The organism is Streptomyces sp. MS19 (assembly GCF_047200595.1).
GTDB lineage: Bacteria > Actinomycetota > Actinomycetes > Streptomycetales > Streptomycetaceae > Streptomyces.
Genome location: NZ_JBJZOH010000011.1, coordinates 113,284 through 170,954 on the forward strand (window position 1 = coordinate 113,284; position 57,671 = coordinate 170,954).

General features: G+C 72.0%; 46 protein-coding genes, 7 tRNA genes, 1 pseudogene and 1 riboswitch (2 of these 55 only partly in view). Of the genes and pseudogenes, 29 read left to right on the forward strand and 25 right to left on the reverse strand.

Annotated features, from left to right (window positions below):
* From ACL02R_RS14140 to ACL02R_RS14150, 3 genes are all read left to right on the forward strand, one after another.
* Positions 1-968 carry the 3' portion of a hypothetical protein gene (locus ACL02R_RS14140; RefSeq protein ID WP_412797234.1) on the forward strand. The gene continues 601 nt to the left of window position 1, outside the view, so 968 of the gene's 1,569 nt are visible here — the last part of the coding sequence; the start codon falls outside the window, past its left edge; it ends in the stop codon at positions 966-968.
* A 194-nt stretch (positions 969-1,162) separates the two neighbouring features.
* Positions 1,163-2,602 (forward strand): N,N-dimethylformamidase beta subunit family domain-containing protein, encoded by a 1,440-nt coding sequence (locus ACL02R_RS14145; RefSeq protein WP_412797235.1) that lies wholly within the window; start codon positions 1,163-1,165, stop codon positions 2,600-2,602.
* 103 nt (positions 2,603-2,705) lie between these two features.
* Positions 2,706-3,617, forward strand: coding sequence for a phosphoribosylaminoimidazolesuccinocarboxamide synthase (locus ACL02R_RS14150; protein WP_412797236.1), 912 nt, complete (start codon positions 2,706-2,708; stop codon positions 3,615-3,617).
* Between the two features lie 114 nt (positions 3,618-3,731).
* On the opposite strand, the gene ACL02R_RS14155 is transcribed toward ACL02R_RS14150, so the two are convergent.
* From ACL02R_RS14155 to ACL02R_RS14165, 3 genes are all read right to left on the reverse strand, one after another.
* A tRNA-Gly gene (locus ACL02R_RS14155) sits at positions 3,732-3,804 on the reverse strand.
* Positions 3,805-3,846: 42 nt separating this feature from the next.
* Positions 3,847-3,921: transfer RNA gene (locus tag ACL02R_RS14160), tRNA-Gly, on the reverse strand.
* A 121-nt stretch (positions 3,922-4,042) separates the two neighbouring features.
* On the reverse strand, positions 4,043-4,372 hold the full coding sequence (locus ACL02R_RS14165) for a histone-like nucleoid-structuring protein Lsr2 (RefSeq protein WP_412797237.1): 330 nt from the start codon (positions 4,370-4,372) through the stop codon (positions 4,043-4,045).
* 349 nt (positions 4,373-4,721) lie between these two features.
* Here ACL02R_RS14165 and purS point away from each other — a divergent pair, with 349 nt between their 5' ends.
* The 5 genes from purS to ACL02R_RS14190 all read left to right on the forward strand — a co-directional run bounded on the left by purS (position 4,722) and on the right by ACL02R_RS14190 (position 9,145).
* Positions 4,722-4,994, forward strand: coding sequence for a phosphoribosylformylglycinamidine synthase subunit PurS (gene purS, locus ACL02R_RS14170; protein WP_412797238.1), 273 nt, complete (start codon positions 4,722-4,724; stop codon positions 4,992-4,994).
* Positions 4,991-5,665, forward strand: coding sequence for a phosphoribosylformylglycinamidine synthase subunit PurQ (gene purQ, locus ACL02R_RS14175; RefSeq protein WP_412797239.1), 675 nt, complete (start codon positions 4,991-4,993; stop codon positions 5,663-5,665). The genes purS and purQ overlap by 4 nt, the downstream gene beginning before the upstream one ends.
* Positions 5,665-7,914 carry a phosphoribosylformylglycinamidine synthase subunit PurL gene (gene purL, locus ACL02R_RS14180; RefSeq protein ID WP_412797240.1) on the forward strand — a complete coding sequence of 750 codons (2,250 nt, stop codon included), beginning with the start codon at positions 5,665-5,667 and terminating at the stop codon, positions 7,912-7,914. Before purQ ends, purL begins: the two co-directional genes overlap by 1 nt.
* A 159-nt stretch (positions 7,915-8,073) precedes the next feature.
* On the forward strand, positions 8,074-8,532 hold the full coding sequence (locus tag ACL02R_RS14185) for a hypothetical protein (protein ID WP_412797241.1): 459 nt from the start codon (positions 8,074-8,076) through the stop codon (positions 8,530-8,532).
* Between the two features lie 16 nt (positions 8,533-8,548).
* Positions 8,549-9,145 (forward strand): DUF3618 domain-containing protein, encoded by a 597-nt coding sequence (locus ACL02R_RS14190; protein ID WP_412797242.1) that lies wholly within the window; start codon positions 8,549-8,551, stop codon positions 9,143-9,145.
* 398 nt (positions 9,146-9,543) lie between these two features.
* On the opposite strand, the gene ACL02R_RS14195 is transcribed toward ACL02R_RS14190, so the two are convergent.
* Positions 9,544-10,071, reverse strand: a complete 528-nt coding sequence (locus ACL02R_RS14195) for a hypothetical protein (RefSeq protein WP_412797243.1) — start codon at positions 10,069-10,071, stop codon at positions 9,544-9,546.
* Entirely contained in the window at positions 10,068-10,316 is a 249-nt protein-coding gene (locus ACL02R_RS14200) for a helix-turn-helix transcriptional regulator (RefSeq protein WP_398841838.1), read from the reverse strand. Before ACL02R_RS14200 ends, ACL02R_RS14195 begins: the two co-directional genes overlap by 4 nt.
* A 119-nt stretch (positions 10,317-10,435) precedes the next feature.
* Between ACL02R_RS14200 and ACL02R_RS14205 the strand changes: the two genes are divergently transcribed.
* Complete coding sequence (locus tag ACL02R_RS14205) at positions 10,436-11,626, forward strand: sensor histidine kinase (RefSeq protein ID WP_412797244.1); 1,191 nt, start codon at positions 10,436-10,438, stop codon at positions 11,624-11,626.
* Positions 11,627-11,670: 44 nt separating this feature from the next.
* Positions 11,671-11,922, forward strand: a complete 252-nt coding sequence (locus ACL02R_RS14210; RefSeq protein WP_412797245.1) for a hypothetical protein — start codon at positions 11,671-11,673, stop codon at positions 11,920-11,922.
* 357 nt (positions 11,923-12,279) lie between these two features.
* On the opposite strand, the gene ACL02R_RS14215 is transcribed toward ACL02R_RS14210, so the two are convergent.
* Both ACL02R_RS14215 and ACL02R_RS14220 read right to left on the reverse strand, forming a co-directional pair.
* Entirely contained in the window at positions 12,280-12,750 is a 471-nt protein-coding gene (locus ACL02R_RS14215; RefSeq protein ID WP_412797246.1) for a hypothetical protein, read from the reverse strand.
* A 4-nt stretch (positions 12,751-12,754) separates the two neighbouring features.
* On the reverse strand, positions 12,755-13,207 hold the full coding sequence (locus ACL02R_RS14220) for a YbhB/YbcL family Raf kinase inhibitor-like protein (protein WP_412797247.1): 453 nt from the start codon (positions 13,205-13,207) through the stop codon (positions 12,755-12,757).
* Between the two features lie 161 nt (positions 13,208-13,368).
* On the opposite strand from ACL02R_RS14220, the gene ACL02R_RS14225 reads away from it, so the two are divergent.
* The 3 genes from ACL02R_RS14225 (at position 13,369) to purM (ending at position 16,901) form a co-directional block, all read left to right on the forward strand.
* Positions 13,369-14,118, forward strand: a complete 750-nt coding sequence (locus ACL02R_RS14225; RefSeq protein ID WP_412797248.1) for a sterol carrier family protein — start codon at positions 13,369-13,371, stop codon at positions 14,116-14,118.
* Between the two features lie 46 nt (positions 14,119-14,164).
* A complete protein-coding gene (purF, locus tag ACL02R_RS14230; RefSeq protein WP_412797249.1) occupies positions 14,165-15,754 on the forward strand; it encodes an amidophosphoribosyltransferase in 1,590 nt (529 codons plus the stop codon).
* A 61-nt stretch (positions 15,755-15,815) separates the two neighbouring features.
* Positions 15,816-16,901: a phosphoribosylformylglycinamidine cyclo-ligase gene (gene purM, locus ACL02R_RS14235; protein ID WP_412797250.1), complete on the forward strand. Its 1,086-nt coding sequence runs from the start codon at positions 15,816-15,818 to the stop codon at positions 16,899-16,901.
* A gap of 129 nt (positions 16,902-17,030) precedes the next feature.
* Here purM and ACL02R_RS14240 read toward each other — a convergent pair whose 3' ends face one another.
* The gene (locus tag ACL02R_RS14240; RefSeq protein ID WP_412797251.1) at positions 17,031-17,306 is read right to left on the reverse strand and encodes a DUF3073 domain-containing protein; all 276 of its coding nucleotides are present in this window, start codon (positions 17,304-17,306) and stop codon (positions 17,031-17,033) included.
* Between the two features lie 247 nt (positions 17,307-17,553).
* The gene (locus ACL02R_RS14245) at positions 17,554-18,693 is read right to left on the reverse strand and encodes a Leu/Phe/Val dehydrogenase (protein ID WP_412797252.1); all 1,140 of its coding nucleotides are present in this window, start codon (positions 18,691-18,693) and stop codon (positions 17,554-17,556) included.
* A 191-nt stretch (positions 18,694-18,884) separates the two neighbouring features.
* Between ACL02R_RS14245 and ACL02R_RS14250 the strand changes: the two genes are divergently transcribed.
* Both ACL02R_RS14250 and bldC read left to right on the forward strand, forming a co-directional pair.
* Entirely contained in the window at positions 18,885-19,715 is an 831-nt protein-coding gene (locus ACL02R_RS14250; RefSeq protein WP_412797253.1) for a hypothetical protein, read from the forward strand.
* 466 nt (positions 19,716-20,181) lie between these two features.
* Positions 20,182-20,388: a developmental transcriptional regulator BldC gene (gene bldC, locus ACL02R_RS14255; RefSeq protein ID WP_019431930.1), complete on the forward strand. Its 207-nt coding sequence runs from the start codon at positions 20,182-20,184 to the stop codon at positions 20,386-20,388.
* A gap of 565 nt (positions 20,389-20,953) precedes the next feature.
* Here the strand turns inward: bldC and ACL02R_RS14260 are convergent.
* Positions 20,954-21,028, reverse strand: a tRNA-Asp gene (locus ACL02R_RS14260).
* 75 nt (positions 21,029-21,103) lie between these two features.
* Entirely contained in the window at positions 21,104-25,105 is a 4,002-nt protein-coding gene (hrpA, locus tag ACL02R_RS14265) for an ATP-dependent RNA helicase HrpA (RefSeq protein ID WP_412797254.1), read from the reverse strand.
* Positions 25,106-25,208: 103 nt separating this feature from the next.
* Between hrpA and ACL02R_RS14270 the strand changes: the two genes are divergently transcribed.
* Positions 25,209-26,234, forward strand: a complete 1,026-nt coding sequence (locus ACL02R_RS14270) for an ABC transporter permease (protein WP_412797255.1) — start codon at positions 25,209-25,211, stop codon at positions 26,232-26,234.
* Between the two features lie 19 nt (positions 26,235-26,253).
* Here ACL02R_RS14270 and ACL02R_RS14275 read toward each other — a convergent pair.
* Positions 26,254-26,840 (reverse strand): annotated as a pseudogene (locus ACL02R_RS14275) (dihydrofolate reductase family protein).
* Between the two features lie 128 nt (positions 26,841-26,968).
* On the opposite strand from ACL02R_RS14275, the gene ACL02R_RS14280 reads away from it, so the two are divergent.
* Together ACL02R_RS14280 and ACL02R_RS14285 are read left to right on the forward strand one after the other, a co-directional pair.
* Positions 26,969-27,409, forward strand: coding sequence for a helix-turn-helix transcriptional regulator (locus ACL02R_RS14280; RefSeq protein WP_412797256.1), 441 nt, complete (start codon positions 26,969-26,971; stop codon positions 27,407-27,409).
* Positions 27,410-27,423: 14 nt separating this feature from the next.
* Positions 27,424-27,834 carry a VOC family protein gene (locus ACL02R_RS14285; protein ID WP_412797257.1) on the forward strand — a complete coding sequence of 137 codons (411 nt, stop codon included), beginning with the start codon at positions 27,424-27,426 and terminating at the stop codon, positions 27,832-27,834.
* 28 nt (positions 27,835-27,862) lie between these two features.
* On the opposite strand, the gene ACL02R_RS14290 is transcribed toward ACL02R_RS14285, so the two are convergent.
* Entirely contained in the window at positions 27,863-28,342 is a 480-nt protein-coding gene (locus ACL02R_RS14290; RefSeq protein ID WP_412797258.1) for a histone deacetylase, read from the reverse strand.
* A gap of 402 nt (positions 28,343-28,744) precedes the next feature.
* Between ACL02R_RS14290 and ACL02R_RS14295 the strand changes: the two genes are divergently transcribed.
* Both ACL02R_RS14295 and ACL02R_RS14300 read left to right on the forward strand, forming a co-directional pair.
* Positions 28,745-29,515 (forward strand): hypothetical protein, encoded by a 771-nt coding sequence (locus ACL02R_RS14295; protein ID WP_412797259.1) that lies wholly within the window; start codon positions 28,745-28,747, stop codon positions 29,513-29,515.
* 3 nt (positions 29,516-29,518) lie between these two features.
* Positions 29,519-30,313 carry a hypothetical protein gene (locus ACL02R_RS14300; RefSeq protein WP_412797260.1) on the forward strand — a complete coding sequence of 265 codons (795 nt, stop codon included), beginning with the start codon at positions 29,519-29,521 and terminating at the stop codon, positions 30,311-30,313.
* 269 nt (positions 30,314-30,582) lie between these two features.
* Here the strand turns inward: ACL02R_RS14300 and ACL02R_RS14305 are convergent.
* From ACL02R_RS14305 to ACL02R_RS14315, 3 genes are all read right to left on the reverse strand, one after another.
* Positions 30,583-30,656 (reverse strand) — tRNA-Phe (locus ACL02R_RS14305).
* A gap of 4 nt (positions 30,657-30,660) precedes the next feature.
* Positions 30,661-30,735, reverse strand: a tRNA-Asp gene (locus ACL02R_RS14310).
* 26 nt (positions 30,736-30,761) lie between these two features.
* Positions 30,762-30,834 (reverse strand) — tRNA-Glu (locus ACL02R_RS14315).
* Between the two features lie 135 nt (positions 30,835-30,969).
* On the opposite strand from ACL02R_RS14315, the gene ACL02R_RS14320 reads away from it, so the two are divergent.
* From ACL02R_RS14320 to ACL02R_RS14335, 4 genes are all read left to right on the forward strand, one after another.
* Positions 30,970-31,338, forward strand: coding sequence for a metallopeptidase family protein (locus tag ACL02R_RS14320; RefSeq protein WP_412797261.1), 369 nt, complete (start codon positions 30,970-30,972; stop codon positions 31,336-31,338).
* Positions 31,339-31,413: 75 nt separating this feature from the next.
* Positions 31,414-31,986 carry a hypothetical protein gene (locus tag ACL02R_RS14325; RefSeq protein ID WP_412797262.1) on the forward strand — a complete coding sequence of 191 codons (573 nt, stop codon included), beginning with the start codon at positions 31,414-31,416 and terminating at the stop codon, positions 31,984-31,986.
* Between the two features lie 194 nt (positions 31,987-32,180).
* Complete coding sequence (locus ACL02R_RS14330; protein ID WP_412797263.1) at positions 32,181-34,082, forward strand: DEAD/DEAH box helicase; 1,902 nt, start codon at positions 32,181-32,183, stop codon at positions 34,080-34,082.
* Between the two features lie 48 nt (positions 34,083-34,130).
* Positions 34,131-34,203, forward strand: a tRNA-Lys gene (locus ACL02R_RS14335).
* Positions 34,204-34,347: 144 nt separating this feature from the next.
* Here ACL02R_RS14335 and ACL02R_RS14340 read toward each other — a convergent pair.
* The 4 genes from ACL02R_RS14340 to ACL02R_RS14355 all read right to left on the reverse strand — a co-directional run bounded on the left by ACL02R_RS14340 (position 34,348) and on the right by ACL02R_RS14355 (position 38,764).
* Entirely contained in the window at positions 34,348-35,958 is a 1,611-nt protein-coding gene (locus ACL02R_RS14340) for a hypothetical protein (RefSeq protein ID WP_412797264.1), read from the reverse strand.
* Positions 35,955-36,596, reverse strand: a complete 642-nt coding sequence (locus ACL02R_RS14345; RefSeq protein ID WP_412797265.1) for an ATP-binding cassette domain-containing protein — start codon at positions 36,594-36,596, stop codon at positions 35,955-35,957. Before ACL02R_RS14345 ends, ACL02R_RS14340 begins: the two co-directional genes overlap by 4 nt.
* Positions 36,597-37,433: 837 nt before the next feature.
* The gene (locus ACL02R_RS14350) at positions 37,434-38,351 is read right to left on the reverse strand and encodes a cation diffusion facilitator family transporter (protein ID WP_412797266.1); all 918 of its coding nucleotides are present in this window, start codon (positions 38,349-38,351) and stop codon (positions 37,434-37,436) included.
* Positions 38,351-38,764: an ArsR/SmtB family transcription factor gene (locus ACL02R_RS14355; protein ID WP_412797267.1), complete on the reverse strand. Its 414-nt coding sequence runs from the start codon at positions 38,762-38,764 to the stop codon at positions 38,351-38,353. Before ACL02R_RS14355 ends, ACL02R_RS14350 begins: the two co-directional genes overlap by 1 nt.
* 320 nt (positions 38,765-39,084) lie before the next feature.
* A riboswitch (cyclic di-AMP (ydaO/yuaA leader) is annotated at positions 39,085-39,254 on the forward strand.
* Between the two features lie 7 nt (positions 39,255-39,261).
* Here ACL02R_RS14355 and ACL02R_RS14360 point away from each other — a divergent pair.
* Positions 39,262-40,437 (forward strand): M23 family metallopeptidase, encoded by a 1,176-nt coding sequence (locus tag ACL02R_RS14360; RefSeq protein WP_412797268.1) that lies wholly within the window; start codon positions 39,262-39,264, stop codon positions 40,435-40,437.
* A gap of 77 nt (positions 40,438-40,514) precedes the next feature.
* On the forward strand, positions 40,515-41,468 hold the full coding sequence (locus ACL02R_RS14365) for an aldo/keto reductase (protein ID WP_412797269.1): 954 nt from the start codon (positions 40,515-40,517) through the stop codon (positions 41,466-41,468).
* A 56-nt stretch (positions 41,469-41,524) separates the two neighbouring features.
* Here the strand turns inward: ACL02R_RS14365 and drmB are convergent, their stop codons facing one another.
* From drmB to ACL02R_RS14390, 5 genes are all read right to left on the reverse strand, one after another.
* On the reverse strand, positions 41,525-43,369 hold the full coding sequence (drmB, locus tag ACL02R_RS14370; protein ID WP_412797270.1) for a DrmB family protein: 1,845 nt from the start codon (positions 43,367-43,369) through the stop codon (positions 41,525-41,527).
* Positions 43,370-43,371: 2 nt separating this feature from the next.
* Positions 43,372-46,581 carry a helicase-related protein gene (locus ACL02R_RS14375; protein ID WP_412797271.1) on the reverse strand — a complete coding sequence of 1,070 codons (3,210 nt, stop codon included), beginning with the start codon at positions 46,579-46,581 and terminating at the stop codon, positions 43,372-43,374.
* A 4-nt stretch (positions 46,582-46,585) separates the two neighbouring features.
* Positions 46,586-48,538, reverse strand: a complete 1,953-nt coding sequence (locus ACL02R_RS14380) for a UvrD-helicase domain-containing protein (RefSeq protein ID WP_412797272.1) — start codon at positions 48,536-48,538, stop codon at positions 46,586-46,588.
* Positions 48,535-53,232, reverse strand: coding sequence for a sacsin N-terminal ATP-binding-like domain-containing protein (locus ACL02R_RS14385; protein ID WP_412797273.1), 4,698 nt, complete (start codon positions 53,230-53,232; stop codon positions 48,535-48,537). The genes ACL02R_RS14380 and ACL02R_RS14385 overlap by 4 nt, the downstream gene beginning before the upstream one ends.
* A gap of 75 nt (positions 53,233-53,307) precedes the next feature.
* A complete protein-coding gene (locus ACL02R_RS14390; RefSeq protein WP_412797274.1) occupies positions 53,308-53,541 on the reverse strand; it encodes a hypothetical protein in 234 nt (77 codons plus the stop codon).
* A 381-nt stretch (positions 53,542-53,922) separates the two neighbouring features.
* Between ACL02R_RS14390 and ACL02R_RS14395 the strand changes: the two genes are divergently transcribed.
* The 3 genes in view from ACL02R_RS14395 to ACL02R_RS14405 are tightly spaced (at most 5 nt apart) and all read left to right on the forward strand, a layout consistent with a single transcriptional unit that may run on beyond the window.
* Positions 53,923-56,028 (forward strand): helix-turn-helix domain-containing protein, encoded by a 2,106-nt coding sequence (locus ACL02R_RS14395; RefSeq protein WP_412797275.1) that lies wholly within the window; start codon positions 53,923-53,925, stop codon positions 56,026-56,028.
* Entirely contained in the window at positions 56,025-56,993 is a 969-nt protein-coding gene (locus ACL02R_RS14400; RefSeq protein WP_412797276.1) for a hypothetical protein, read from the forward strand. Before ACL02R_RS14395 ends, ACL02R_RS14400 begins: the two co-directional genes overlap by 4 nt.
* Positions 56,994-56,998: 5 nt before the next feature.
* Positions 56,999-57,671 carry the 5' portion of a DUF6339 family protein gene (locus ACL02R_RS14405; RefSeq protein WP_412797277.1) on the forward strand. Its footprint extends 218 nt past the window's final position, so the window shows 673 of its 891 coding nt (coding positions 1-673); the start codon lies at positions 56,999-57,001; its stop codon lies beyond the right edge, outside the window.

The following is a 57,671-nucleotide window of genomic DNA, read 5'->3' on the forward strand; positions in this document are numbered from 1 at the left end:
ACGCGGCCTCCGTCGCCCGCGGCCTGCTGCGCCTGTCCGGCACCCACCCGGCCGAGATGGAACGCGGCGTCGCCCAGGCCGCCGCCGCCCGCGCGCAGGACGTGGACCAGGCCCTCAGGCAGACCGCCCAGGAGCAGGTGGGCCTCGCCTACGCGGGCTGGGACCGGCTGCTCACCCGCGTCGCGCTGCCCGCCTGGCGCATCGGCCGCTGGCCGCGGCGGCTGGACGCCGGGGTCGTCGCCGCCCTCACCGAGCTGTCACGCCGCGACCGCCTCGCCGACGGCTGGGCCGCCCGCCTCGACGACCGCCCCGCCTGCGACCTGCTGGAGGAGCCGGGCGCGATGGACGAGGCCGTGTCGCTGCTGGCCGCCCGCCTCTTCCACGGCATACCCGGCCCGGCGCCCGCCCCCGCCCGCGCCGCGTCCGGCGGCTGGACCCCCGTGGACTGGGCCGGCTACCCCGACGAGGTCGTGGACCGCATCTGGCGCGACCGCGCCGCCCGCCTCTTCCTCGCCCTCGACGCCACCGAGACCCCCACCCTCTCCTGCGCGCTCCAGCGCCTCGCCGACGCCGCCGCCCTCGACGGCGCCGACGCGCTCGCCGCCCGGCTCAGCGCCGACACCGCCCGCGCCGAGGCCGCCCACACCGGCCCGCACCCCCCGCCGGACACCGCCGCGCCCGCCGCCCCCCTGCCCTGGCAACCGCCCCGCGCCGACCGCGAACTGCTCGCCGAGCACGTCACGGCCGCCGTCTGCTGCGCCGCCGCCGACACCACGGGCGCCACCCCGGGACTCGACTGGCTCGACGGCCCCGTCCTGCTCACCACGGGCCAGGGCCAGGGGAGCCGCCGCGGCCCCGATCTCACGGACCCCGTGCTGCGCCTCCTGGAGGACGGCGACCCCGGCCCCCTGCGCGCCTGGCTGGCCACCACGGGCGTACGCCCCGACAAGCCCGTCCGCCTCGTCTGACCCCGGACACACGGCACATGCGCCCGCTTTTCTGGCCGATTTCCGTCTCGGGAGGGCTCGACACACTTCACGCTGGGCGCCACTATCAGGCAACCGACTCCGGTCAACCACGCGAACGAACGGTGACCGGGCGCTTGCCGGATGTGATGTGCTGAGCCACGGCACGGACCACGCGGAGGTGCAGGGAGGGGAGCTTGAGAGAAGCCACGGAACGCATCCGGCGGTGGGAGTCGGGCGCGTTCGGACACGCGGTCTCCGATCCGTACGGCCAGGGGCCGCTGCCCTGGCTCAGGGGGAACGGGCACTACCGCCCCAGCGCGCACGCCGTCCCCGGGCAGCCCGCGGGACCCGACACGGCGGACGACGTGAACTGCCAGATCAAGGGCTTCGTCTCGGACGGCGCGGTCGCGCCCGGCGAACCCCTCGACTTCCGCGTGACGGTCAACCCGCCGCAGGAGTTCACCATCGACGTCTACCGCATCGGCCACTTCGACGGCGCCGGTGCCCGCCTCCTCCTGCGCAGCCCCAAGCTGATGGGCATCCGCCAGCCACCCCCGATGGTCGCGGGCCGCGCCGTGTCCTGCCACCACTGGTGGCTGTCGTGGCGCACGCAGGTACCGGCCGACTGGCAGCCGGGCGCGTATGTTGCCGTACTCACGACGGCGGACGGCCGTTTCCGGTCCCATGTGCCGTTCACCGTCAGGGACGACCGCCCCGCCGACCTCCTGCTGCTGCTCCCCGACGTGACCTGGCAGGCGTACAACCTCTTCCCCGAGGACGGCCGCCACGGCGCCAGCCTCTACCACGCCTGGGACGCGGGCGGCAGGCTGCTGGGGGAGTCCGAGGCGGCCACCGCCGTCTGCTTCGACCGCCCCTACGCCGGGGCCGGGCTCCCGCTGCACGCCGGGCACGCCTACGACGTCATCCGCTGGGCCGAACGCGAGGGATACGACCTCGCGTACGCCACCGCCCGCGACCTGCACGCGGGCCGTGTGGACCCCGCGCGCTACCGCGGCATGGTCTTCCCCGGCCACGACGAGTACTGGTCCGTACCGATGCGCCGCGCCGCCGAACGCGCCCGCGACGAGGGCACCTCCCTCGTCTTCCTGTCGGCCAACACCATGTACTGGCAGGTCACCCTCGGCCCGCTCCCCGCCGGGGACCCGGACCGGCTGCTCACCTGCCGCAAACGCCAGGGCCCCGGCCGCGCCGTCCTGTGGCGCGACCAGGGCGCGCCCGAGCAGACCCTGATGGGCATCCAGTACACCGGCCGCGTCCCCCGTCCCCAGCCGCTGATCGCGCGCAACACCGGCCACTGGCTGTGGCAGGGCACCGGCGTCACCGAGGCCGGGGAACTCCCGGGGCTCGTCGCGGGCGAGGCCGACCGCTACTACCCCCGCACGCCCCTGCCCGAGCACGACGAACGGGTCCTCCTGGCCCACTCGCCCTACCAGGACGACTCCGGCGTCCGCCGCCACCAGGAGACGTCCCTCTACCGCGCGCCCAGCGGCGCCTGGGTGTTCGCCTCCGGCACCTTCGCCTGGTCCCCCGCGCTGGGGCGCCCCGGGCACACCGACGCCCGTATCCAGCGCGCGACCGCCAACCTCCTCGACCGGGTCTGCAAACGGGACTGACCGCGCCGTGGCGGCCCGTCCCCCTCCCGCGGGTGGCGGGGCCGCCCCGCGACCTGCGGGAGAATGAGGGCCAGCCCCAACCGCCGAGCCGCCAGGAGGCACCGTGCCTGGATTCGTCGAGCAGCCGGAACCCGTGCGGGTCCCGGGACTTGTGCACCTGCACACCGGGAAGGTCCGCGACCTGTACCGCGACGAGGCCGGCCGTCTCGTCATGGTCGCCAGCGACCGCGTCTCCACGTACGACTGGGTGCTGCCCACGGAGATCCCGGACAAGGGCCGCATCCTGACGCGCCTGTCGCTGTGGTGGTTCGACCAGCTCTCCGACCTCGTCGAGAGCCATGTCGTCTCCACGGAGCTGCCGCCCGGCGCCCCCGCCGACTGGGAGGGCCGCACCACCGTCTGCCACAACCTCGACATGATCCCCGTCGAGGCCGTCGCCCGCGGCTACCTCACCGGCTCGGGCCTCGCGGAGTACGCGCGCGACCGCACCGTCTGCGGCCTCGCCCTCCCGCCGGGGCTCACCGACGGCTCGGAACTGCCCGCGCCGATCTTCACCCCGGCCACCAAGGCGGCCGTCGGCGACCACGACGAGAACGTGTCGTACGAGGAGGTCGCCCGCCGGGTCGGCGCCGAGACGGCGGTCCGGCTGCGCCAGGCGACGCTGGCCGTCTACGGCCGCGCGCGCGACATCGCCCGCGACCGGGGCATCATCCTGGCGGACACGAAGTTCGAGTTCGGCCGCCCGCCGGGCGCCGGGGACGACGCGCCGCTCGTCCTGGCCGACGAGGTGCTGACGCCCGACTCGTCGCGCTTCTGGCGCAAGGACGAGTGGCAGCCGGGCCGCGCGCAGCGGTCGTACGACAAGCAGTTCCTCCGCGACTGGCTGCGGAACGAGTCGGGCTGGGACCCGTCCGGCAGCACCCCGCCGCCCGTGCTGCCCCCCGAGGTGGTCGAGGCGACGCGCGCCACGTACGCCGAGGCGTTCCGCCTGCTGACCGGCATGCCCTGGGACTGACGGAACGGGAACGGGCCGGGGCCGCGCGCCCCGGCCCCTCGGCCTTTCCCGGGCGAAGACCACACGGAAACGACAAAGGGACCGTCTCCCGGAGGAGACGGTCCCTTCGAACCGAGCGGACGACGAGATTCGAACTCGCGACCCTCACCTTGGCAAGGTGATGCTCTACCAACTGAGCCACGTCCGCAGTGCCACCACTGTACCCGATCCCTCAGATCGGTCCAGCGGCTGGAGCGGGTGACAGGAATTGCACACTGCGCCTCCCCCTTGGAAAGGGGGTGTTCTACTACTGAACTACACCCGCGCGACCCGGGGTTCGGACCTTCCGGTCCTTGCCCTTCGGCGTGTTCCAGACTCTAGCCGATCACCCGGGGTGGATGGCAAATCGAGGCGGGCACGGCCGGCGGGCGCCCCCGGCGCACGCCTCAAGCGACGGTGGCGTGCGCCTCGTTGAACGCGTCGTAGACCCGCTTGGGGATGCGCCCGCGCGCCGGCACCCCGAAACCGTTCGACTCGGCCCAGGCCCGCACCGCCCGGGGGTCGGGGGCCACCGAGGTGTGGGTGAACGCGCGCCCGGAGCGCGACCGCTTGCGGCCCGCCTCGACGAACGGTGCCAGCGCCGACCTGAGCTTCTCCGCGTTGTGCTCGCTGAGGTCGATCTCGTACGTCTTCCCGTCGAGTCCGAAGGCGACCGTCTCCGCCGCCTCGCCGCCGTCGATGTCGTCGGCGAGGGTCACCACTACACGCTGTGCCACGGGATATCGGTCCTTCCGGGAGGATCGCAGCCGTGACATCGATGGTGCCGGGAGGGTCACCGCGGAATCACGTGATGCGATGCTGGAGCTCCCCTTGATCGCGAGTCGGGGTTCTTTTATTTGTACCGTGCTCGGCTCGGTAATGCGAAGGGAGAATTTCCGTCGCAGGTACGCCGTACCGGGAACCCTACTTTTTCTTTCCCGTTTACAGGAGGGGTTTGTGTCCTCGATACCTTAACGTGACCGCCGCCCTTCCCGCTACTCGCGTAGATTCTCGCGCCCGGTAGGCTTGCCGTGCGTTCAAGCGCACGCACCGACACAGCACCGCACCACACCACCGGGAGTACCAGTGGCTCGCGTCGTAGTCGACGTCATGCTCAAGCCGGAGATCCTCGACCCGCAGGGACAAGCCGTCCAGCGCGCCCTGCCGCGGCTGGGGTTCGAGGGCATCACCGACGTCCGCCAGGGGAAGCGATTCGAGCTCGAAGTCGCCGAGCCGGTGGACGAGGCGGTTCTGGAACGGGTCCGCGAGATGGCCCGCACCTTTCTCGCCAACACCGTGATCGAGGACTTCACCGTCCGCGTGGAAGCGCGTATCGAGGAAGCCGGGGCGGCACGGTGACCACTCGTGTAGGAGTCGTCACATTTCCCGGTTCCCTCGACGACCGGGACGCGCGGCGCGCGGTAAAGCTGGCGGGCGGCGAGCCGGTCGCCCTGTGGCACGGCGATAAAGATCTGCGTCAGGTCGATGCCGTGATCCTCCCGGGCGGATTCAGTTACGGCGACTATCTCCGCTGCGGCGCCATCGCCCGTTTCTCGCCGGTCATGGAAACGATCATCGAGCAGGCCCGCGCGGGCCTGCCGGTCCTCGGGATCTGCAACGGCTTCCAGATCCTGTGCGAGTCCCACCTGCTGCCCGGTGCCCTGACGCGCAACGACCACCTCCACTTCATCTGCCGCGACCAGCGCCTGCGCGTGGAGAACGCGGCGACGGCCTGGACCGCCGACTACGCGGCCGGGCAGGAGATCACCGTCCCGCTGAAGAACGGCGAGGGCGGCTACATCGCCGACGAGCGCACGCTGGACGAGCTGGAGGCCGAGGGCCGCGTCGTCTTCCGCTACCTCGGCGGCAATCCGAACGGCTCCCGCCGCGACATCGCCGGGATCACCAACGAGGCGGGCAACGTCGTCGGCCTCATGCCCCACCCCGAGCACGCCGTGGAGGCCCTGACCGGCCCCACCACGGACGGCCTCGGGTTCTTCACCTCGGCTCTCAGGAAGCTGGTCGCCTGATGTCCCTGGACACCGTCAAGCACGCCGCCGACACCCCGGACTCCCCGCAGCCCTGGGCCGAACTGGGCCTCAAGCGCGACGAGTACGACCGGGTCCGCGAGATCCTGGGCCGCCGCCCGACCGGCGCCGAGCTGGCCATGTACTCGGTCATGTGGTCCGAGCACTGCTCGTACAAGTCGAGCAAGGTGCACCTGCGGCAGTTCGGCGAGCAGGCACCGCACAGCGACGCGCTCCTCGTCGGCATCGGCGAGCAGGCGGGCGTCGTGGACGTCGGCCGCGGCATCGCCGTCACGTTCAAGATCGAGTCGCACAACCACCCGTCGTACGTCGAGCCCTACCAGGGCGCCGCGACGGGCATCGGCGGCATCGTCCGCGACATCATCGCCATGGGCGCCCGCCCGGTCGCCGTGATGGACCCGCTGCGCTTCGGCGCCGCCGACCACCCCGACACCCGCCGCGTCCTGCCGGGCGTCGTCGCCGGCATCGGCGGCTACGGCAACTGCCTCGGCCTGCCGAACATCGGCGGCGAGGTCGTCTTCGACGCCTGCTACCAGGGCAACCCGCTGGTCAACGCCCTGTGCGTCGGCGTCATGAAGCACGAGGACATCCACCTCGCCAAGGCGGCGGGCGCGGGCAACAAGGTCATCCTCTACGGCGCCCGCACCGGCGGCGACGGCATCGGCGGCGCCTCCATCCTGGCCTCCGAGTCGTTCGACTCCACCAAGCCGTCCAAGCGCCCCGCCGTCCAGGTCGGCGACCCGTTCCAGGAGAAGCTGCTCATCGAGTGCACCCTGGAGGTCTTCGCCGAGGGCCTGGTCACCGGCATCCAGGACCTCGGCGCGGCCGGCCTGTCCTGCGCCACCTCCGAGCTGGCGTCCAACGGCTCGGGCGGCATGCGCGTCGAGCTGGACACCGTGCCGCTGCGCGACTCGTCGCTCTCCCCCGAGGAGATCCTGATGAGCGAGTCGCAGGAGCGGATGTGCGCGGTCGTCGAGCCGGGGAACGTCGACCGGTTCCTGGAGATCTGCGCCAAGTGGGACGTGATCGCGACCGTCATCGGCGAGGTCACGGACGGGGACCGCCTGGAGATCTTCTGGCACGGCGAGCAGATCGTGGACGTCCCGCCGCGCACCGTGGCGCACGAGGGCCCGGTGTACGACCGGCCGCGGGCCCGCCCCGCGTGGCTGGACGTGCTGCGCGCCGACGACCCCGCCGCCCTGGCGCGCCCGGCCGGCGCGGACGAGCTGCGCGCGCAGGTCATCGCGCTCGTCTCGTCGCCGAACCAGGCGGCCAAGTCGTGGATCACCGCGCAGTACGACCGGTACGTCCTCGGCAACACCGTCCTCGCCCAGCCCGAGGACAGCGGCATGATCCGCGTGGACGAGGAGAGCGGCCTCGGCGTCGCCGTCGCCACGGACGGCAACGGCCGGTACGCCAAGCTCGACCCGTACGCGGGCGCGCAGCTCGCGCTGGCCGAGGCGTACCGGAACGTCGCCGCGACCGGCGCGACGCCGCTGGCCGTCACCGACTGCCTGAACTTCGGCTCGCCCGAGGACCCGGCCGTCATGTGGCAGTTCGCCGAGGCCACGCGCGGCCTCGCCGACGCCTGCCGCACCCTCGGCACGCCCGTGACCGGCGGCAACGTCTCGCTCTACAACCAGACCGGCGAGGCCGCCATCCACCCCACGCCGGTGGTGGGCGTCCTGGGCGTCATCGACGACGTGGCGCGGCGCACCCCGATGGCGTTCCGCGAGGCGGGCCAGCTGCTCTACCTGCTGGGCGACACGGCCGACGAGTTCGGCGGCTCCGCCTGGTCGCAGGTCGTGCACGGGCACCTGGGCGGGCTGCCGCCGAAGGTGGACCTGGAGCGCGAGCGGCTGCTGGGCGAGATCCTCGTCTCGGCGTCGCGTGACGGGATGATCGACGCGGCGCACGACCTCTCGGACGGCGGCCTGGTGCAGGCGGTCGTGGAGTCGTGCCTGAAGGGCGGGCAGGGCGCGCGCCTGGTGGTGCCGGACGGGCTCGACGCGTTCACGTTCCTCTTCTCCGAGTCCCAGGGCCGCGCGGTCGTGGCCGTGCCGCGCAGCGAGGAGGTCCGCTTCACGGACATGTGCGCCGCGCGCGGGCTGCCCGCCGCGCGGGTGGGCGTGGTCGACGGGGACGCGATCGAGGTGCAGGGCGCGTTCACGCTCACGCTGGACGAGCTGCGCGAGGCGCACGAGCGGACGCTCCCCGAGCTGTTCGCCTGAGCCGCGCACGTCCCCGAGGGGGCCGCCCGCCGATCCGGCGGGCGGCCCCTTTTTGTCCGTTCCGGTGCGTTTTGCTCCGCGAGGCGATGGCTACCCGACCGGCGTGTGCCCGACCCGGGACACACGTTCCGCGCGACTTCGGGAGAGATGGACGACGCCATGACGGAGACGGCCGAGCAGCAGACATCCTCGACGGCGGAGCAGGTCAGGCAGCGTGCCGCCGAGGCGGCGGGCACGGCGGGCGACCAGGCCGCGTCGGCCGCCCGCGCCTTCGGCGACCGTGTCGCCGAGGAGGCGCGTGACCAGGAGCGGTCCGCGACGGGCGCGGTGCGCCAGTGGGCCGACGACCTCGCGACGATGGCCGAGCGCGCCCCGGAGGACTCCCCGGTGCGCGGCGTCGTCGCCCGCGCCGCCGACAGCGGCCGGCGTGCCGCCGACTACCTGGACGAGAACGGCGTGGAGGGCCTGGCGGGCGAGCTGCGCGACTTCGCCGCGCGGCGGCCCGCCATGTTCCTCGGCGGCGTGGCCCTTGCCGGTTTCGCCGCCGGGCGCCTCGCCAGGGCGGGCCGCGCGGGCCCCGCCACGTCCGGTGGCACCGCCGCCGACCAGCGCAGCTGACCGGAAGGACGGACCGATGGCAACCTCATCCGAGCAGATCAAGGCAGAGATCGAAGCGACACGCAACCGGCTCGGCGACGACCTCGACCGGCTCGCCGACCGCGTCAGCCCGCGCGGCATGGCGCAGCGCGGCGGCCGCCGGATGCTCGACGGTGCCTCCGACCTGCGCGACCGCGCGTTCGGCACGGCGGGCACGGCCTCGGCCGGCGCCCAGGAGGCCGGGCAGACGGTGCGCGAGCGCGCCGGGCAGGCCCCCGGCGCTGCGGCCGAGCGCACGCGGGGCAATCCGCTGGCGGCGGGGCTGCTCGCGTTCGGCGCGGGCTTCCTCGCGGCGGCGCTCATGCCGCCCACCCAGGCGGAACGCGACGCCACCGGCCGCCTCGCCGACCAGGCGAACCGGCACTCCGGGCCCGTACGCGACGCGGCACGCGAGTCCGCCCGTCACCTGAAGGACGACGCGGCGGACACCGGGCGGCGCACCGCCCAGGACATCCGCGGAACGGCCTCCGACGCGGCACACGACGCCCGCGACCAGGTGAAGCAGAACCGGCAGTCGCACCCCTCCCCGGACGGCGACGGCTCCCGCCCGCCGGTCTACGGCGACTGGGAGTGACCCGCCTGCCGCCAGGCCCCGGGCACCGTTCCGGAGCCAGGTGCCGCGCGAGCGACCTGCGCACACCGCCCCGCCTAGGCCGTGTCGTTCGGGTCGTGCCTGGCGCGCGCCGCCGGTCACCGCGCCTCGCCGCCTCGCCGCGTCACCGCGTCACCGCGTCGCCCGGGTACGCCCGGTACGGGTGGCTATCCGGTGCCTTGCGAGGCACGGCGTCCGACGACGCGGACCGATCCGCCAGGACCCGAACGACACGACCCAGGCGCGCCCTCCGCGCTTCCGCCGGGCGTGGCCCCAAGGCCCGGAAGTGCGGGGATCGGCCGGAGGAGCGGCTGACCCGCGCTCCGCATGATGTCGCAGCCGTCCCTCGGGCGACGGACGGGCGCTGCCCGGCCCGCCGGTCAGGCCGTCGTGGCCGGCAGCTCGTCGTCGTCCGTCTCGTCCTCGGTCCGCAGGACGGCCACCCACAGCGGCAGCAGCCAGTGCGTCACCGCGAGCGCGGCCACCACGCCCGCCGCCGTCATGCCGTCCGGCAGGCCGTCCGTGATCAGCAGGACGGCGAGCACGGCCAGCAGCACGGCGAACTGCACGCGGTGCGCGACGGTGTGGGCGCGGGCGCGGTCCGCCAACTGCCGCTCGTCCAGGGCGCGCGCACGCAGTTCGAACAGGCCACGCGTGGCCGTGTTCAGCACACCCGTGCACACGCACCAGGCGAGCAGCAGCGGGACGAGCACGGCGAGCAGCAGCGCCCCGCTGTCGCCCGCCAGGGCGAAGAGGGCGAACGCGCCCGCCGTCAGCGCGATGTGCGCCGCCGTCCAGGTGCGCCGCTGCCACCGGCGCGCGTGCCAGTGCCGCGCCGCGTCCTGGTTCATCAGCCGGGTCATCCGGCGGTCGTGGGCGCTGAGACCTGCGTTCGTGCCGTGCGTCATGGTGTCGTCCTCCCGTACATCTCGTCCGTGAGCGGCCGGAACGGTTCCAGCGAGAACAGCGCCTCCACCGGCAGCCCGAAGTGGGCGGCGATGCGCAGCGCCAGGTCGAGGCTCGGGTTGTACTGCCCCCGCTCGATGTGCCCGATCGTCTGGTAGTGCGCGCCCACGGCCTCGGCCAACTCCCGCCGTGTCACTTTCCGTTCCGCGCGCACCACGGACAATCTGTTGTGCACCTGCTCTGCCATGTATAAGAAGTACTACATCATGAAGCGATGACACAACCCCGCCGGTCGTGTGCACGCTCTTACGCCCACCGAACAGCGCGCCGTTCATGCTGGGTTCACGAAGGCGGATCGGGGGAGCGGTGGACGGACGGAACGGGGTACACACGGCGGCGTTCCCACACCTCCAGCGGATGCGCGTCCGCTTCGCCCTCCTGGGCGCGGGCCTCTTCCTGGCCGTCGGCGCCGCCCTGCTCGCCGTCGCCCACACCCTGCTGCGCCGCCCGCCCCCCGAGCCACCGGCCCCGGAGTCCGAGCCGGGCACCCGCGCGCGGCTCACCCTGCTGGACGGCGAGAGCAGCACCGTCACCACGCTGCCCACCGAGGCGCCCAGCGCCTCCGCCCACCCCGTCCTGCTCCCGGGGGCGCTGATCCTCTGCCTGGCGGTGGCCGCCGCCGCCCTCCTCGGCTGGATGCTCGCGGGCCAGGTGCTGCGCCCGCTGCGCCGGGCCACCGCATCGGCCCGCCGCGCGGGCACACCCTCTCCGGCGACCGGCGGCACGGACGACCTCTGCGCCGCGGTGGACATCCTGGCCGAACGGCTCACCCGGTCCGCCGCCACACCGCACCGCTTCGCGGCGCACGCCGTCCGCGAACTGGCCGCCCCCGTCGCCCAGCACCGCGCCCGCATCGAGACGGTCCTGCGCGCGGCCCCGCCGTCCACCGGCATACGCGAGCTGGGCGAACGGCTCCTCGACGTCACCGCCCGCCAGGAACGCGTCCTCGCCGGCCTCCTGCTGCTCGCCGAACCGGCGTCACCGCACGCCCCCGCCGATCTCGCGGCTCTCGCCGACCGAGCCGTGGCCCACGCGGAACGGGAGGCCGCCGCCTCACGCGTCACCGTCCACCTCTCCAACGCCCCGGCACAGACCCGGGGCGACCTCTCACACCTCGAAGCCCTGGTCACCCACCTCGTGGCCAACGCCGTCCGGCACAACACCCGGGACGGCCACGGCTGGGTCCACGTGCGCACCGGCACGGCGCCGGACGGCTGGGCCGAGATCGAGGTCGGCAACAGCGGCCCGCCGATACCCCTGCACACGGTCCCCGAACTCTTCGAACCCTTCCGCCGCCTCACCCCCGACCGCGTCGGCTCCTCCTCGGGCCCCGGCCTGGGCCTGTCGATCGTCGCCACGGCAGTGCACCGCCACCACGGCATCCTCACCGCCCACCCCCACCCCGAAGGCGGCATGACGGTGACGGCCGCCCTCCCTGCCGACTCCGTCCGAAGGTTCGACAGCATGGGGCGGAGACAACGAGAACGGAGCCCATGAGCGTACAGCCGGTTCATCGTGACCAAGCAGGAGACGGCGAACGCGTGCCGCGCACCATCGACGGCATCGCCGGCGCGCTGACCGCCTCCCGGCGCATGGAGTTCTACCGCCAACTGGGTACCGCCCCGCTGGAACAGGCCGAGGCGGTTCTGCGGCACTGGTGGTGCGAAGCGATGCTCGACACCGACCCGGACGGCGACCGCATCACCGTGGCCACGCTCGACGGCACACTGCCGCTGGCGAGCGTGCGATCCGTCCTGGCCCGACGCCAAGCCCGGGGCCTGCCTGTTGAGTGAGCATGACGGTGAAGACCGATGGCTCTGCCATCTGGCACCGGGCGTTGAGCAGCTGCTGTCGCTTCTCCGCTGTCCTGGCCGTGACTGTGGCGATCAACGAGCACAGGGGGGATGTACCGGGGCACTCCGCATCCGGGAAATGGCCCGAGCAGCGACGTGTTCCCCTGGGAGCGGGTGGCGCGCTCGGTGTCGCGGAGTATGTCGTCGTCGCGGACGCCGATCCGCCGTACTGCGTTCTCACTCGCGTCCAGCCGTTCTGAATGGCCGGCCTCGGCAGGGCGGGGCACAGCGTGCAAACGGGACGCCGTCGTGGCGTGCCGCGACGGCGTCCCGGGATGCGGCCTGCCGGCCCGTGGGTCAGCGGCCAGGTTTCGTCTCGTAGCGCGGGCCCATGTCAGGGCGGTCCGTGCCTTGCAACTCCGTCACCAGCCGGTGCACCGTCACCAGGTCGTGCAGCGCCAGCCGCGTCCGCTCGTCCGGCAGGCCCGCCGTCCGCGCGACCTCCGTCGCGAACACGGCCTCGCCGCCGTGGCGGCGCTCCGCCTCGCCCAGCGCGCCGTACACCCGCGCGTGGTCCGCGCCGTACTCGCCGTGCTCACGCCCGGAGAACGTGCGCCCAGGCGGCGGCTGCGGCGGCGCCTCGCGGTCCTCCGCGATCTCCGCGGCCATCTCGCGCTGCTTCCCGCGGCCGATGCCCGAGCCCCGCTGCTTGGACGCTCCCGTCGTCGCCTTCCACTCGCTCGGGCGCTCCCCGGAGCGCTCCGCCTCGCGCGCGGCCATCCGCCGCTGTTCCTCGTTGCCCTCGACCTTCTTGCCCACGTGGGTCACCTCCTCAACGCTGGTACAGACCCGTCAGCGTGCCGGTCGCCAGACCTTCCGCGTCCAGAATCCGGCGGGCGTCGCCCGCCGACACCTGTTCGGGCAGCGACACACCCCCCGGCAGCGCGTAGAGCCGGAAGCGGTAACGGTGCGCCGGGTCCCCCGGCGGTGGCTCGGGGCCGCCCCAGCCGGGCTCGCCGAAACCGTTCGTGTGCTCCTCCCCGCCGTCCGGCAGCTCGCCGGGCCCCACACCGGGACTGGTCGGGTCGATCCCCGTGACCAGCCAGTGCAGGAACGCGCCGGAGGGCGCGTCGGGGTCCTCGCACAGCAGCGCCATCGAGCGCGTGCCGGGCGGGGGCCGCGACCAGTCCAGCGGCGGGGACACGTTCTCACCGTCCCGGGCATGGCGCCCCGGGACCGGCGCGCGGTCCTCGAATGCGGTGCTTCGCAGTTCCATAGCGGTCATGTGGAACGGGGTACCCGACGCCTCCCCGGCCCATTCGAGGCGTTCGGCACCGGTACACACCGATTCGTCCCCCGCCCCGCCGACCCGCCCCGCATGCGGTGCTGATTCGAAAGGTCCCTGGTCATCCCCTTGGGAAGGATCTTCGACGTAAGCTCCGTGCTATGTCTGGCCCCGTCCGGCGCAAGCCCCGCGCCTACCACCCCGACCGGGTCCGTGACGCCGTGCTCGCGCAGGTGGAATTCGTACGGCTCGCAGCCCACGACCTCGACGACGAGCAGCGCGCGAAGGCCCGGGAACTGCTGGGGCACCTCGCCCGGCAGATCGACGCACTGCCCCGGCTGCTCGCGGAGCCGGTGCCCCGGGCCGTCAGGCCGCAGCTCGACATCCCGTCCTGGGTGCTGGAGACCGTCCACGAGGAGCGCGACGCCGCCCCCGTGGACGCCATCGACTCCGCGGCCGAGGAACTGGAGGCCGTCCTGGAGACGGGCGTGCGCGAGGACGCCCTCGTTCCGCACCACCTGGGGGCGATGCGGGCCGTCGACTTCACCGTCACCCGCGTGGTCGAGCTGACGCTGCACAGCGACGACCTCTCCCGCGCCACCGGCCGCCAGGTCCAGCTGGACCGCGCCGCCCTCGCCATCTCCACGCGCGTCCTCGCCGACGCGCTGGCCCTGAAGGCGCCCGGCTCCTCCACCGAGCTGCGCGTCCCGCCGTTCGCCGCCGTCCAGTGCCTCGCCGGGCCGCGCCACACCAGGGGCACGCCGCCCAACGTCGTGGAGACCGATCCCCTCACCTGGCTGCGCCTCGCCACCGGCCGCACCACGTGGGATGCCGCGACCGCCGCCGGCCGGCTGCGCGCGAGCGGCGAGCGGGCCACGGCCCTCGCGGCGGAACTGCCCGTGCTCGTCTGACCACGAACCGTCCCCACGGGGGGCGCGCGGGGGACTCCTATGGGGCATGTCTCACCTTCCGGGGGTTCTCCGCGCCCCCGCCACCTGGCCTAGACTCGGAGTCGTGCGTGGTGACGGACGACTCAGTCACGACCTCGACCCCGGTGGGAAGGGCCCGAAGGACGCCTGTGGCGTCTTCGGAGTCTGGGCCCCGGGCGAGGAGGTCGCCAAGCTCACCTTCTTCGGGCTGTACGCGTTGCAGCACCGCGGACAGGAGTCCGCGGGAATCGCGGTGAGCGACGGCTCCAAGATCCTGGTGTTCAAGGACATGGGACTGGTCTCCCAGGTCTTCGACGAAACCTCTCTGGGTTCCCTGCCCGGCCATATCGCCGTCGGGCACAACCGCTACTCGACCACGGGCGCTCCCACCTGGGAGAACGCCCAGCCCACGTTCCGCGCCACCGGGCACGGATCGATCGCCCTCGGCCACAACGGCAATCTCGTCAACACCGCCGAACTGGCCCGCCTCGTCGCCTCCCTCCCGGGCGGCCGGGGCCCGCGGCACCGTGTCGCGGCGACCAACGACACCGAGCTGGTCACCGCCCTCCTCGCCGGACAGACCGACGAGGAGACGGGCGCGCCGCTCACCCCTGAGGAGGCCGCCCCGCTCGTCCTCCCGCAGGTCAAGGGCGCCTTCAGCTTCGTCTTCATGGACGAGGAGACGCTCTACGCCGCCCGCGACCCGCAGGGCATCCGCCCCCTGGTCCTCGGCCGCCTCGAACGCGGCTGGGTGGTCGCCTCCGAGACGGCGGCCCTGGACATCGTCGGCGCCTCCGTGGTGCGCGAGGTCGAGCCGGGCGAACTGATCGCGATCGACGAGCGCGGCCTGCGGTCCACACGCTTCGCGGAAGCGAAGCCCAAGGGCTGCGTGTTCGAGTACGTCTACCTCGCCCGCCCCGACACCGACATCGCCGGGCGCAACGTGTACCTCTCCCGGGTGGAGATGGGCCGCAGGCTGGCCGCCGAGGCACCGGCCGACGCCGACCTGGTGATAGCGACCCCCGAGTCCGGCACCCCCGCCGCCGTCGGCTACGCCGAGGCGAGCGGCATCCCGTACGGCTCGGGGCTCGTCAAGAACGCCTACGTCGGCCGCACCTTCATCCAGCCGAGCCAGACCATCAGGCAGCTCGGCATCCGCCTCAAGCTGAATCCCCTCAAAGAGGTCATCCAGGGCAAGCGCCTCGTGGTCGTGGACGACTCCATCGTGCGCGGCAACACGCAGCGTGCCCTGGTGCGCATGCTCCGCGAGGCGGGCGCGGCCGAGGTCCACGTCCGGATCAGCTCGCCGCCGATCAAGTGGCCGTGCTTCTTCGGTATCGACTTCGCCACCCGCGCCGAGCTGATCGCCAACGGCCTGTCCGTCGAGGAGATCGGCAGTTCGCTCGGCGTCGATTCCCTGGCGTACATCTCCCTGGACGCCATGGTCGAGGCCACCACCATCGACAAGCCGGACCTGTGCCGCGCCTGCTTCGACGGCGAGTACCCGATGGAGCTGCCCGACCCCGCCGTCCTCGGCAAGGACGTGCTGGAGCAGCCCGACGCGTCCCTGCCCCTCCTCACAGGACCCGGCGCGGCCGACGCGCTGCGGCGCCCGTGACCCGGGCGGACCGCCGACCCGCCCCCGGACGACCGGGGGCCCATCCGAGCAGGAAGTACCGATGAGCACCGACAACGCGCCCGTGGCGGGCGGCGTCAGCTATGCCGCGGCAGGCGTCGACATCGAGGCCGGCGAGACCGCCGTCGAGCTGATGAAGAAGTGGGTGGCCAAGGCCCAGCGCCCGGAGAGCGTCGGCGGCATCGGCGGCTTCGCCGGCCTGTTCGACGCCTCGGCGCTGCTGCGCTACCGCCGCCCTCTCCTCGCCTCCGCGACGGACGGCGTCGGCACCAAGGTGGCCGTCGCGCAGCGCATGGACGTGCACGACACGATCGGTCACGACCTGGTCGCCATGGTCGTGGACGACCTGGTGGTGTGCGGCGCCGAGCCGCTGTTCATGACGGACTACATCTGCGTCGGCAAGGTGAACCCCGAGCGGGTCGCCGCCGTGGTCAAGGGCATCGCCGAGGGCTGCGTCCTCGCCGGCTGCGCCCTGGTCGGCGGCGAGACGGCCGAGCACCCCGGGCTGCTCGGCCCGGACGAGTACGACGTGGCGGGCGCGGGCACCGGCGTCGTCGAGGCGGACGCCGTGCTGGGCGCGGACCGCGTACGCGCGGGTGACGCGGTCGTGGCCATGGCCTCGTCCGGCCTGCACTCCAACGGGTACTCGCTGGTCCGCCACGTCTTCTTCGAGCTGGCCGGCTGGACCCTCGAACGGGAGGTCCCCGAGTTCGGCAGGACGCTCGGCGAGGAGCTGCTGACCCCCACCCGCATCTACTCGCTCGACTGCCTGGCGCTGCTGCGCGCGACGGAGGTCCACGCGTTCGCCCACGTCACGGGCGGCGGGCTGGCGAACAACCTGGCCCGCGTCGTCCCCGACGGGCTGCACGCGCGCGTGGACCGGGCCACCTGGTCACCCGCACCCGTGTTCGGCACGGTGGCCGGGGCGGGCGGTGTGGCGCGCGGCGAGCTGGAGAGGACCCTCAACATGGGCGTCGGCATGATCGCCGTCGTCCCCCAGGAATCGGTGGGCACCGCGCTCGCCACGCTGGCGGACCGGAACGTCCCCGCCTGGGTGGCGGGCGAGATCGTCACGGCCGGCGACGGCGCGCCGGGCGGCGGCGCCTCCCTCAGGGGTGACTACGCCTGACCGGCGGCATGGAGACAGCACTGAACCCGGTCCGGGAGGCCCGGACCGGGTCGAGCGGTCAACCGTCGTGTCCGCCGTCGCGCGTGCGATCGAACGCAGCCGCCGGTGAGGACCGGGGCGCGGCACGCCTCAGGCGCGGCGCCGTTTCACCGGGGAATCGGACGATGGCTCTCCGTCGTCGTCATCGTCCTCGTCGCTGTACATCTCCGCGTACCGCGTGTACACGTCGTCGTCCAGCTCTTCGTCCAGCTCGTCGCTGTCCTCGAACCGTTCACCGTTCGGTGAGCGGTCCTGGCTCGATGCACCCAGCTCTTCGGCCAGACGAGAGAGGTCCGTCACGCCGCTGTTGTACTTCAGCTGGCGGGCGACCTTCGTCTGCTTGGCCTTGGCCCGGCCGCGCCCCATTGGCTCGACCCCCTCAACGACGGGACCCGACGGCCCCGGTGTGTTGACATCCGTTCATGATCGAGAGCGGGCTCTCGGTCGAAAGCCCGGCCCACCGGACTTCAACCGTACCTGCTTCCGCGGGCCTACGGTACGCCGTCCGCAGGACCGGAGCCGCGAGCATGGCGTCCGATGACCCTCTCTTTGCTGGTCAGCGGCGATTTTACCTTCTTTCTCGACACGCCTCGCACGAGGGGGGTGACATGTCTTACGCGGATGGCGCAGCCGCGCCCGCCCCGGCGGCCATCCGGTGCTCCGCGATCCGGTCGGCGGCCACGGCGGGCGGCACGTCCTCGGCCGCGGCGCGTTCGAAGATCTCCCGCGTCGTGGCGCGGATCTCAGCCGCCTTTGCCTTCGCACGAGCGAAGTCGAAGCCGTGCAGCTCGTCGGCCACCTGGATGACGCCGCCCGAGTTCACGACGTAGTCGGGCGCGTACAGCACGTCCCGGTCCGCGAGGTCCTTCTCGATACCGGGGTGGTCGAGCTGGTTGTTGGCCGCGCCGCAGACGACGGACGCCGTCAGCACGGGGACCGTCCGGTCGTTCAGCGCGCCGCCGAGGGCGCACGGCGCGTAGACGTCGAGCCCGGGGAGCGTGACCAGCGCCTCCGTGTCCGCGACGGCGGTCACGCCGGGGTGCTCCGCCAGCACGCGCCGCACGGCGTCCTCGCGCACGTCGGTGACGACCACGCGCGCGCCCGCCTCCCGCAGGTGCCCGACCAGCAGGCGCCCGACCTTGCCGACGCCCGCGATGCCGACCGTCCGGCCCGCCAGGTCCTCGTCGCCCCACCGGTGCCCGGCCGAGGCGAGCATCCCCTGGAAGACGCCGAAGGCCGTCAGGACCGACGAGTCGCCCGCGCCGCCGTTCTCGGGGGAGCGCCCGGTGGTCCAGCGGCAGGTGCGCGCGACCACGTCCATGTCCGCCACGTACGTCCCGACGTCGCAGGCCGTCACGTACCGGCCGCCGAGCGAGGCGACGAGGCGGCCGTAGGCGAGCAGCAGCTCCTCGGTCTTGATCTCGTCGGGGTCGCCGATGATCACGGCCTTGCCGCCGCCGTGGGACAGGCCCGCCATGGCGTTCTTGTAGCTCATGCCGCGCGCGAGGTTCAGCGCGTCGCGGACGGCGGCCTCCTCGGGGCGCGGCCGGCCCGGGTAGGCGTGGAAGCGGGTGCCGCCGAGCGCGGGGCCCAGGGCGGTGGAGTGGAGGGCGATGACGGCGCGCAGGCCGGTTGCCGGGTCCTGCCCGAGCACGACCTGCTCGTGGCCGCCCTGGGCGGAGTGGAAGAGAGTGTCCAGAACGTCGGCCTCGACCGTGCTGTCTGCGCTGACAGCGGAACGTACATCGGTCACGGTGGTGACTCCTGCGGAACGTTGCGGATGCCCCCGTGCGGGTCGGGAGGGCTGTTGGTGAGATGAGCGTACGGCGGTGCGGCGGTCCTGGCTGCGCCCGGGTGGGGGCACTGACACGATCGGGGTAGACCGGGGGAGGACCGGCGCGGCGACGTGCCGGGTGACCGTGGAGCAGGAGGACGGGAGGGTCCGTGACGAAAGTGCCGTACGCGGCGTATCTGAGGGTCTACGAGCCGCTGGCGGCCTTCCCCGAGCGGGAGCGCGCCCACTGGGCCGCGTACGCGGAGGGGGAGCGGCTGCCGACGGCGGAGGACGAGGTGCGGGACGCGCTGGCGGCGCTCGCGGCCGTTCCCGCGCGGGTGGTCCCCGCCGGGGAGAGCGCGGACGCGTTCGTCGCGGTGGTGGACGGTGAGGCGCTGATCTGCCCGTGGCGGACGCGGCTGCGGTCCTGGCAGGCACTCGACGCGGTGGGGGAGTGGCTGATGCCGCAGCCCGTGCTGGACGCGGCGCTGCCGCCCGAGGCGCGGCGGCGGGCGGCCGAGGAGTACGCGGACTGGCGCGAGCGGAACGCGGACGCGCGGCCGTGGATCAGGTCGGCGCTGTGGCACGTACCGGTGCGCTGGTTCGCCCTTTTCGCCGACGAGGAACGGGAGTTCAGGCCGGCCGATGCGGGTGCGCGGCCCGAACTGCGCTACCGTACGCCGATGGTGCAGGCCAGGCGGCGGGTGGCGCGCGGGCTGCGGACCGTCCGGCGGGCCATGCCGGAGAGTCCGCTCGCGGAGGCGCTGACCGATGTCGGGCGCTGGATCGAGCGGTTCCATCCGAAGTCGCTCGTCGAGCTGGACTACGGCGGTCTCGTCCATGCCGTACCCGGTGACCAGTTGGCCGCCGATCGGTCGGCGGCGGACGTGGCGGCCGGGCTGACGGCGCTCGACGCGGGCGATCCCCGGCGGGCCGGGGAGCTGTACGAGGAGCTGACCGAACGCTGGACGGCGGTCAGGGAACGGCAGTTCGCCAACTGACCCGGGACCAAAGTCCCACGTCAAGGGGCTAAAGCCCGCAAGCGTGATGGATGGCACGGAAGGAACCTCTTGCCAGCAAGCAGTACCCTCGTGTCAAAATAGGACAAGGAGCCCGCGAGGGGCCCTTCTGTCCGCTCGGCGATGTGTGTCGAAGGGCGGACAGATCGGTATTGCGCTCCTTGGCGGGAGTGGTGCCGAGTCATCACCGTGTGACTGATCGTGAGGGCCGAGTGACTGTCCGCTATGGCATGGTCCAGTCGGCTTCCGCCGAGGTTGAACACCTGAGAGGGCAATTCCATCGGTTTGGCCGACCCGGCTGGACGGATGGTGTAGTTGTAGTGCCGAGGACATGCCGTTCGTCCTATAACCGACTCGACCCGCTACTGCCATTTCGGGCAACGCGGGTCAAGGTGCAGAATTTAGAGGAAAGAACCGTGATGGTTCGGTTCTCCCGAGGAGGCCGCTCATGACCGCTCGCACCCCTGATGCCGAGCCGCTGCTGACCCCGGCTGAGGTTGCCACGATGTTCCGCGTTGACCCGAAAACGGTCACACGCTGGGCAAAAGCGGGCAAGCTCACGTCTATCCGCACGCTCGGCGGGCACCGTCGCTACCGTGAAGCGGAGGTGCGCGCGCTGCTCGCGGGCATCCCGCAGCAGCGCGGCGAGGCCTGAGCAACGCAGCACCAGCAGGACATCAGCACAGCACGACCCAGGCTCCGGGGCCCCCACTCCGGACCGCTTGGCCCCTGATCGCGCCGGACTCCGCCGAGTCCGGCGCGATCTCTTTGTGTCGCGGAGGGCTCACGGGAACCGCACGGACACCGGTCAACCGGCCGTACAATTGCACATATTAAATCGACGGGTGTCTCTACGGGGTTGAACGAGCTCAAGGCGCTATCGAGTTCCGTGACTCCCGTCACATCGCTCGTCCCTTGCCCGCGGTGATGATCTTGCGATAGAAGGCGCCGGCGTCGGCTCCCGCGCACTCGCACCGTACCCCCTGGGCGCGCCGTCGCGCCGGAGGTTCCGTGTATCGGGGCGTGGCATGTGCCGACGGCGCTCCCGTGCGCCCGGCCGCGGCCCGTCCCCTCCACCTGTCGGTGTCCGCCACGGGCCGCCGTGAAACCCACCTGGCGCACACGTCACACGACCGCGGCCGCTCATACAGAAAGCCCGGACCCTGGTGGGGGTCCGGGCTCTTCGAGTCCGAGCTGATCGGCCTGCTGCCGAAATTGTGCGGTCCTGACGGGATTTGAACCCGCGGCCTCCACCTTGACAGGGTGGCGAGCACTCCAAACTGCTCCACAGGACCACGTCGCGAGGGCGACTCTACCCCAGATGGAGGCGTGGGCACCAATCGGCCGCCACGCGCTCCGACCTGGCGTTCTCAGCCGGCCGGGGCCAGCGCGTCGATCGCCTTCACGATCCGCTTGTCCGAGACCGGGTACGCCGTGCCCAGCGCGTGCGCGAAGTAGCTCACCCGCAACTCCTCGATCATCCACGGGATCTCCGCCGCCGCGGCGGGCACGGGACGCCCCGGCGGGAACTGTTCGAGCAGCCAGGCGTACTCGTCCCGCATCTCGTGCACCTTCGCCATCCGCGCCGCGTCGCGCTCGGCCTGGTGCGGGAGTTGCTGGAGACGCCGGTCGACCGCCGTCAGGTAGCGCAGGACGTCGGGCAGCCGCCGCGCGCCGTGCGCGGTGACGAAGCCGGGCCGCACCAGGCCGTCGAGCTGCTGCCGCACGTCCGCGCGCGCCGGGAGGAGCACCTGGCTCGTCAGCGACCGCAGCCGCCGCTCGCACGCCTGCCACGCGGACAGCACCTCGCGCACCTGCCGCACGATGCGGACAGTCAGGTCCGTGATGTCGGCGCGCACCGCGTCGAACAGCCCGGTGAAGCCCGCCTCGTCCCACGCGGGGCCGCCGTGCGCCGCGATCAGCCGGTCGGCCGCCGCCGTCACGCAGTCGTCGAACAGGGCGGCCACACTGCCGTGCGGGGACGACGAGAGCGCGAGCTTCGCCGCGTTGTCCAGCTGCCGCTGCGCGAACTTGCCGGGATCGGACGGCAGGTTGAGCAGGATGAGCCGCCGCGTGCCCAGCGCCATCGAGCGCGCCTGCTCCGCCTCCGTGTCGAACAGCCGCACGGCCACGGCCGTCCCGGTGTCCACCAGCGCCGGGTACGCCTTCACCGGCTGGCCGCCGCGCCGCGTCTCGAAGGTGCGGGCGAGCGTGCCGACCGTCCAGGACGTGAGCCCCTCCGCGCCCGCCGTGAACGCCCTGTCGAGCGCCTCGCGCGCCTTCGGCCGCATCCGCGCGCGCAGCGCCGTCAGGTCCTTGCTCTCGGCGTCACCGGGGACGCGGCGGCGCCGCTCGTCCACCACGCGGAACGTGATCCGCAGGTGCGCCGGGACGCGTTCCTCGTCGAAGTCCTGCTCGGCGACCCGTACGCCCGTCAGCCGCGTGAGCCCGCGCGCCAGGGCCGCGCGCAGCGGCTCGCCGGTCGGCTCGGGCGTCGCCGCCAGGAAGCGCCGCGCGAAGTCGGGGGCCGGGACGCAGTGCCGCCTGACCGGTTTGGGCAGGGAACGGATCAGTTCGGTCACCAACTGCTCGCGCAGGCCCGGGATCTGCCAGTCGAAGCCGTCCGCCGTCACCTGGTTGAGCACTTGGAGCGGTACGTGCACGGTCACGCCGTCCGCGTCCGTCCCCGGCTCGAACTGGTAGGTCACGCGCAGGGACAGCCGCCCCTGCCGCCAGGTGTCCGGGTACGCCTCCTTGGTGACCCGCTCCGCCTGCTCGTTGATGAGCATGGACTTCTCGAAGTTGAGCAGGTCCGGCTCTTCGCGCCGCTTCTTCTTCCACCAGGCGTCGAAATGGGCACCGGAGACGACGTCTTCCGGCACCCGCTGGTCATAGAAGTCGTAGAGCGTCTCGTCGTCCACCAGGATGTCCCGGCGCCGCGCGCGCTCCTCCAGCTCGGCGACCTCGGCGAGCAGCCTGCGGTTCTCGGCGAAGAACTGGTGCCCGGTGCGCCAGTCGCCCTCGACCAGCGCGTTCCTGATGAACAGGTCCCGGGACGTCTCCGGGTCGATCCGCCCGTAGTTGACCTTGCGCTGCGCGACGACCGGGACGCCGTAGAGCGTCACCCGCTCGTACGCCATCACCGCCGCCTGCTTCTGCTCCCAGTGCGGCTCGCTGTACGTCCGCTTCACCAGGTGCCCGGCCAGCGGCTCGATCCAGTCCGGGTCGATCCGCGCGTTCACCCGCGCCCACAGCCGCGACGTCTCCACCAACTCGGCCGACATCACCCAGCGCGGCGGCCGCCGGAACAGCGCCGAACCGGGGAACACCGCGAACTTCGCGCCCCGCGCGCCCAGATACTCGTTCTTCTCCGTGTCCTTCAGGCCCAGGTGCGACAACAGCCCGGCCAGCAGCGACTGGTGGACGCGTGCCGGATCGGCCGCCTGCCCCTCGCGCGGCGCCGCCGGCTCGATGCCGAGCGAGCGGCCCACCGAGCGCAGCTGCGCGTAGATGTCCTGCCACTCGCGTATCCGCAGGTAGTTGAGGAACTCGGCCTTGCACAGGCGGCGGAACGCCGAGGAGGACAGCGCGCGCTGACGCTCGCGCACGTACTCCCACAGGTTGAGGAACGCCAGGAAGTCCGACTCCTCCGCCGGGCCCTCGCGGAACCGCTGGTGCTTCGCGTCCGCCTGCTGCTGCTTGTCGCCCGGCCGCTCGCGCGGGTCCTGGATCGACAGCGCGGCGGTGATCACCATCACCTCGTGCGCCACGCCGTTGCGCTCCGCCTCGACGACCATCCGCGCCAGGCGCGGATCGACCGGCAGCTGCGACAGTGTGCGGCCCATCTCCGTCAGCTTCGCCCCGGCGAGCGCGCCCAGCTCCTCCAGCAGCTGCACGCCCGCCTTGACCGAGCGGTGGTCGGGCGGGTCGATGAACGGGAAGCGCTCGACCTCGCCGAGCCCGGCCGCGTTCATCTGGAGGATGACGGACGCCAGGTTCGTCCGCAGGATCTCCGCGTCGGTGAACTCGGGGCGGGAGAGGAAGTCGTCCTCCGAGTACAGGCGGACGCAGATGCCGTCGCTGGTGCGGCCGCAGCGGCCCTTGCGCTGGTTCGCGCTCGCCTGTGAGACGGGCTCGATCGGCAGCCGCTGGACCTTGGTGCGGTGGCTGTAGCGGGAGATGCGGGCCGTGCCGGGGTCGATCACGTACTTGATGCCGGGGACGGTCAGCGAGGTCTCGGCGACGTTGGTCGCGAGCACGACGCGGCGTCCCGGGTGCCGCTGGAAGACGCGCTGCTGCTCGCCGTGCGACAGGCGGGCGTACAGCGGCAGGATCTCGGTGTGGCGCAGGCGCCGCTTCTCCAGCGCGTCCGCCGTGTCGCGGATCTCGCGCTCGCCGGAGAGGAAGACCAGGATGTCGCCCGGCCCCTCGGCCTGGAGCTCGTCCACCGCGTCGCAGATGGCGGTGGTCTGGTCGCGGTCGGCGCCCGCGTCGCCGTTCTCGCCCTCCCCGGCGTCCCCCGGCTCCTCCAGCAGCGGCCGGTAGCGGACCTCGACCGGGTACGTGCGCCCCGACACCTCGATGACCGGCGCCGGGCGGCCCGCCGCGTCCGCGAAGTGCCGGGCGAAGCGCTCCGGGTCGATGGTCGCCGACGTGATGACGACCTTGAGGTCCGGGCGGCGCGGCAGGAGCTGGGCGAGGTAGCCGAGGAGGAAGTCGATGTTGAGGCTGCGCTCGTGCGCCTCGTCGATGATGATCGTGTCGTACTGCCGCAGCTCGCGGTCGTGCTGGATCTCGGCGAGCAGGATGCCGTCCGTCATCAGCTTGACGAGCGTGGCGTCGCCCGCCTGGTCGGTGAAGCGCACCTTGTAGCCGACGGCCTCGCCCAGCGGCGTCCGCAGCTCGTCGGCGACGCGCTGCGCGACCGTACGGGCCGCCAGGCGCCGGGGCTGCGTGTGGCCGATGAGGCCCTTCACGCCCCGGCCCAGCTCCAGGCAGATCTTGGGCAGCTGCGTCGTCTTGCCCGAGCCGGTCTCCCCCGCGACGATCACCACCTGGTGGTCGCGTATCGCCGCCAGGATCTCGTCCTTCTTCTGGCTGACGGGCAGCTGCTCGGGATACGTGACGGCGGGCACGGCGGCGCGGCGGCGCGCGACATGGGCCTCCGCCGTCTCGATCGCGGCGCCGATCTCGGCGAGCACCGCCTGCTGGGCGGACGGCTTGCGGATGCGGCGCGCGCCGTCGAGCCGCCGGCCGATCCGCCGCTGGTCCCGCAGGCTCAGCTCCGGCAGCCGGGCGGCCAGCTCCGACACGGGCGGCGCGGACGGCGCGGGAGAGGCCGCCCTGGATACGGGGGAGGGGTGTGTAGGCATACGTACCCAAGCGTCTCACCCGCGCGCGGTGGGCGGCGAGCCGATATCGAGGTGCGCGTGTTTCGCCTGAGATGTCCGCCTGTGTCATGTCTAGGGTTGCTTCGTGAGCGGTTGGTGGCGGAAGGCGCGCGCGTCGGTCTACTTTCCCGCGGTCGTGGTGTCGCTGATCGCGGCGGGCGCGGCGGCGCTGTTCGCCGGGTCGTACACCTATGCGATGGCGGACCCGGCGCCGCGGCACGTGCCTGTCGCCGTCGTCGGCGAGCCGGAGTCGCGCAGCAGGGTGGACGCGTTCGTGGCCGAGCTGGAGGGGCGGCTCGACGCGTCGCTGCGCATCCACCGCTACGGCACCTATCCACAGGCTGTGGACGCCGTGGAGCGGCAGGAGGTCTTCGCGGTCTTCCGCAACCGCGGGGAGCGCGTCGAGCTGAAGCTCGTCAGCGCGGCGGGCTCGTCCGTCGCCGAGCTGCTGCGGCAGGACGCGCCCGCCGCCGCGAAGTCCGCGCACATCGACCTGAAGGTCACCGACATCAAACCGCTCTTCCGCGGCGACCCGCGCGGCCTCGCCATCTTCTACATCTCGATCGCCACCGTGATCATCGGCTTCCTCGGCACGGTCCAGCTGAGCGTCAACGCCCCCGCGCTCAATCCGGGCGAGCGGATCGCGTTCACCGCCTGCTACGCGCTGCTCGGCGGGCTGGCGATCATCGCGACGGTGGACTGGTGGCTCGGGGCGCTGCCGCTCCCGTTCTGGCAGTCGTGGGGGACGCTGGCGCTGACCATGTTCACGTCGGGGATGGTCTTCAGCATGTTCAACGCGCTGGTCAGGCGGTGGGCGATCCTCCCGACGTGGGTGCTGATGGTCATGCTGGGCAACCCGTCATCCGGCGGCGCCGTCTCCTGGCCGCTGCTGCCCTCGGTGCTCGGCGCGATCGGCCGCTGGCTGCCGCCCGGCGCCGCCGTCAACGCGCTGCACACCGCCGTCTACTTCCGCGGGCATCAGCAGGCGCAGCCCTACCTGGTGCTCGGCGGCTGGGCGCTGCTGTCGTGCGCCGTCTTCTGGGTCTGGCGCCGCCGCCACCCCGGCGGGCGCCCCACCGGCGCGGCGGCCGAGCCCGTCCCGGCCGCCTGACGCGCGGCGGCGGGCGCGGTCACCGCCGGGTGAGGCGCGTCACCAGGACGCCGTCGTCGAACGCCTCGCGCTCGGCGACGTCGAACAGCGTCGGGTCGAAGTCCCCGTCGAAGAAGGGGACGCCGGCGCCGATGACCACCGGATAGCTCTTGATGATCAGCTCGTCGATCTCCGGCTGTAGGACGCCCGCGAGGACGCCCCCGCCGCACAGCCGGATGTCGAGCCCGTCCTCCTCCTTGAGGCGGCGCACGAGGCCGAGGGGATCGCCGGGGACGACGGTGACGGCCGGGTCGATGTCGGGCGCGACGGTGGTGGACACGACGTACTGGCGCAGGTGTGCGTACGGGCTGGTGAAGCCCGCGTCGAGGCCCGGCAGGTAGCTGCCGCGGCCCGTCAGGACGGTGTCGAAGCGGCGGTTGGGGGCGTCCGCGAGGCCCTCGGCGTCGCGCCCCATGGTGGGGACGGTCTCCGGGAGCCGGGCGTTCATCCACGCCGAGTAGGCCGCGGCCTGCGCCTCGTCGCCTGGGGGAAGAAGTCGAACTCGCCGCCGGGACCGGCGATCCGGCCGTCGAGGGTGACGGCGGCGTAGTAGACGAGCTTTCGCATGGGCCGGCCTCACTGATAGTACTCTGCCTGTCGTGCTCTATGCGTAGTGCTACGTATGGAGTGGTATCAACGGGCGAACCGGGCACGGTCCTGGGCAGAACCGGCGCGCGCATGGCAGCATCACGCCCGTGACCAGCAGAACCACCGCCGACCAGCGCCGCGGCGACCTCGCGCTGCTGCGCCGCGTACGCGACCGGATCGACCGCGAGTACGCGCAGCCGCTCGACGTCGAGGCGCTCGCGCGCGGCGTGCACATGTCCGCCGGGCACCTCAGCCGGCAGTTCCGCGCCGCGTACGGCGAGTCCCCGTACAGCTACCTGATGACGCGCCGCATCGAACGCGCGATGGCGCTGCTGCGCCGGGGCGAGCTGAGCGTCACCGAGGTCTGCTTCGCGGTCGGCTGCTCCTCCCTCGGCACCTTCAGCACGCGCTTCAGCGAACTCGTCGGCATGTCCCCGAGCGCCTACCGCCGCCAGGCGGCCGACGCGGTGGCGGGCCTGCCCGCCTGCGTCGCCAAGCAGGTCACCCGACCGGTCAGGAATCGAGAAGCACGCCCCGCCGGCCCGTAGCTAGCGTGAGGGGTATGGACATCACGATTCACACCACGGTTCTCCCGCACGACGACCCCGACGCCGCCCTCGGCTTCTACCGCGACCTCCTCGGCTTCGAGGTGCGCACCGACGTCGGCGCGGGCGCGATGCGCTGGATCACGGTCGGCCCCGCCGCGCAGCCCGGCACCTCCATCCTCCTGGCGCCCCCGGCCGCCGACCCTGGCGTCACGGACGACGAGCGCCGCACCGTCACCGAGATGATGGCCAAGGGCACCTACGGCTGGATTCTCCTCGCCACCCCCGACCTCGACGGCACGTTCGAGAAGCTGGTGGCCGGCGACGCCGAGGTCGTCCAGGAGCCGACCGAGCAGCCGTACGGCGTACGCGACTGCGCCTTCCGCGACCCGGCGGGCAACCAGATCCGCTTCCAGGAAGTGCGCTGACCACCCGCCGGCCGGGGCGGCGGGAGCCTCAGCCCGCCGCCATCAGCGCGCCGACGTCCGCCGGGGTCCAGTGGCCCCGCGCCCCCGGACACCCGGCCAGATAGGCGGCGACCTCCGCCCGCCCCCACGCCCCGGTCGCGGCAAGCCCGGCGGCGAGATGCGCCACGTACGGCGCGGCCGGGCGCCGCAGCTCGACGTCCGCCATCCGCCACGGCGCGGTGAACGTGAGCACGGGCACCCCCGCCAGCGTTCCCAGGCACAGGAGCGTCTCGTACCTGCCGGGCCCGAGCCGCGCGCGGCCGGTGGCCAGCGCGCCCGCGAGACCGGGGCCGGCGCCCGCCCCCGGCGTCCGGTACATCTCCTGCGCGGCGATGTCGGAGAACTGCCGCGCCGTGACGAGATGCGCGACGCACCACGCGACGCCCCCGGCCGCCGGGTCGTAGAAGCCCCTGCCGCCGGTCCACACGGGCGACTCCGTCGCGAAGTAGACCCGCCCCGGAACCACCACGGCGGCAGAACGCGCCGGCGGCGTCCTGTCCCGGCACCCCGGATACACCCGCCGGGCACCCGCCGGCCGTCCGCCCTCGATGTAGTGCCGCAACCGCTCGGCATGCATGTTGGACCCGTACGACGCGTACCAGACACGCACCGGCACACCACCCCCCGGCCGAAACGGCTCGGGACACAGCACAGCGACCATGCCCCGATCATCACTGACGGCACAGAAAGCTTCTCGGTGCCGACACCGAGCCTTCATGGTGATTCCGTCCAGACGTTCGAAGTTGCAATGTGCGGTGATCACCTGGCGCAGTGAGGAGGTGACGTCGCTAGGATGGATGGCGCTGCCCTTGTTGACCGGCCACTTGTGCTCCGACGAGCAAGAAGGCTGTTCGTACCCCCGGAGGAGAGTGTGAGCGGTAAGCCCCGATCTCCGGTGGGGACCTTCGGATACCAGGCGGCGCAGGTCAACCTGGGAGCTATGGTCGAGGGCTCGTCGGGAGGCGTGTTGCTTGCGCAGCTCGCGGCCTATGCGCGTCCGGTCAACCCTGACTTTCCTTACTGTGTCGTGAACGACTACGTCTCCACTGCATTGGGCCTGGCCATGGGTGTGCCGGTGCCACCCGGCGCCCTGGTCAAATTGGGTTCGGAGTGGGGCTTCGTGTCTCTTGGCTTCGGTGAGCTGGGGAAACGCCCACCGCCGGCCGACTTCGAGGAACTCGGCGCCGATCTTCCCTGGGAAGCAACCGGTGTGGTTGTCCTCGACCAGTGGATCTCGAACTCAGACCGGCATGACGGAAATCTCGCCTACATGCCTTCGCTGGGTGTGGCCGCATTCGATCACGATCAAGCGCTGTTCGGCGCCTGCCCAAGGGGAGAAGGCATCGGTTCCCTGCGACAGGTGAGGGAACAGAGAGTCAAGCAGCACGAGCTGGTGCCGCACCTCCCTACGGTCGAACACTTCGAGTCATGGGTCGGCCGCACGCAGTCGATCACTCGTGCGGAATTGAACAGGGCTGTGGGGACGTGCTCGGGCGCGAACCTGTTGTCCCGCGCTGAGGCGGAAGCTCTTGTGGACTTTCTCGCATACCGTCAACTCAACCTTGGTCGATTCATCCAGGAGTCGTATCCGGAGTTCACGGGAGTCACGGCCTGGACTCTGGATTCCGGTGGAGGTGAGTGATCCATGGATGGAAGTTGGTTTCTCGTCAAGTATGTCGACGATGTTTTCCGTAATGAGCCGATCAATGTCGGTGTCGTGGTCACCTCCAGTCAGGGGGTGGGGAGTCGGTTCTTGGGACAGCGGCCTGACGGCTCCATCAACGGTCAACGGATCAATAAACGTGTGAGAGGAGTGGAGACCTATAAGGCTTGGGTGAAATTTATTTGCAAAGAGGCTCTCCGGGGGACCCTTGATGCGCGCATCGAGTCGTTGTCCAAGCGTGTGGGCGAAAGCTACCTGGTCGAACGCCGGGGTCCGGTACTTGAGACCGCTGACGGAAGGCTGCCTCAAGGCGTCGCCGACGAACTCTTCTCTGTCCTTGTCGCGTCGGAGGTGGCGAACCCGCTGGCCCTCGACATACTCGCGGAGACCGCGTTCAAGCGACTGGTCCTCCCGCCTGGTCACAGAATCGATCGCGATGTGGACTATCACGTGCGGGTTCGTGAGGTCCCGCAGTCGGTGACGTTCGACTATCGCTACGCGGCTGAGCGGACGATTTTGATGGACAGGGTGAGCTCCAATCGCTCCGGCAAGCTGTTGATGCAATCCGTGAATGACCTTCTGTACCGCATCGACGTGGTCGAAAAGCAGCAAAACATTCATAATTTCGTTGCCCTCTATTCCGGCGCGGACAGCTCGCCGCAGGCTGAGCGGCAGTTGCGGCTGCTCAACAAGTTCGCCCACACGGTGGATCTCAGTACGGACCGGGCGAAGGATGATATCGGGGAGATCCTTGGCGTTCCGGCCTTGCCCGGTTGATCGAACGCCGCCTGCCCGGATCGCGCGGTACGAGTGGCGAGATTCCATCGCGCGGGTATGCCTTGTCGCAACGAGGCGAGTGCCGTGAGGCCCTGGTCCGATGTGCTGGCTCGTTGGCTGTCTGTCGCTCAGGCATCGCCTGGCGGATGAGAGAAGGGCACCAAGATAGCTGTGCAGCCGATCGTGTGGGCGCACGCGTTGGCGTACCGACGAGCAGGAAGGCCCTGGCGGGTGAACCCGCCAGGGCCTTCCTCTCGTACCTTCTCCGGTGGCTGGGGCCGGGGTCGAACCGGCGACCTTCCGCTTTTCAGGCGGACGCTCGTACCAACTGAGCTACCCAGCCGGAGCGGTCCTGACGGGATTTGAACCCGCGGCCTCCACCTTGACAGGGTGGCGAGCACTCCAAACTGCTCCACAGGACCTTGCTCTGCGACACCGGGATGTCGCGTACCCCCGACGGGATTCGAACCCGCGCTACCGCCTTGAAAGGGCGGCGTCCTGGGCCACTAGACGACGGGGGCCCGGCGGCCCGCCTCGGCATCTCGCGATGCCGTCGGGGACGTGAGAAGCATAGGGGATGCCGGGACCGATCGGCAAAACGGTTCGGTCGGCCCGCAACCTGGCCCTCCGCGCCACCCGCCCGCGACAATGGCCGGGTGCTGGAGATGACGCGCGAGGAGTTCGAGGAACTGGTCGGCGAGGCCCTCGACCGGGTGCCGTCCGAGCTGACGCGCCTGATGGACAACGTCGCCGTCTTCGTCGAGGACGAGCCGCCCGCCGAGGCGGGCGACCCCGAACTCCTCGGCCTGTACGAGGGAGTGCCCCTCACCGAGCGCGGCGAGTGGTACGCGGGGGCGCTCCCCGACCGCATCTCCGTCTACATGGGACCCACCCTGCGGATGTGTGAACGAGAGGGCGGCGGCCGGGAACTGGTCGTCGAGGAGGTCGAGATCACCGTCGTGCACGAGATCGCCCACCACTTCGGGATCGACGACGAGCGGCTGCACGCGCTCGGTTACGGGTGAGGCGTGTCCTGGGCGGGGCGGCGGGAGTTGAACGGGCGGAAGCCCGTCCCGCGCGCCGACCGGAGGAACGTTCCCGTGCCCAGCCGCCGTCACCGCCGTGCCCGTCCCGCCGCCCTGGCGGGGGTGGCCGCCCTCGCCGCCGTCGCGCTGGCGGGCTGCGTCACCGTGGACCCGGAGAAGACCGCCCAGCAGCGTGAGCCCGACGGCGGCGGGCACGGCGCGCCCGACACCGCCGCCGAGCGGGAACGCGCGGCCGGGGCCGAGGACGCCGCGCCCGGCGGCGCCGGGCCCGAGCCGAGCGGCGGGCGCGCCGAGGACGCCGCGCCCCCCGGTCCCGCCACAGCCGACGACGCGCGGCAGGACCGCGCGGACCGGGCCGGCGAGGACGACACACCCGCCGGTACGCCCGACCGCACCCCCCGCGCCACCCCCCGCCCCGGCACCCCCGCGCCGCCGCAGCGTCCCGACGTGCCCGAGCCCGTTCCGACGCGCCCCGAGCCGCCCGCGCCCGAGCCCGCCGACCCGGACCCGGCGCCCGGCCCCGAGGAGCCGCCCCCCGCGCCCGAGCCGGAGCAGCCGGCCCCCGAGCCCGGCCCCGAGGAGCCCGCGCCGGCGCCGGGAGAGCCCGTGCCAGGGGGTACGGGCTGACCCGTTTGCGTATCACCGCGCCGCGTGCGTATGCTTGTAGATCGTTTGATCCCACTTGCCCGGCGCCCCGAAGCAGCGCGCCGTGTGGCGCGTTCCTCACCGAGCCGTGGCTGACCGCATCCAGGCGGTCAAGAGCACCTACGGAGCACAGGCGCGTGCCGACCCCACAAGACTCCGGAAGGTTCTCACTTCGCATGTCCGTGACCACGCCCGAGGTTCTTCTTCCCCTGGACGACGAGCCCACCCTGACGTTCGCCGACCTGGGCCTGCCCCAGGAGATCGTGCGCACGCTCGCCGAGCACGGTGTCACCACCCCGTTCCCCATCCAGGCCGCCACCATCCCGGACGCGCTGGCCGGACGGGACATCCTCGGCCGCGGCCGCACCGGCTCCGGCAAGACCCTGAGCTTCGGCCTGCCCCTCCTGGCCCGCCTCGCCGGCGGCAGGACGCGCGCCAAGCACCCCCGCGCCGTCATCCTCACCCCCACGCGTGAGCTGGCCATGCAGGTCGCCGACGCGCTGGAGCCGTACGGCAACGTGCTCGGCCTCCGTCTCAAGGTCGTCTGCGGCGGCACCTCCATGGGCAACCAGATCTACGCCCTGGAGCGCGGCGTGGACATCCTGGTCGCGACCCCCGGCCGGCTCCGCGACGTGATCGGCCGCGGCGCCTGCTCGCTGGACGACGTCGAGGTCGCCGTCCTGGACGAGGCCGACCAGATGGCCGACCTGGGCTTCCTGCCCGAGGTCACCGAACTGCTCGACCAGGTTCCGCCGGGCGGGCAGCGCATGCTCTTCTCGGCGACGCTTGAGCACGAGATCGACACCCTGGTGAAGCGCTACCTGGTCGACCCCGTCAGCCACGAGGTGGACGCTGCCCAGGGCGCCGTCACCACCATGAGCCACCACGTGCTCATCGTGAAGCCGCGCGACAAGGCGCCGCTGACCGCCGCCATCGCCGGCCGCGACAGCCGCACGATCGTCTTCGTCCGCACGCAGCTGGGCGCCGACCGCGTCGCCGGACAACTGCGCGAGTCGGGCGTGCGCGCCGACGCGCTGCACGGCGGCATGACGCAGGGCGCCCGTACGCGGACCCTGGCGGACTTCAAGGACGGCCGCGTCAGCGTGCTGGTCGCCACCGATGTCGCGGCGCGCGGCATCCACGTGGACGGCATCGACCTGGTGCTGAACGTGGACCCGGCCGCCGACCACAAGGACTACCTGCACCGCTCGGGCCGTACGGCGCGCGCGGGGCGGTCCGGCACCGTCGTGTCGCTGGCGCTGCCGCACCAGCGGCGGACGATCTTCCGCCTGATGGAGGACGCGGGCGTCGACGCCTCGCGGCACGTCATCGGGCGCGGCGACCTGTTCGACCCGGACGTGGCGGACATCATCGGCGCGCGGTCGCTGACCGAGGTGCAGGCCGAGGCGGCGACGGGCGCGGTGACGCACGCGGAGCGCGAGGTCGCGCGCCTGGCGCGCGAGCTGGAGCGCGCCAAGGAGCGCGCGGGCGAGCTGCGCGACGAGGCCGACCGGCTGACCGGCCGTGCGGCGCGTGAGCGCGGCGACGACCCGGCCGAGGCCATCGCGGCGGCCGCGGAGGCGCGGGCGCAGGCCCTGGCCGAGGCGGAGCGCGAGGCGGAGGCGGAGGCGCAGCGCGAGGCGCGGCGTGCCGAGAAGGCCGCGCGTGCCGAGGCGTCGCGCGACGAGCGGGGCGGTGACCGCGGCGGCTACCGCCGGGACAACGACCGCCGCCCGTACGGCAACGGCGGCGGCCACGGGCACGGCCGCCGGGACAACGACCGTGGTGGCTACCGCCGCGACGACGACCGTGGTGGCTACCGCCGCGACGACCGGCGCGGTGGCGGCGACGACCGCCGCCCGTACGGCCGCCGCGACAACGACCGGCGCGACGGTGACCGTGGCGGCTACCGCCGCGACGACGCGGGCAGCGGCTACCGCCGTGACACCGAGCGCCGTGACGGCGGCGGCTACCGCCGCGACGGCGGGACCGGCACGGGCGGCGGCTACCGCGACCGCGACGACCGGGGCGGCTTCGACCGCCGCGCCGACAAGCCGCGCTGGAAGCGCAACGGCTGACCGTATGCCTTCGAGCGCGGCACCGCCCCCGGGCTATGCTTCCCTTGCGGGCCGTTAGCTCAATTGGCAGAGCAGTGGACTTTTAATCCATTGGTTGTGGGTTCGAGTCCCACACGGCCTACGGGAAGGAAAGGGCCCCACCTGCTGCTTCGTGCGGCGGGCGGGGCCCTTTCGCCTGTTCGAGATCGTTAGCTCGGCCGATGCTGGCCCGGTGCTGGCCCGGTGTTCTGCCGGCCGACGGGGGAAAGGGCCGTCAGCGCCGGCCTCAGCGGGTGTCCGGGCCGAGTGCGGCGCGGGCACGTCGCGTCGTCCAGGCCAGGAGGGCCGCCGCGAGTGGCCAGCAGACCAGAGGGGCGGGCATGCCGTCGGGGGATGTGCCGGTCAGTGTCCGGCCTGCCGCGAGCAGCGTGCCGAGTATGGCGATGGCTTGACCTGCGCTCTGCCGCAGCATGATCAGTACGGTGCCGCCTGAGCCGGTCATCGCGCGGTGGAGGAGTACGGCGGAGGGTGGCGGGCGGTACGCGTCGAGCAGTGCGCCGGCCACCAGCAGCGGGACGGCTCCCGTGAGTACCGTGGCCGCCGGGGTGTCGGTGGCCAGCGTGAGCGGCAGGGCGGGGGCCAGTCCCGCGAGCAGCAGGGCCACGGTGGGGGCCACGGCGTGGGCGAGGGCCAGTGAGGCGGCGGAACGTGGCCACCAGAGCAGGCCGCGGCGCGGGTCGTCGGCGTCCAGGCGGGCCGGTTCCAGCAGGGCACCCGCGGCTGCGACAGCCAGTGACGCGGCGGCGGCGAGGAGAACGAACGCGGAGGTGCCGTCCGTGCCGGTGGTGACCGCGGCGGTGAGGAAGGCGCCGCCCAGCAGCAGCGCCGCTGTGATCAGGCGCTGGGGGCGGCTCAGCAGGCCGAGTGCGTCCCGCCACAGCACGGCCACCAGGGGGTGGCGGGGTACGCGCAGCCGGCGCCATGCGCGGGGCGGCTGGCTGCCGGACGCTGCGGCGACTGCCTGCCAGGCGGTGCGGAGGTCGAAAGAGACCAGCCCGGCGACCGCACGACCGGCGGCGTGGGAACGCGTGCGCAGCGTGGCGGCCGGGAGCGAGCCGGTCAGGTGCCGGAGGGGCAGCAGCGAGGCCACCGTGCAGCAGAGCAGCAGGGCGGCGGCCACCTGCCAGCCGGGCGCGGACAGTCCGGCGGCGGCGATCATCGGCTGGGCGGCCCAGCCCCAGGGGCCGGACCACAGGAGGACGGTTTGCAGGGGCGCGGCCAGGGTTCCGCCGCGCAGCAGGAGGGAGACCAGCAGCAGGACGGCCAGGAAGGCGGGACCGAGGAACAGCCGTACGGTACGGGCGGCGGGGGCGTACCGTTCCACGGCGACCGCTCCGGCGGCCGTCAGCAGTGCGAGGCACAGGGCGGGTGGCACACAGGCCAGCAGCGACGTGCCGAGACCGGCCAGCCGGGCGGCGGCTACGACCAGGGCGGTGCCGAGCCCGGCCAGCAGTCCGACGAGGGAGAGCAGCGCGGCGGACAGCAGGAGCCAGGGTCGCAGCAGCCGCCAGCGGGGGAGCGGCATGGGGAGCAGCCAGTCGGCGTCGGCCCGGGGCAGGGTGACGGGCCCGCGCCACAGTGCGTCGGCCAGGGCGACGCAGACGGCGGTGAGCGCCAGGGCGGGGACGGCGAGGGGGAGGGCGTCGCGTATCCGGTCGGCGTGGTCGGCGAACGGGCCGCCCCGGTCGATCTGCGCGACGAGCCCGGCGCCGTACAGGCCGAACCAGCTGACCAGCAGGAGCGCCGTGACGTAGGCGCGGTAGCCGAAGCGGCGGCGGCGTTCCTTGCCGCGGTGTGCGCGCAGCCAGTCGAGGGCGGCGGCGTCGTCGGAGGTCATGCGGCGGGGGTCAGCGTGCCGTCGGCGAGCACGTAGGTGCGGTGGGCGAGTGCGGCGGCCAACTCGCGGTGGTGGGTGACCAGCAGCATGGCGGTACCCGTGGCGAGGCGGTCGGCGAGGACGGTGGCGAGCCGTTGGCGGGCGTCGGGGTCGAGGCGTTGCTCGGGCTCGTCCAGCAGGAGCAGGTCGGTGGGGCGCAGGAGGGCGGCTGCCAGGAGGAGTTCCTGCGTCTGCCCGGAGGACAGTTCGGCGGGCAGCGCGTCGGCGCGGGCGGAGAGCCGGTGGGTGGCGAGGGCGGCGGTGATGCGGGCGTCGGCGTCGGGGACGCGGTGTCCGGCGGCGACGAGTTGCAGGTGCTGACGGACCGTGAGGTCGGGGTAGCAGGCCAGCGCGTCGCCCACCAGCGCGACGCGGGCGCGGGTCCGCGGGTCGTCCTCGTCCATGGGGGCGCCGTCGAACTCGACGGTGCCGGTCGTCGGCCGGTCGCGTCCGGCGGCCAGCCGCATCAGCGTGGACTTGCCCGCGCCGTTGTGGCCGAGCAGCGCGACGCACTCACCCGCGCCCAGATCGAGGTCGACCGGCGCGAGAATGCGGCGGTCTCCGTGCGTACGGCTCACGCCGCGCAGTCGCAGAAGCATCCGGCGGACTCCTCCCCTTGGCCGGGGACCGGCGCGACCGGACTGACCGCGCTGTGCCCGTGCGAACATCGTATAGACGTCTGATCTGCCCTTTGTGTTCCGTAGAATCACCGCACCGGCCGCTGGCCCCGCGTGCAGGGCGGGGCCACCGGCTGTGTCGTTCCGGCCTTGAAGTGGCCGATTCCTTGCGCGAGATGAGCGTCTGCGTCCGGAAGTGATCGCTGTCAGTCTCCTCTTGACCGCAACGACATCCCGGGAACGGACCGTGAGCGCGGGTCGTACCTCTCTTACCGACAGTCGCCGGGAGGGGGAGGGGTCATGAAGGCGGGACATCCCGGGGCAGCCGCGGCGGCCACGCCGTCGCGGCACGGCTGCCTGCCGCGTCTCGCCGCCCGGATTCTCCTTTTCGCCCTGCTCGTGATGTCGAGAGGGCATTCCCGGGAAACGGCCTCGACAGGATGTGCCTCTCTCGCACATGCCTTTTCGAGAACGGTGGACCATTCGCTTCCGGAAATGCCCGAAGTGTCCCCGATTTCCCTCACGCGACTGCCTCCGTGCACCGGCTCGCCTTTCCCCGACCGCCCAGATGCATTCCCCGGCGGGGAAAACGGTCGACTCATCGCCCGCCGCGTCCGCACCCGGGATGACCACGGCGTTCGCTCCCCGGGGTGGCCGGGACCGCCCCTGCACCCCGCCGGGGAGCCGCCGCCCGATTTCCGCCCCCACCCGTACAGCGGATTCACCACGCGTCGCCCGGCCACGACGAGCGACTTCCTCCTCGTCTTTCCTCCGGCGCCCAACCCGCACCGCCCCCGAGGAACGGCCCCCGCCCCCGGCTCACCAGCCGAGTTCGTCACACCCCTGGTGCCCCGAGGGCTCGACCTGGAGCGTCGCATGCGCCACACCGTGCCGACGCCGCAGCACGTCCCGTGCCCGGTCGAGGACGGCGTGCGGGTCGGCCCGCTCGGACGCCACCAGGTGCGCCGTCGCCACCGGCATGCCGGAGGTCAGCGTCCACAGGTGCAGGTCGTGCACATCCGCCACGCCCTCGATCGCCGCGAGGTCGCCCGTCACCTCGTCCAGGTCCATCCCCTCCGGCGCGTGCTGCGCCAGGACGGCCAGCACCTGCCGGCCCAGGAGCAGCGCCCGCACCACCACGAAGCAGCCGATCGCCAGCGCGACCAGCGTGTCCCACACCGGCCGCCCGGTCGCGGCCACCAGCCAGCCCGCCACGACGACGCCCACCGACCCGGCCGTGTCGGCGACGACCTCCAGATACGCGCCCTTCACGTTCAGGCTCTCGGCCGCCCCGGCGCGCAGCAGCAGGAGCGCGGCGACGTTCACCGCGAGGCCGAGGGCGCCGACCGCCACCATCGGGCCGGTCTCCACCTCGGCGCCGCCGCCCGCGCGCCCGACGGCCTGGACGACGATGTAGACGGCCACGCCCAGCATCAGCAGGACGGCGAGACCCGACGCGAAGACCTCCGCGCGGTACGAGCCGTACGTACGGCGGCCCGTCGCGTCCGGGCGCGCGGCGATCCGCGTCGCGACCAGGGCGGCGGCCAGCGTCACGACATCGGCCGCCATGTGCCCCGCGTCCGACAGCAGGGACAGGGAGCCGGAGAGCACGCCGAAGACCAGCTCGACGACGAAGAACGCGGCGATCAGGACGAACGAGGCGGCGAGCCGTCCCCGGTGCCTGCCCGCGGCCGACACCCCGCCGCCCCCGTGGCCGTGCGCGTGTCCGTGGCCCATCAGCGCGGCCCGCCCGTCCGCTCGGGGTGGATGGCCTCGGTGTGCCCCGTGTGGGCCACGGCCAGGTCGAGCAGCATCCGCACGTGCGCGTCGTCCAGCCGGTAGTACGCCACCCGGCCCGCGCGCCGCGCCGCCACGACGCGGTGGGCGCGCAGCAGCCGCAGGGCGTGCGACGTGGCCGACTCGCTCATGCCGGTGACGGCGGCCAGGTCGCAGACGCACAGCTCGCCGTCGAGCAGGGCGACGAGCAGCCGCAGGCGGCCCGGGTCCGACATCAGGCCGAAGACGTCGGCGGTGTCCGCGAGATCCGGCTCGGCCGGCATCCGGCCCCTGACCTCGTGCACCCGTTCGGGGTCCACCAGCCGCACGGCGCAGCCGTCGGCGGGGACCAGCTCGTCTGAAGGCCTCTTCATACGTGCAGGGTGGCGGCATCGCCGCGGCCGTGTCAAAGGCTGCCGTGGTAACCGTTGTCATCCCCCCGGCCCGCTCCCCGCCCACCGCGTCACCGTTACCGATCGTGAACACGTCAGTGCGCTCCGCATAACAAATGACACACCGTCAGATGCGAGATGCGGCACACCACCCCTGGAGAATGCCCGTTTTGGTGCCCTTGCGTCGCGAATCTCCGGGCCCTTTCCCGGCATCTTTCCCGCGGACACTTGGAATCCGGCGCCGACTTCTATTAACGTTCGATAACGCAGCGCGGTCGTCACTGTCGTCGCAAGGACGGCACCGTGCTCTGTCGCCGAATCCGGCGTGCGGAACAACTGCACCTATGGAACCGGGGAACCACCACCTGGGGTGAATCGGACAGCCATCGGCCACCGCCGTCGGCCGCCCGTAGGAGACCTTCCTGCTCCGAACCCGTCAGCTAACCCGGTAGGCGAGGGAAGGAAAGGAGAGCGCCTCCGTGGCGTCGAACCGGCATGCCTCTTTCGAGGACGCGCGCCAGAGCGCGCAGCAGCTCCTCGGCTCGCACGACCCCCATGACACCGCCGCCTGGCCCACCCAGGGCGCGCACGGCATGCACGACGACGGCCCCTACGGCACCTACGGGACGCACCCGGACGTGGCCGAACACCCGGAGCCTCCCGCGTACTTCGGCCCGCGCGCCGCCGACGACGAGCCGCGCACCGAGTGGAACCCCAGCGAGGACACCCTCCTTCCCGTCCGCGGCCGCCACCGCGTCGCCCGCAAGGGCGGCGGCACCATCGCCCGCAGCCGCGCCGTCCTCGGCGTCGGCGTCATCGCCGCCGTGGGCGCGGGCGGCATGGCCTCCGCCAACGACCAGGGCGCCGGCTCGCTCCCCGGCATGGACGCGGCGGCCGACAAGCTCCGCGACATCCCCGGCCAACTCCCGGTCGTCGGCGGCCTGCTGTCCGCCGACGAGGCCGCGCCGACCGCCGCCCCCTTCACCGAGGCCGGCGTCACCGAGGCCGACGTCGGGGCCGGCAGGACCGACGCGGGCGAGGCCCTGCGCGCCCGCATCCTCCAGCAGGCCGACCGCCAGGCCACCAGCGCCGACACGCAGGCCGTGGACACCGCCGTCGCCGCCGCCGAGGCGGACGCCGCGAGCGCCGCCGCCGAGGCCGCCGAGGAGGAGCGCCGCGCCCTGGAGGAGCAGCGCCGGCGTGAGGAGGAGGAACGCCGCCGCGCCGAGGAGGAGCAGCGCCGCCGCGAACTCGCCGCCAGCTACGCGCTCCCGCTCTCCGACTACCGTCTCAGCTCCGGCTTCGGCCAGGACGGCGCCATGTGGCAGTCCAACCACACCGGCCAGGACTTCGCCGCCGCCACCGGCACCCCGGTCAAGAACATCCACACCGGCACCGTCACCGAGGCCGCCTGGGCCGGCTCGTACGGGTACCGCGTGATCGTCGAGCTGGAGGACGGCACCGAGCTCTGGTACTGCCACCTCTCCTCGATGAGCGTCTCGGCCGGCCAGGAGCTCACCACCACCGACCAGATCGGCCTCGTCGGCTCCACCGGCAACTCCACGGGCCCCCACCTCCACGTCGAGGTCAGGCCCGCGGGCGGCGACGCCGTGGACCCGCTGGCCTGGCTGCGCGACAAGGGCCTCACGGTCTGACGCGCGCACTCCCTCGCACCCCGGCGGCCCTGGTGACACCCCCCCGACATCAGGGCCGCCGGTCTACCCTTCCCGATATGACGAATACCCTGCGCCCCCTCGGCGACCTGCGCGTATCCCCGCTCTGCCTCGGCGGGAACGTGTTCGGCTGGACCGCGGACGAGTCCGAGACCTTCGCCGTCCTCGACGCCTTCGCCGACGCCGGTGGCAACTTCCTCGACACCGCGGACGCCTACTCGGCCTGGCACGAGGGCAACACGGGCGGCGAGTCGGAGATGCTGATCGGCCGCTGGCTGGCCCGCCGCGGCCGCCGCGACGACATAATCGTCGCCACCAAGGTCGGCAGCCACCCCGACCTGCGCGGCCTCGCGGCGTCCACGATCAAGCGCGGCGCCGAGGAGTCCCTGCGCCGCCTCGGCACCGACCACATCGACCTGTACTACACGCACTTCGACGACGAGACCGTCGAGGTCTCCGAGATCATGACCGCGCTGGACGAACTGGTCCGCGAGGGGAAGGTCCGCGCCCTCGGCGCCTCCAACATCTCACCGGCCCGCCTGGAGGCCTCCCTCGCCTTCGCCGCCCGCGAGGGCACCACCCCGTACGTCGCGCTCCAGCCGAGGTACAACCTCGTCTCCCGCGAGTCCTACGAGGGCGAACTCGCCGCCACCGCCGCCCACCACGGCCTCGGCACCCTCCCTTACTCCGGCCTCGCCGCCGGCTTCCTCACCGGCAAGTACCGCGCCGACACCACCGTGGACAGCCCCCGCGCCGCCGGCGCCTCGAAGCACCTCACCACCGAACGGGGCCGCCGCGTCCTGGCAGCCCTGGAATCCGTCGCCGACGCACACGCCACCACGATGGCCACCGTCGCCCTCGCCTGGCTGGCAGCCCAGCCCACCGTGACAGCCCCCATCGCCAGCGCACGCACCACCACCCAACTCCCCGCCCTCCTGGCCGCGACAACTCTCACCCTGCCCCCCACCGACCTCACCACCCTGACCAAAGCCTCAACCCCGCCCGCCCTTTGATCCTCCGCTCCGGCGACCGTGCACCCCGTCCGCCGCACGACGGGGTGTGTCGGACGTCAGCTCAGGTATCCGGGGGTCAGGCCGTCGGGTGTGCCGACGAGCATCGCCCGGTCGAGGAAAAGGTTGTTCAGCTCGCAGCTCGTCTCGGGAAGCAGCACACAGTTGTGGCAGGCGGCGAGGTTGAGGCCGTTCACGCCACTCGCGTCCGCCTCCATGCAGAGGGGATCGGCCGAGCACCAGGACAGCCGTTCACCCGCTGACGCGAGGGACGCGGCGAGCCGCGCCGGTTCACCTTGGAAGACGATCCCCCCGAGGCTGCCGGCCGAGTCACTGGTGGCCGTGTAGAGGAGAACCCCCGCCATCTCGCCGTCCACATAGAGGCGTTCGCGCAGCGCCGATGCCGGATAGCCGCAGTCGAGGCTCCACTCGTTGATCAGGGCGTGCGCCAACGTGTGGACGAGTACGAGACGCGACGTCAGTGCCGAGGGCTGGTCCTCCTCGACCGCTGCCCGGGACCGCAACAACCGTTCGTGCGCGGAACGCATGCGGTCCGTCCGTGCCTGGGGCGAGTGGGATCCGACCAGGCCCTCCCACGAGCTGAGGCGTTCGGCGTCCAGTTCGAGGAAGACGCCTTCGCCGACCACCTCGATGGCCGGAAGCCACGGAAACCTCTCCTCCCTCGCCAGCGGCATCGCCCGCCGGTAGTCCGCCTCGCTGCGCACGAGAGGCTCGATCCGGGTGAACGAGCTGAGGGCACGGACCTCGCGCAGCCGCTTCACCAGCATGACGCGGCCCACGCCTGGGACGTCCGTGTCGGACGCGTCGGAGGGGGGCACGCACACGAAATGCTTGTTGCGCGGGGATTCGGGGGTCTCCCGGACCAACTGCCGGTGCTCTTCACGCCGCAGCCTCCGGGCGGCCTCGAACTGGGTCGCGCTCTCCGGTTCTTCCGGTGTGTCCCTGCGACTGTCCTCCAACAGACGGATCGTGTCCAAGACTTCCTTCAGGGTGTACTCGCCGTCGTCCAGCCACCCCGCTCTACGAGCGAACGTCTCGACATAGGAGATGTCCGCGCCGAGCAACTGGCGCCTTTCCCCGCGGACGAGATCAACCAACGTGTCGTGCCACGGGGGGATGGAGAGCGCCGACTCGACCGTGGGGAACCACGCGGCGGACGAGCCACGCTGGAGCACGCGCAGTTCCTCCCCGCACGTCTCGCGGGCGTCCCTACCGAGCCAAGGACGACCGCCGTCACACGCGATACCCAGCCCGGCCATGGCGCTCCTGCCGAACGCGCCTTCCAACGACCCCGTTCTGCCGCAGTCGCAGGCGACGACGATGCTCTGGAGGCTCGCCGTCCGTCCCTCGGCCGTCAGGGTCAACCGCGCCTTCGTCCGGTCGCAGCCACTCGGTGTGAACTCTCCCTCACCTCGCGGCCGTGCGTGCAGCCAGCGATGGTAAGGGAACTCATCGAGATGGCCGCGGGCACACGCGACGACGAAACGTGACGGCGTGATGGGCGTTCCGCAGTCGCCGCACGAGTTCCCGTCATGTCGCGTGCCGAAATCGCGGTGCCGGCGCAGAGCCCGGCAACCCGGGCAGACGTACATCTCCGGGAACCGCCGCACCTTCGCCCCGTTGCCTCGGGGGGCAGGAGAGAAAGGAGGCAGGCGGAACTCCTCGACCTTGAGGGCGCTCTCCAGACGCGGTTCCCACACCCTCTCGTCTTCCTGACTGTCCCAGCTGTCCAGGCCACTGACGATGTACGACTGGTCGCCCACGGCGATCATCGCCCCCACCCCGTAGGTGGTGATCATCTGCGTCCGTCGGACGGCGCCGAGCGGTCGGCGACGCCGGCTGTCGTCATCTCCCGGTCGTGCACCGTGCGTTCTGCGTGGCATGGTCAGCGCTCCAGGTAGAGGTCGGACGCGGCGTCGACGTCCCGCAGGCTCCACAGGGTGGGCCACGCCATGTCGAGGTCGGGATCGGAGTGAGTGCGCAGCAGGGCGGTGTCCGGGTCCCTGTCGGGCCGTGCGGCGAACGAGTGCGGAGCCTCGTACACGAGGTCGGGATTCGCCTCCGCGAGTCGGAGCCAGTGCCGTACGAAGTCACGCAACTGGGCGTCGGTGGACGCCGTCTCCTCGGCCGCACGCCGAGGGATACGGGCCACGAGCGCGGCGCGCACCGCCGCCAGGTCGCCGAGGAACGACTCGACGCGTCCGGCGGCCCGGTTCGACCGTGCGGCCGGCAGGGTCAGCCGTACGAGGCCGACGAACGCGGCGTGCAGGGCCCGGTCCCGGGCCCTGACGGACCAGGGGGTGACGCTCGACGACTCCACCTGTCGGTAGAGCGCCGAGTGGTAGGGGAGGAAGTTCTCGTAGTGCGACAGGTCGCGCGAACGTGCCCCGTTGAAGAGGGTGACCACGAGCCCGGGGTGCCGGCGCCCGACGCGGCTCGTGGCCTGGATGTACTCCGCAGTGGTCTGTGGCTGGCCCATGACCGTCATCAGTCCCAACCGGTCGATGTCCACGCCCACGGAGATCATGTTCGTGGCGAGCACGACATCCTCCGCCCGTTCCGTCCCGTGCCCGAGAGGAACGGCGAGGGACTCCAACCGCCGTGGGATCTCGCTGGACGCCACCCGACTGGTCAACTCACTGGGAACGACGTGTCGGGGTGCGTCCGAACCCTCCCTCGCCGCGTGTGTGCGCAGCCGTTCGTTGACGTCCGCGTGGACCTGGAGTTCGGCGGCGGCGAGCAGGCGGAGGCTGTTGAAGTATCCGACAAGGGTCCAGTAGGCGTCGCGCACCTCGTCGCCCCCTTCGAGGCGGGCGGCATGGTGGAGCAGGGACGCGTATGCCCGGATCAGGAGCGACGCCTGTGACATACCGGGGGTGAGCAGCCCCACGTAGCGACGGCCCCTCCTCCCCACCGGTGCCTGCACCGCGAACCAGGAATCCCTGGCGTCGAGCCCCGCCGGCGGGAACTGCGCGACCTTTCGGTCGAAGAGCACCTCTCCCTGATGTTCCGCCCGTCGGATCGTCGCGGTGGACGCGATGACCTTCGGCCGGTCGGCGGCGAGGTCCACGGCCGCCTCGTAGAGCCCCGCCAGGGTACCGAGCGGGCCGGAGATGAGGTGCAGCTCGTCCTGCACGACCAGCTCGGGCGGAGGTGTCCCCGGGACGTCACGGTTGAAGAGGGCCGCCACGTCCTCCCGCCATGCCACGCGCGCGAACTTGTCGGCGGTCGCGACGACCAGGGTCGGCCTCGTGCGGTAGAGCTCCTCGTCCACCACGTGCACCGGCAGGCCGGTGTGGTACGGGCAGCCGTCGCCGGGGCAGCGGAGCGTCATCCGCCCGCCCCGGACGTCCACCCGGTGGTCCGCGACCCGCAGGGGTGAACCGCACCACGGGCAGCGTCCGAGCTGCACCGGGTTCCTCTCCTGCAAAGTCCTGCCCTTCGCGAGGTCGCGGAGGGACTCCTCGGCCTCCTTCAACGTGTTGGGCGTCGCGGAACGCCCCACCCACATGCCGATCGAGATCGGCTCGTCGCCCAGCCGTCCCGGCGCGCCCGCCCGCAGCCGGTCCATCGCGCACATCAGGCGCGCGGCTCGTTCGAACTGCTGAAGCGTGAGCAGCCGCAGCGTGTAGCGCATCAGGACCGTCACCCCGCCGCCGGACCGTCCGAGGAGCAGTCTCCGGTGGAACACGGTGAAGGCGATCAGACCGAGGTACGCCTCCGTCTTGCCACCACCCGTGGGGAACCACAGCAGGTCCACCACACCGCGATCCTCGTGACCGGGGTCCACGAGTCCGTCCAGACAGAGCAGGAGGAACCCGATCTGGAACGGACGCCACGTGCCCTGTGGCGTCGGCTCGCCGGTGCGACCGTCCGCCATCCAGACACCACGCCCGAGTTGGAGCGCCATCGCCTCGTTGGCCAGGCGGAACGCCTCGAACGCCCGGTCGTCACGCGCGAGGAGCCGCACGCCGCCCCCCATGCGGTCACGCGCGGTGCGGCAGAGACGTAGCTGTTCTTCGGCCAGCGCCATGTACTCGGTGTCGCCCCAACGACCGGCGCGCAGCGTGGCGAGGTCGGCCTCGCGGGTCCTGATCCAGCCGGCGTAGGCGTCGAGCAGTGTCCCGAGCGAGGCGACGACGTCCGTCCGTGCGGCGGTCGCCAGGGTGGTCATGCCGAGACCGCGGACGTCGATGTCCGGATTGGACTCGGTGAGCGGCACCTCGTGGGACGGGACGAACTCGGTACGCACACAGGCGACACCGGCCGGACCGTCCGCGGTCTCGGGCGCGCCGGGCGGTGGCGGGGACCAGTCCCAGTCGGCCGCGCAGCCGTGGCCCGTGGCGAAGGAGGGGGCGTGACGGTACAGGAGACGGTTCAGGCGGACCTCGTCCTCACCCGCCCCCTCCGCCACCCTCTCGATGAGGGCGGGTGAACCGTCCGGCACCTCGACGCGGAGTCCGACCTGGAAGAAGGCGTGGGCGTCCCGGGCTTCTCGTCCTCCCACCAGATGGGTGTTCACCAGGGTGGTGGTCACCGCGAACCGGCCGTCTCGGACCGGCCTGACGCGCAGTCTGAGTTCCAGGCCGTGGGCCAGGGGCACGGTCGGCGACCCCGGGCAGGTGACGTCGAGCGGCGTGACGGGCAGGTCGAGCCGGCGGCGACGCCACCGGAGGTCCTGCGTGCCGGTCGAGCGGCGTTCCGCCCGCCGGGGAACGGTGGGAAGGCCGTGCGAGTCCACCGGATCATAGACGGCGGCCTCCGCGTGGACCCGCACCGTGCGGCTGCGGGACGGGTCCACCGTGAATGTCAGCCCGGTCGCGGAGGGGCGTCGGACGCTGGTCAGCGCGATCCCGATGTCGGGTGCCTCGTCCACCGGCGGGTCCGCACCCTCGTCGTCCTCCTGCAAACTCTCCTCGGCGGCGAGCTCCTCCGTGGTCCGCGGGATGAGGACGCCCGTGGCGTAGGCGGTCAGCGGCCAGTCGTCCAACACCTCGGTCGAGGCGGCCTCCCGCCCGGTCGGCCCGAGCAGGTCGCCCCTCAACCGTTCGACCAACTCGTCACGGAAGCGGGTGTGTGCCGTGTGGTCGCTCATCGTGTCACCTGTCCCTCTGGTGGCTGTCCCGGTCGGCGGTGCCGTCGGGACCCCGGTCCCGCTCGTCGTAGTGGAAACGGCCGATCCCCACGACCCGGGGCGCCAGCCAGACATCGTGCGGACCGAAGTCCGGGCGGGCCGCCGCGCCGCGCTCACCGGCGACAGACTCGATCGTGTCGAGTCGCAGACCGGTTATCCGTCGCGGCCAGTTCCGCGGCCGGTAGCCGGCGTACTGCCGCAGGAAGCGGTAGAGGTCGCCGCGGAACCCGGTGGAGGTCACACCGATCACCCCCTCCTCGTGGCGGAGGGCGTATCCGGGCGCGAGCAGGGCCGTGTGGTCCTCCGGTACGGAGTCGAGCCTGATCAGCTCCAACGGATCGCCCGCGCTGACGACCGCGCGCAGGACGTCCTGCACCTTTGTCGCGTCAGCCGCGACGAGGTGGGCCCCGCCGGGCAGGGCGGTGTGGATGTCGCCGGCCCGCAGTTCGAGGCCGAGTCGCTGCCACTTCCGCGGACCGAACCTCGCCCAGCGCCGGGTGACCGGGTCCCGGCGTACCGCGCGGACCCCGTTGACGTCCGGACGGGCCGACGGAGGCAGGACAAGGCGGTACAGCTCGTCCCTCGGCCTGGTCATGGCCACGTACAACGCGCGGGCGAGGTCGGCGACGTCGGCTGCGTCCGGGGTGCCCCCGCCCGTCGGCTCCCCGGGGTCGACGACCAGGACCCGATCGAACTCCAGTCCCTTCGCACGGTGATAGGTGGAGACGACCAAAGGGTGCGCGGCCTGGGCCGTCAGCTCGTCGGGAAGTCGTCCACCGGCCAGCGCGTCACGCAGCCGAGCCGGGGCCAGCGTGCGGCCGGAACGGTCGCCCGCGACGGATTTCAACGCGCGCCACAGAGCCTCAGGCTGCCCGTCCGAGGTACCGAGGGGGAGGCTGGGCAGGAGCTCGGTGAATCGTTCTTTCGTCAGTGGACCCGCGCCCCCGGGACCGCGCAGCAGCTCCGTCGTCCATGGCGGGGCCGCGCGCTCCTGGGCGGCGCGGCGCAACTGATGGGGGACGGCGGCGGCGTGCAGCCATTCCGAGATCAGCAGCGCCTCCCCGTTGGTGCGACAGAGCACGGCGGTCGTGACCCCCGTGTCCAGAAGCGACTCGCGGATGAACGGCACCGAGACGTCCCCGAAGTCCATGAGTCCGGCGAGCGCCGTACGAAGGTTCTCGTGCGCGCGCAGTGCGGCCGGGAGGGTGTCGCAGGAACGCAACGCGTCCGCGGACGACAGCACGCAGCCGGCCTCCCCGGTGCGGGCACGGAAGTTGCGTGTCAACGAGAGCTCGACCAACTCGTCCACGAAAGTCCGGCGGAGCCACCTGAGGAAGAACCCACCGGCCTCCGCGCGTTCGGCGTCGTCGGTGCTCTGGTAGCCATGGATCGCCTGGGCAGGGTCGCCGACGATCGTGAAGCCGAAGTCGTAGGCGTCCAGCAGCACCTCGACGAGGCCGCGCCGCTCCCCCACCAGGTCCTGCACCTCGTCGATGACGACGTGCCGCAGCTCGGCGAGCCACTCCGGCGCGCGGGACGCGTCGGCGACGACATCGGCCGCCGCCCGCACACGGTCGTCGAAGGGCCGCGCACGCCAGTCGATGTCGGCCGCCACCTCTTCGAGGACTTCGAGGGCCCAGGAGTCGAACGTCGTCACACGGACATGGCGGGTCGCCTCACCCGCTCGTGCGAGGCGCTCACGCAACTCCCGTACGGCCGAGCGGGAGAAGGTCAGCACGAGGATCTCCCCCGTCCCCAGGTCATCTGCGGTGACGAGTGCCTGCACACGGCACACAAGGGTGTGTGTCTTGCCGGCTCCGGGACCCGCCGTCACGAGGGTCCTGGCCTTCGCAGGGAGCCGGACGACAGCGCGCTGCTCGTCCGTCAGAAGCGGGTCCCCTGTCCCGTCGATCGTCACGCAGGCCCCTCCCACAGGTACTCCAGGTCGGTCCAGGCGAGTTCGCGCCCGAAATTGAGGATGTTGTCACGCACGTTGAGGATCAGGCAGCTCTCCTTGCCGCCGTTGAGCGGCCCCCGCAGGCCCCGCCCGATCATCTGGATGTAGGTGTTCGGGCTGTAGGTCGGTCGGGCGACCACCACTGCGCGTACGGCGGGAGCGTCGAAGCCCTGGGTGAGCACGTTGTAGTTGGTCAGCACCCGGACGTACCCCGAACGGAACGCCTCGACACGCCGGTTCCGGACTCCGGTGGGGGTCTTGGAGTCCACCGACGCTGCGGCGATCCCTCTCTCGTTGAGCAGGGCGGCGAGGACCTGCGCGTGCTGCACCGACGTCCCGAACACCAGCACGGGCCAGTCCGCCGGAAGCCGTTCGATCTCCTCCACGATCCTCCGCGTGCGCGAGACGTCGTCGACGAGACGGTCCACGACGTCGCTCGGCAGCGTCATGCTGTTGCTCTTCTCCACCTCGGCGATCTGGGACGGCGTCAGGGTGTAACTGCCTCCGGACAACTCCCTCTGCTCGACGCGTGACAGGACACCGATGCGCTGTAGGTGGGTGTACGGGTCCTCGTCCCCGAACACGTCACGATCCAGGCGCTTGTGTCCGAACCGGGCTGCCAGCCTGCGGGTCTCCTCCTCGCCGCTGCCTCTGAACGCCGTGGCCGTGAGTCCGACGAGATGGCGTTCCGTCCGGTTGTGCGAGACACCCAGGCTGTCCAGCAGCTTCGTGTACGTCCGGGGGACCGCGAAGTGCGCCTCGTCCACGACGACGAGTCCCGCCTCACGCAGCCAGGCGAACGGCTCGGTGTGCAGATGTCCCCTCAACGTGTCGTCGATGGCCACGACGACCTGCGGCCCGTCGGTAAACGGCTCAGCCCGCATGCCGCCCCACATCCTGCTCACCCCGAGCGCCGTGTCGGGGCCCACCTGGGACCACACGAACTTCCACGTCTCGATGGCCTGCTCACAGAGTTCGGCGCTCTGTGCGATCCACAGCACCGGGCCTTTGAGCACACCGTCGGCGAGCGCCTGCACGATCGCCTCCACCGCGATTCGTGTCTTGCCCGCGCCTGTCGGAAGCTGGAGCATGGCGCGTTTCTCGGTCCCCTGCACGAGATGCTGGTACATGTTGGCGACGAGGCGCATCTGGTAGGTGTGCAGCGGGCGCGGTTTCCTCGGACCCGCCACCGTCTCGAACGACGCGACCGACCGTTCGGCGTCCTGGTCGCCGGCCCACTCCGCGGGGAAGCCGTAGGTCCGTACGAAGGTCCGTGCCGGTGCCTTGCCCGTCCACTGGTGCGGTGCGTCGAAGCCCTGCTCGACGAGAGCTGGGGCCAGCACGCGGAGGACCTCCTCGCCGTGGGCCGCGACGGTGAGCTGCGCCGTCCTCAGATCGTCAGGCTTCGCGCCGGTCAACTCCTCGTCCGCCTGGAGCAGACCGGGCGGGAGTGCCTCGCGCAGCAGTTCGGGGCCGACGGCGAGCAACAGCTTCCTGGCGGGGTCGGGTTCCTGCCGTACGCGAACGAGGCGCTGGTCCTCCAGGTCCTTTCGCTGGCGTTCCAGGAGGTCCGCGCAGCCGGCCGGGCCGAGCCCGAGTCGGAGCACGCGGTCCACGGCCAACAGCACCTCGGACTCGTCGTCGGGGCCGCGCAGCAGGACGGTGTCGCCCCGCACCGCCTCCGTCAGTGGATCCTCGTGCCTGCCGTCCGGTGTGCGCGTGACCCTTGCGAGGTACGAACAGTGGGCCAGCCGCCAGGTGATCCCCCGGGGCAGCCGCTGCCGGAGCCGGGGGTAGAGATCGGTCAGTTCGACCGGATCGTCGAGCACCACCGTCTCCAACTCCTCGGACATCAGGTCGGACGGCGCGGAGAAGCCCCACTCCTCGATCATGTGCTCGGCATCCGCCCTGTCCGGGACCAGTAGGACGGGAACTTTGGCCCGCCGCATGGCGGTGTGCACCTGGCGGTCGGCCGTGACGCCGATCTCCTCGTCGGGCCGCGTCGTCCATTCCTCACCGATCTGGCAGCGGGTCCCGTCCTCCGGCCATGGGATCTCCGTCTCCTTTCCGAACCCGGTCAGGAGGGCGTACGCGGCCCCGACGAATTCGGCGTCCACCGAGACGTGCGCTCGGTCGAGCAGTTCGGACCAGACGTCCGGGTGCACCTTGTCCGCGGTCGCGGGCAGACCGAGGACGCGCGCCGTGTCAGGCGGCAGCGCGGCCACGGGGAGCAGTTCCGGTGCGCCGCCCAGTTCCGCGCTGACGCACAGACGGGGTTTCCTGACGCCCATGGATGTCGGCACCACGCCGGTCTGGTGCGCCATCCAGACAAGGGGGGACGGGACCGGCTGCCTGCTGTTGCGGTTCACTCCTACCTGTTGCGTCCAGTTCTCGACGAGTCCGTGCGGGGGCAGGTGGGCGAGGAAGGCCGCCCGCCCTTCCTCCGAGAGCCGTGGCAACAGGTGGAGCGGACCGGCGGGGGACGCGCCGTCCAGGTGCACACTGCTCCGGTTGGGACGACGTGCGGTCTCCGGAAGTGATTTCAGATACCGCACGTACGCCTTCCCCCGGTACTCCTCGAACCACGGGTCGGCCCTCGGGTCCCATTCCGCCACCGGGCGGTCGATCGCGCCGAGCTCACGGAGCAGGGCGGTGTCGGCAGCATGGCGGACAGGGTCGATCAGCAGCTCGCGGTCCCGCGACCCGTCGGCGGGTACGACGGGCCCGCCGAGGAACGTGTCACGGATCGGGCGGAAGACCCCGTCCACCGTCCGGACCCTCACGGCGCGGCGCGGATCGTCGATCTTCTCCCTCACCGCCGCTGAGCCCCTCCCGCCCCCGACGGACCGCAGGAGTTCCCAGAACTCCTCCCAGTCCGCCGTTCCGTAGCCCGTGAACCCGAGGTCGAGCACGGCCTTGAGCCTCCCTGCGGGATCGGCCTCCTGAACCCCGAGGACCTCCAGAGCCCGGCGTGCGTCCGGGGCCTCGCCGACCTCCGGGTGCACGTAGACGATGTCGTCCCGGAGCCCGGTCCCCGCGACCAGGCTTCGCCGGTAGGCGGCGCCGGGTGCCGGGGGGACGAGGTCGCCGCGCTCGGTGAGCAGGACGCGCGCCCCTGCCGCAGCTTCCGCGAGTTTCGAGCCGTCGAGCCGCATCTCGGCGACGATCCGCACGGCCAGCGCCGAGGCCGCCGGTGACCGCTCCGCCACCAAGGCCTCCAACCACTCGATCACCGTGGCGGGGTGGACGCTGACGGCGGACTGGATGTCGCGGACACGCGACCGACGTTCCTGCTGCCGTTCCACGGAGTGGTGGACCCAGTTCACCGGGCGTCCCGGGTGACTCGCCCACAGCTCGAGCCACTTCGTCCGCAGCTCCCCCGGGTGCAGTCGCAGCGTCCGGGGGTCGCGCAACGTGCCGGTCTGGTCGGGCAGCGAAGGGCGCCGCGACGCCACCTCGATGACCTGCTCGCTGAGCATCCTGTCGCCCCACTGCGACGCCTCGCGTCCACGAGCGGTCAACAGAGTGAGGCAGTCCCCTGGATCGTCCCGGTCGACCAGACGCGGCAGACATCCGACGACCAACTCGGCCGCGACGCGGACCAGCTCCGCGTTGAAGTCACTCTTGGTGAGGTTCTGCCGGTCTTCAGGGGTCTTCCACGGCGCGTTGAGGTATCCGGTCAGCGTCGTGTCGTAGTGCGTCGGGAAGAACGCCCAGAAGTTGCCCCGCCTGCCCCGCGCCGCCGTCCCTCTGCGGGGAACCGCCCAGGACAAGCGGATGACGGGGCGCCCGTGCAACTCGCCCGCCGTCCGCATGGCCTCGGGACTCGGCTCGTGGTCGACGTGGAAGACGTCCCACGCCTCGGGCTTCCCCTCGACGCCGTCGCGCTCCTCGGTGATCTCGTGCCGGGTGTCCTTGGAGCGTTGGCTGAGTACGCGCCGCATGGTGTGGGAGGTGCGCCTGTCCTCCAGGACGACGGAGGACACATGGGCGGAGAACAGGAGGAAGTGCTGCGGGAAAACCCGGAGGTCCTCGCCCAGCCGCCGCACCGCCTCGTGGCGCAGGGGGAGGACGACCACGGTGCTGGCCCAGCCCATGAGTTCGTCGAGCACCGGGTCGTGGCGACGGTCGGTCGCCAGGTCGAGCGGCTGGGCCATGCGGAGCACAGGTGTCTCCTCGGCCTCCGGGAGGCCGGGCAGCACTTCTCTTATCCGGGCCGCCGACCAGGACCGGTCGAAGCCGAAGGAGCCCGAGACGCTGTAGAGACGGGGGGTGTCGCACACGCTGAGCACCGACTTGAAGCCCACACCGAAACGACCGATCTGACCACCGCGCTTCTTGGACACGGCCATGCGCAGGATGGTGTCCGCGCCTTCGGGTGTGACGGGGTGGCCGGTGTTGGCGCAGTAGAGATGCGTGTCCGTCAGGAGCACATGGACGACACCGCCCTCGGCGTTCTCCTGGTTCTCGTCCGCGCCGTTCTGCACCAACTCCCAGATCTGCCGCTCGCCGTAACCGCCCTGGGTGATACGTCGCTCGTTGTTGGCGTGCTCGGCCACGTGCCCGGGGTCGGCACGGTAGACGTCGAGGATACGGAGCGACTGTGCGACGACCGTGGCCGTGACGTCGGAGGGCTCGTCGTATGCGCTGCTCATCGTGTGACCGGCTCCCGGGAGAAGCGAGGTGGAGAGGGCATGGGTCGAACTGTGGGAAGCGCCAAGGGAGTTTCCCTAGGACGTACCGTAGGGCGTACCACCGACATCCGGTGTGTGGACGGCTCCGGGCGAGGGACCAGGACGGTCCGCCTGGTCCTCGGTACCGGGGTCGACGAGGAACGAGGAGTTCCCCTCGTCGAAGCGGACATGGCTCCACGCCGTCGATGTCGAGTCGCGGGTGTCGCCCGGAGGGGGTGGGATCACGATGTCCGGCACCGTGCCGTCAGAAGGGATGCGTGACGGGGCCATGCTCGATCTCCTCTTCCGTGAAGGGAAGGGCGCGTGTTGCTGGCGGGACCGGGGTGGGCGAGAGGCAGTGATCGTGGCGGCCCTACGGGCTTTCCACCGGTTCGGACAGGTCGTGGGCAGAGCTCCGCCCCGGGACATGTTGCCCTCCCACTATCCGAACGACAGTGCGAAGGTGGGTCATTCAACAGGTCGGGGGTGTCCGGCGCAACCCCCGGCGGGTCCACCCTCCAGGGAGCCGTCCACCCGGAATAGCGTTGTCCGGCGACCGGATGGCAAGCAGGATTGTCTTACGTGTTCGACTTGTCAAATCTCGTTGTCGGTCACGTATGCTTACCTTCCGGCGAGGCGATCCACAGGACGCGCGGAGAGGGAGGGACGTCGATGGAAGGGGACGCGAACGACGGAGCCGAGGACTTCGGCGTCTGGCTGGCCCGTCAGCTGCGCCGCCGGAGGATGACTCAGGCCGAGCTGGCCGTGGAACTCGGGATGACCCGTGCCGGTGTGTCCGCCTGGATCACCGGACGGGCCGAACCGCGCGAGGAGCGCAAACGCGCCATCGCCCGGCTCCTCGATCTCGACGAGGCAGCGGTTCACCTGCGTACCACCGAGGCCCCGTCCGGCCGCCCCGTGGGCTGGTACCACCGGCGTGCCCACCTCGACGGCGGCCGGGAGTACGGCAACGCCGCAGCGTTCGCCTTCGACGCGGACCTGGCCGCGCTCGCCCGTGAGGCGACCCAGAACAGTCTGGACGAACGGTTCGAGGTCTCGGCGCCGGTACGGATGCACTTCGTCCTGCACGAGTTGAGCGGTGAACATCTGCGGGACTTCCTGGACGCCCTGCGTTGGGAGCAACTGCTGCCCCACTACGAACAGGCGGCGGCCCAACGGCAGAAGGTGGGCCGTACCGTCCAGGCGGGACTCGAACAGCTTCGGGGCACGGACAGCCTCCTGCTGCTGCGGATCGACGACTACAACGCGCACGGGCTGACGGGCCCCGAGTACGAGGACGGCCGGTTCGCGGCCGTGGTCCGCCGACAGTTGGACAGCCACAAGGCCGGTAAGGCCGCCGGTGGTTCCTACGGCCTGGGCAAAGCCACCTTGTGGGCCGCGAGCCGACTGGGTCTCGTCCTCGTGAACAGCACACTCGCGACTCCGCACGAGGGCAGGACCGAGCGCAGGGTCGTCGGCAGGCTCGAACTTCCGTGGCGTGAGGTGGACGGCGCCGCCTACGCGGGCCCGGCATGGCTCGGCGAGGCCGACACCGATCCCGACCACGAGGGGGTCGCGCGCTCCTGGTGGGCGGATCCCGCGACCGTCGAGCGCCTGCACCTGACGAGGACCGGGCCGGCTCCCGGAACCTCCTTCCTGGTGGTCGGCGTCCATGACGCGTCCGCCGACGAAGGAGGTGACAGAGGCGCTGTTCAGGGCATGCGGGACAAGCTGGTGCGTTCACTCGCTCGTGACTTCTGGGCCGCGATGACCCACGGTGCCGCGGACGTCCCGTTCCTCGAAGCGTCCGTCAGCGTCCACAGGAACGGACGGGAGCTCGTCGCCGCCGAACGTGTCGACCCCCATGAGTACGAGCCGGCCCGGTCCCGTGCGTTGCGCGCCTGGTTGGACGGCACGACCGTGGAGCAGCTCACCGGACCGGAGCAGGTCGCACTGGCCCGCGTGCCCCTCACCGTGCCCGGGAGGCGCGACGAACGGAACTCCGCGGCGGCACACACGGCCGTCCTCCTCGTGACGCCTGCCGACGGCTCGGACGAGACCCCCAACCGGCTTGTCTGCATGCGGGGCAATCGCATGACGGTCGACGAACGGCGGGTGCCCGACCTCCCGTTGAGCGCCAACCCTTTCCAAGCCGTGCTGCTCGCCGGTACGGCGGCTACGACAGGGGACGACGGCCTGCGTGCCGAGACATTCCTGCGCGCGTCCGAGCCACCCGAGCACGACCGCTGGACCGGGACGCAGGAGGTGTCCTCGGTGTATCTTCGCGGCGCGCTCCAACGGCTCAAGGACTTCCGACGTGACACGAATCTCGCGGTGCGGCGACTCGTCGCCCGCAGCGACGAGCGCTCCACGGGCGACGGTCCCGCCGCGCTACGGGAGTTGCTGCGGTTCGACGGGGGAGGGCCGACCGGCCGCCGTGCCGAAGGGCACCCCACCGTGCGGAACGTCTCCGGCGGACTTGACGCCACGGGCGCGTGGCGCGTCCAGGTGGAGGTGAGACTACCGTTGCGCGACGACTCCTGGTGGATGGTTCCCGTCGCCAAGTTCGACGTCCGCTCCGGCAGCAGACCGACGGTTCCGTGGGCCGAGCTGGTGGCCGGCGACAACTGTCGGGTCGAGGACGGCCGGTTGTGCTTCGCTCCCGGTGCCCGGCGCGCCTCCTTCAGCGGGGTCACCGACGTCACACGCCACCCGGTGGCCGCGCGTATGGCCCGACTCGTCGTGGACGTCCACAAGCCGACAGGGGAGGCCGCGTGAGACCGCTCGCCCCCTACCCTGTCCTCGCCGGTGAAGTGCGGATGGACATCATGTCCGTCTCCTTGGACGGCCGCGCGCTGCCTCTCGCGATGATCTCCCAGGGGGACCGTGTCGTCGCGCTCCATCAGGCGGAACGCCGCGACTGGGAAGAGGCGCGGTTCGACGTGCGGGTCGAACTGCCGGAGCGAGAGATCCCCTTGCACGCCTGGCCCGACGTCGTCTGTGCGGCCTCCCTGGAAGAAGGGGCGACGAACTTCCGCTCGGTCACGCCCCTGCGGGCCTCCTCGTCACCCGCCGTCCGTACCGGCACCGTCGTGCTGGCGCGCGATCGGCACCGCGACCGGGCGCGGCTCTCGGCCGTCGTCGTGGCGGAGGTGGACGGCGTCCCGGGACGGGTCGTCGGCGAGTCGGACGCCGACTGGATCGTCGACCTGGTGGCCGCTCGCCCCACGCGACAGCGCGAACTGGACATCGAACGGGTCGATTTCCGGGACGGCGGCCTGGAATGGCTGCGTCCCTTCCGTGACGCGCCGTGGATGGTCGAGACCTCCGGTGACATGCCCACCGTCTACGTCAACACCGGTTTCGAGGGCGTCGCGGAACTGCTCGACGCCCGCTCGGGAAAGATGCGGCGAGCCGTCCGCGACATGCTCGCCGGCCAGATCGCGGGTGAGGCGTGGACCGCCATGTTCCACTCCGCGATCGGTGACCTGGAGGTGGACGAGGAGGGCGTCCCGCAGTGGCCGGGCGGTTGGCGTGGCGATGTCCTCCGGGCCATGCTCCCCGAGATTCTTCCCGGGCTCTCGCCGCACGACGCCCTGTCCGAGATCATCAGCCGGCGGGCCGACGGGGTCGGTCCGCACGAGTTGCAACCGCGCGTCCAGTACGCGGCGGACCGCAGGGCCCGTGTGGCCAGACACCTGCTGACCGCCGTTCGTACGCTCGACCGTCCCGAGGAGGTGTGACCGCCGTGAGACGTGACATCCGTGATCTGCCGGAACGCATGGGCCTGCTGCGTGACGCGACCGCCACCGAACATCTGACGCTCGCCGTCCTGCGTGGGCACGAACTGCCTCCCCTGGTGACCCTGGTCCGCGCCGCCGACGCGATCGAGGACGACGCCGCCAGGTGGGGGGTTCTCGGCATCCGGGACCTGGTGGACGAGGCCATGCGCCGGTTCGACAAGGAGGCCAGGACGCAGGCCGACGCCTGGCTGGCCCCGCGCCTGCACGCGACCCTCAGGATGACCCGTGCGGAGGCCGCCGACCCACGGATCTGGAACTTCCTCGCCCTCGTCGTCGCGCCGGACTACGTGGTGTGGCGGCACATGGCGAAGGGCCGCAACGGCGAGCCGGACGCCGTGCCCGTCCCTCGGTTCCGTGGGCCGCAGTACAGCCAGGCGTTCTCCCGGCTGTGGTGGGCGGCCGAACTGTTCCGCGACGGGGCCGACTACACCCCGGCGGTCATCGCCTGCGGCAACCAGGACGTGCTGCATTCCGCCCTGAGACTGGACATCGTCCACCACCGCCCCACCGCCTGCGCCATCGCACGATTGGTGTCGGAGGGGACGACAGGACAGGGGCGGGAGGTGAACGCGCTGCTGAAGGCCGTGAACGCGGCGGGAAGCACGCTTTTGTACGAGG

Bases quoted from the DNA above. Each gene is read 5' to 3' on its own strand.
- ACL02R_RS14345 (WP_412797265.1), bottom strand. From the start codon at position 36,596: ATGCTTCTGCGACTGCGCGGCGTGAGCCGTACGCACGGAGACCGCCGC.
- ACL02R_RS14220 (WP_412797247.1), bottom strand. From the start codon at position 13,207: ATGACCGCTATGGAACTGCGAAGCACCGCATTCGAGGACCGCGCGCCG.
- purF (WP_412797249.1), top strand. From the start codon at position 14,165: ATGTCTCACCTTCCGGGGGTTCTCCGCGCCCCCGCCACCTGGCCTAGA.
- ACL02R_RS14365 (WP_412797269.1), top strand. From the start codon at position 40,515: ATGACGAATACCCTGCGCCCCCTCGGCGACCTGCGCGTATCCCCGCTC.
- ACL02R_RS14350 (WP_412797266.1), bottom strand. From the start codon at position 38,351: ATGGGCCACGGACACGCGCACGGCCACGGGGGCGGCGGGGTGTCGGCC.
- ACL02R_RS14225 (WP_412797248.1), top strand. From the start codon at position 13,369: ATGTCTGGCCCCGTCCGGCGCAAGCCCCGCGCCTACCACCCCGACCGG.
- ACL02R_RS14330 (WP_412797263.1), top strand. From the start codon at position 32,181: ATGTCCGTGACCACGCCCGAGGTTCTTCTTCCCCTGGACGACGAGCCC.
- ACL02R_RS14190 (WP_412797242.1), top strand. From the start codon at position 8,549: ATGGCAACCTCATCCGAGCAGATCAAGGCAGAGATCGAAGCGACACGC.
- purM (WP_412797250.1), top strand. From the start codon at position 15,816: ATGAGCACCGACAACGCGCCCGTGGCGGGCGGCGTCAGCTATGCCGCG.
- ACL02R_RS14200 (WP_398841838.1), bottom strand. From the start codon at position 10,316: ATGGCAGAGCAGGTGCACAACAGATTGTCCGTGGTGCGCGCGGAACGG.
- ACL02R_RS14285 (WP_412797257.1), top strand. From the start codon at position 27,424: ATGGACATCACGATTCACACCACGGTTCTCCCGCACGACGACCCCGAC.
- ACL02R_RS14355 (WP_412797267.1), bottom strand. From the start codon at position 38,764: ATGAAGAGGCCTTCAGACGAGCTGGTCCCCGCCGACGGCTGCGCCGTG.
- drmB (WP_412797270.1), bottom strand. From the start codon at position 43,369: ATGCCACGCAGAACGCACGGTGCACGACCGGGAGATGACGACAGCCGG.
- ACL02R_RS14185 (WP_412797241.1), top strand. From the start codon at position 8,074: ATGACGGAGACGGCCGAGCAGCAGACATCCTCGACGGCGGAGCAGGTC.
- ACL02R_RS14385 (WP_412797273.1), bottom strand. From the start codon at position 53,232: ATGAGCAGCGCATACGACGAGCCCTCCGACGTCACGGCCACGGTCGTC.
- ACL02R_RS14390 (WP_412797274.1), bottom strand. From the start codon at position 53,541: ATGGCCCCGTCACGCATCCCTTCTGACGGCACGGTGCCGGACATCGTG.
- ACL02R_RS14240 (WP_412797251.1), bottom strand. From the start codon at position 17,306: ATGGGGCGCGGCCGGGCCAAGGCCAAGCAGACGAAGGTCGCCCGCCAG.
- ACL02R_RS14300 (WP_412797260.1), top strand. From the start codon at position 29,519: ATGGATGGAAGTTGGTTTCTCGTCAAGTATGTCGACGATGTTTTCCGT.
- hrpA (WP_412797254.1), bottom strand. From the start codon at position 25,105: ATGCCTACACACCCCTCCCCCGTATCCAGGGCGGCCTCTCCCGCGCCG.
- ACL02R_RS14340 (WP_412797264.1), bottom strand. From the start codon at position 35,958: ATGACCTCCGACGACGCCGCCGCCCTCGACTGGCTGCGCGCACACCGC.
- ACL02R_RS14395 (WP_412797275.1), top strand. From the start codon at position 53,923: ATGGAAGGGGACGCGAACGACGGAGCCGAGGACTTCGGCGTCTGGCTG.
- ACL02R_RS14195 (WP_412797243.1), bottom strand. From the start codon at position 10,071: ATGACGCACGGCACGAACGCAGGTCTCAGCGCCCACGACCGCCGGATG.
- bldC (WP_019431930.1), top strand. From the start codon at position 20,182: ATGACCGCTCGCACCCCTGATGCCGAGCCGCTGCTGACCCCGGCTGAG.
- ACL02R_RS14375 (WP_412797271.1), bottom strand. From the start codon at position 46,581: ATGAGCGACCACACGGCACACACCCGCTTCCGTGACGAGTTGGTCGAA.
- purL (WP_412797240.1), top strand. From the start codon at position 5,665: ATGTCCCTGGACACCGTCAAGCACGCCGCCGACACCCCGGACTCCCCG.